58 protein-coding genes, 2 tRNA genes and 2 rRNA genes (2 of these 62 only partly in view) are annotated in these 57671 nt (G+C 40.5%); 29 read left to right on the forward strand and 33 right to left on the reverse strand.

What is annotated here, in order from left to right:
• The 4 genes from TAO_RS05140 to TAO_RS05155 all read left to right on the forward strand — a co-directional run.
• Positions 1 to 1616: ribosomal RNA gene (locus TAO_RS05140) — 23S ribosomal RNA — on the forward strand; it begins 1291 nt to the left of the window's first position.
• A gap of 67 nt (positions 1617 to 1683) precedes the next feature.
• A 5S ribosomal RNA gene (rrf, locus tag TAO_RS05145) occupies positions 1684 to 1798 on the forward strand.
• Positions 1799 to 1988: 190 nt separating this feature from the next.
• Positions 1989 to 3728 carry an ABC transporter ATP-binding protein gene (locus TAO_RS05150; protein ID WP_096526921.1) on the forward strand — a complete coding sequence of 580 codons (1740 nt, stop codon included), beginning with the start codon at positions 1989 to 1991 and terminating at the stop codon, positions 3726 to 3728.
• Positions 3729 to 3754: 26 nt separating this feature from the next.
• On the forward strand, positions 3755 to 5548 hold the full coding sequence (locus tag TAO_RS05155) for a DUF885 domain-containing protein (RefSeq protein ID WP_231910589.1): 1794 nt from the start codon (positions 3755 to 3757) through the stop codon (positions 5546 to 5548).
• Positions 5549 to 5558: 10 nt separating this feature from the next.
• On the opposite strand, the gene TAO_RS05160 is transcribed toward TAO_RS05155, so the two are convergent.
• Positions 5559 to 5645, reverse strand: a tRNA-Leu gene (locus TAO_RS05160).
• A gap of 19 nt (positions 5646 to 5664) precedes the next feature.
• Between TAO_RS05160 and queA the strand changes: the two genes are divergently transcribed.
• The 5 genes from queA (at position 5665) to TAO_RS05185 (ending at position 9849) form a co-directional block, all read left to right on the forward strand.
• Positions 5665 to 6699: a tRNA preQ1(34) S-adenosylmethionine ribosyltransferase-isomerase QueA gene (gene queA / locus TAO_RS05165; RefSeq protein ID WP_096526923.1), complete on the forward strand. Its 1035-nt coding sequence runs from the start codon at positions 5665 to 5667 to the stop codon at positions 6697 to 6699.
• A gap of 3 nt (positions 6700 to 6702) precedes the next feature.
• The gene (locus TAO_RS05170; protein ID WP_096526924.1) at positions 6703 to 7455 is read left to right on the forward strand and encodes an RNA methyltransferase; all 753 of its coding nucleotides are present in this window, start codon (positions 6703 to 6705) and stop codon (positions 7453 to 7455) included.
• Between the two features lie 30 nt (positions 7456 to 7485).
• A complete protein-coding gene (cysE, locus tag TAO_RS05175; protein ID WP_096526925.1) occupies positions 7486 to 8223 on the forward strand; it encodes a serine O-acetyltransferase in 738 nt (245 codons plus the stop codon).
• A 125-nt stretch (positions 8224 to 8348) separates the two neighbouring features.
• On the forward strand, positions 8349 to 9503 hold the full coding sequence (locus TAO_RS05180) for a cysteine desulfurase family protein (RefSeq protein WP_096526926.1): 1155 nt from the start codon (positions 8349 to 8351) through the stop codon (positions 9501 to 9503).
• A gap of 22 nt (positions 9504 to 9525) precedes the next feature.
• Positions 9526 to 9849, forward strand: a complete 324-nt coding sequence (locus TAO_RS05185) for a HesB/IscA family protein (RefSeq protein WP_096526927.1) — start codon at positions 9526 to 9528, stop codon at positions 9847 to 9849.
• Between the two features lie 69 nt (positions 9850 to 9918).
• Here TAO_RS05185 and TAO_RS05190 read toward each other — a convergent pair whose 3' ends face one another.
• Positions 9919 to 10590 (reverse strand): Bax inhibitor-1/YccA family protein, encoded by a 672-nt coding sequence (locus TAO_RS05190; RefSeq protein ID WP_096526928.1) that lies wholly within the window; start codon positions 10588 to 10590, stop codon positions 9919 to 9921.
• Positions 10591 to 10813: 223 nt separating this feature from the next.
• Between TAO_RS05190 and TAO_RS05195 the strand changes: the two genes are divergently transcribed.
• The 4 genes from TAO_RS05195 to TAO_RS05205 all read left to right on the forward strand — a co-directional run bounded on the left by TAO_RS05195 (position 10814) and on the right by TAO_RS05205 (position 12545).
• Positions 10814 to 10901 (forward strand) — tRNA-Ser (locus tag TAO_RS05195).
• Between the two features lie 49 nt (positions 10902 to 10950).
• Complete coding sequence (locus TAO_RS10070) at positions 10951 to 11082, forward strand: hypothetical protein (protein WP_269459382.1); 132 nt, start codon at positions 10951 to 10953, stop codon at positions 11080 to 11082.
• Between the two features lie 57 nt (positions 11083 to 11139).
• Positions 11140 to 12204, forward strand: a complete 1065-nt coding sequence (locus tag TAO_RS05200) for a type II toxin-antitoxin system RnlA family toxin (protein ID WP_096526929.1) — start codon at positions 11140 to 11142, stop codon at positions 12202 to 12204.
• A gap of 2 nt (positions 12205 to 12206) precedes the next feature.
• Positions 12207 to 12545, forward strand: coding sequence for a type II toxin-antitoxin system RnlB family antitoxin (locus TAO_RS05205; RefSeq protein ID WP_096526930.1), 339 nt, complete (start codon positions 12207 to 12209; stop codon positions 12543 to 12545).
• 161 nt (positions 12546 to 12706) lie between these two features.
• On the opposite strand, the gene TAO_RS05210 is transcribed toward TAO_RS05205, so the two are convergent.
• The gene (locus TAO_RS05210) at positions 12707 to 13105 is read right to left on the reverse strand and encodes a MerR family transcriptional regulator (RefSeq protein ID WP_096526931.1); all 399 of its coding nucleotides are present in this window, start codon (positions 13103 to 13105) and stop codon (positions 12707 to 12709) included.
• 75 nt (positions 13106 to 13180) lie between these two features.
• Here TAO_RS05210 and TAO_RS05215 point away from each other — a divergent pair, with 75 nt between their 5' ends.
• From TAO_RS05215 to TAO_RS05250, 8 genes are all read left to right on the forward strand, one after another.
• Positions 13181 to 13528 (forward strand): mercuric transporter MerT family protein, encoded by a 348-nt coding sequence (locus tag TAO_RS05215; RefSeq protein WP_231910590.1) that lies wholly within the window; start codon positions 13181 to 13183, stop codon positions 13526 to 13528.
• Between the two features lie 14 nt (positions 13529 to 13542).
• A complete protein-coding gene (locus TAO_RS05220; RefSeq protein ID WP_096526933.1) occupies positions 13543 to 13821 on the forward strand; it encodes a heavy-metal-associated domain-containing protein in 279 nt (92 codons plus the stop codon).
• An 8-nt stretch (positions 13822 to 13829) separates the two neighbouring features.
• The gene (locus tag TAO_RS09910) at positions 13830 to 14042 is read left to right on the forward strand and encodes a GDCCVxC domain-containing (seleno)protein (RefSeq protein WP_096526934.1); all 213 of its coding nucleotides are present in this window, start codon (positions 13830 to 13832) and stop codon (positions 14040 to 14042) included.
• Positions 14043 to 14132: 90 nt separating this feature from the next.
• On the forward strand, positions 14133 to 15257 hold the full coding sequence (gene ada, locus TAO_RS05230; RefSeq protein WP_096526935.1) for a bifunctional DNA-binding transcriptional regulator/O6-methylguanine-DNA methyltransferase Ada: 1125 nt from the start codon (positions 14133 to 14135) through the stop codon (positions 15255 to 15257).
• Between the two features lie 95 nt (positions 15258 to 15352).
• Positions 15353 to 18100 (forward strand): aconitate hydratase AcnA, encoded by a 2748-nt coding sequence (gene acnA, locus TAO_RS05235; RefSeq protein ID WP_096526936.1) that lies wholly within the window; start codon positions 15353 to 15355, stop codon positions 18098 to 18100.
• Between the two features lie 199 nt (positions 18101 to 18299).
• Complete coding sequence (locus TAO_RS05240) at positions 18300 to 18824, forward strand: urate hydroxylase PuuD (protein ID WP_096526937.1); 525 nt, start codon at positions 18300 to 18302, stop codon at positions 18822 to 18824.
• Positions 18825 to 18967: 143 nt separating this feature from the next.
• Positions 18968 to 19558 carry a hypothetical protein gene (locus tag TAO_RS05245; protein WP_197702522.1) on the forward strand — a complete coding sequence of 197 codons (591 nt, stop codon included), beginning with the start codon at positions 18968 to 18970 and terminating at the stop codon, positions 19556 to 19558.
• A gap of 17 nt (positions 19559 to 19575) precedes the next feature.
• Positions 19576 to 20232: a PIG-L deacetylase family protein gene (locus TAO_RS05250; protein WP_096526938.1), complete on the forward strand. Its 657-nt coding sequence runs from the start codon at positions 19576 to 19578 to the stop codon at positions 20230 to 20232.
• On the opposite strand, the gene TAO_RS05255 is transcribed toward TAO_RS05250, so the two are convergent.
• From TAO_RS05255 to hpnI, 4 genes are all read right to left on the reverse strand, one after another.
• Complete coding sequence (locus TAO_RS05255) at positions 20218 to 21171, reverse strand: lysylphosphatidylglycerol synthase domain-containing protein (RefSeq protein ID WP_096526939.1); 954 nt, start codon at positions 21169 to 21171, stop codon at positions 20218 to 20220. The two genes, TAO_RS05250 and TAO_RS05255, sit on opposite strands and share 15 nt — an antisense overlap.
• 78 nt (positions 21172 to 21249) lie before the next feature.
• Complete coding sequence (hpnK, locus tag TAO_RS05260) at positions 21250 to 22086, reverse strand: hopanoid biosynthesis-associated protein HpnK (protein ID WP_096526940.1); 837 nt, start codon at positions 22084 to 22086, stop codon at positions 21250 to 21252.
• On the reverse strand, positions 22083 to 23507 hold the full coding sequence (gene hpnJ / locus TAO_RS05265) for a hopanoid biosynthesis associated radical SAM protein HpnJ (RefSeq protein WP_096526941.1): 1425 nt from the start codon (positions 23505 to 23507) through the stop codon (positions 22083 to 22085). Before hpnJ ends, hpnK begins: the two co-directional genes overlap by 4 nt.
• A gap of 15 nt (positions 23508 to 23522) precedes the next feature.
• On the reverse strand, positions 23523 to 24698 hold the full coding sequence (hpnI, locus tag TAO_RS05270) for a bacteriohopanetetrol glucosamine biosynthesis glycosyltransferase HpnI (RefSeq protein WP_096526942.1): 1176 nt from the start codon (positions 24696 to 24698) through the stop codon (positions 23523 to 23525).
• Positions 24699 to 25536: 838 nt separating this feature from the next.
• Here hpnI and TAO_RS05275 point away from each other — a divergent pair.
• Genes TAO_RS05275 through TAO_RS05290 form a run of 4 tightly spaced genes read left to right on the forward strand, consistent with a single transcriptional unit; the run spans position 25537 to position 27756 of the window.
• Positions 25537 to 25884, forward strand: a complete 348-nt coding sequence (locus TAO_RS05275) for a TraK family protein (RefSeq protein ID WP_096526943.1) — start codon at positions 25537 to 25539, stop codon at positions 25882 to 25884.
• Between the two features lie 16 nt (positions 25885 to 25900).
• The gene (locus TAO_RS05280; protein ID WP_231910591.1) at positions 25901 to 26719 is read left to right on the forward strand and encodes a P-loop NTPase family protein; all 819 of its coding nucleotides are present in this window, start codon (positions 25901 to 25903) and stop codon (positions 26717 to 26719) included.
• A gap of 14 nt (positions 26720 to 26733) precedes the next feature.
• On the forward strand, positions 26734 to 27165 hold the full coding sequence (locus TAO_RS05285) for a hypothetical protein (RefSeq protein ID WP_096526944.1): 432 nt from the start codon (positions 26734 to 26736) through the stop codon (positions 27163 to 27165).
• 45 nt (positions 27166 to 27210) lie between these two features.
• On the forward strand, positions 27211 to 27756 hold the full coding sequence (locus TAO_RS05290) for a peroxiredoxin family protein (protein WP_096526945.1): 546 nt from the start codon (positions 27211 to 27213) through the stop codon (positions 27754 to 27756).
• Between the two features lie 23 nt (positions 27757 to 27779).
• Here TAO_RS05290 and TAO_RS05295 read toward each other — a convergent pair whose 3' ends face one another.
• Both TAO_RS05295 and thiS read right to left on the reverse strand, forming a co-directional pair.
• Entirely contained in the window at positions 27780 to 28568 is a 789-nt protein-coding gene (locus TAO_RS05295) for a thiazole synthase (protein ID WP_231910592.1), read from the reverse strand.
• A 39-nt stretch (positions 28569 to 28607) separates the two neighbouring features.
• Positions 28608 to 28814 carry a sulfur carrier protein ThiS gene (gene thiS / locus TAO_RS09915; RefSeq protein ID WP_231910593.1) on the reverse strand — a complete coding sequence of 69 codons (207 nt, stop codon included), beginning with the start codon at positions 28812 to 28814 and terminating at the stop codon, positions 28608 to 28610.
• Positions 28815 to 28963: 149 nt separating this feature from the next.
• Between thiS and TAO_RS05300 the strand changes: the two genes are divergently transcribed.
• Entirely contained in the window at positions 28964 to 29494 is a 531-nt protein-coding gene (locus TAO_RS05300; RefSeq protein WP_096526946.1) for a hypothetical protein, read from the forward strand.
• Positions 29495 to 29533: 39 nt separating this feature from the next.
• Here TAO_RS05300 and mfd read toward each other — a convergent pair whose 3' ends face one another.
• The 5 genes from mfd to fumC form a co-directional block, all read right to left on the reverse strand.
• Positions 29534 to 33058 carry a transcription-repair coupling factor gene (mfd, locus tag TAO_RS05305; RefSeq protein WP_096526947.1) on the reverse strand — a complete coding sequence of 1175 codons (3525 nt, stop codon included), beginning with the start codon at positions 33056 to 33058 and terminating at the stop codon, positions 29534 to 29536.
• Between the two features lie 17 nt (positions 33059 to 33075).
• Positions 33076 to 34482: a sigma-54-dependent transcriptional regulator gene (locus TAO_RS05310; protein ID WP_096526948.1), complete on the reverse strand. Its 1407-nt coding sequence runs from the start codon at positions 34480 to 34482 to the stop codon at positions 33076 to 33078.
• Positions 34451 to 35923, reverse strand: a complete 1473-nt coding sequence (locus TAO_RS05315; RefSeq protein WP_096526949.1) for a sensor histidine kinase — start codon at positions 35921 to 35923, stop codon at positions 34451 to 34453. The genes TAO_RS05310 and TAO_RS05315 overlap by 32 nt, the downstream gene beginning before the upstream one ends.
• Before the next feature lie 65 nt (positions 35924 to 35988).
• Entirely contained in the window at positions 35989 to 36744 is a 756-nt protein-coding gene (locus TAO_RS05320; protein WP_096526950.1) for a DUF2490 domain-containing protein, read from the reverse strand.
• A gap of 401 nt (positions 36745 to 37145) precedes the next feature.
• The gene (fumC, locus tag TAO_RS05325) at positions 37146 to 38585 is read right to left on the reverse strand and encodes a class II fumarate hydratase (protein ID WP_096526951.1); all 1440 of its coding nucleotides are present in this window, start codon (positions 38583 to 38585) and stop codon (positions 37146 to 37148) included.
• A gap of 50 nt (positions 38586 to 38635) precedes the next feature.
• Here fumC and TAO_RS05330 point away from each other — a divergent pair, with 50 nt between their 5' ends.
• Positions 38636 to 39505 carry a DNA replication terminus site-binding protein gene (locus TAO_RS05330; RefSeq protein ID WP_096526952.1) on the forward strand — a complete coding sequence of 290 codons (870 nt, stop codon included), beginning with the start codon at positions 38636 to 38638 and terminating at the stop codon, positions 39503 to 39505.
• A 400-nt stretch (positions 39506 to 39905) separates the two neighbouring features.
• A complete protein-coding gene (locus tag TAO_RS05335; protein ID WP_231910594.1) occupies positions 39906 to 40952 on the forward strand; it encodes a zinc-dependent alcohol dehydrogenase family protein in 1047 nt (348 codons plus the stop codon).
• A 29-nt stretch (positions 40953 to 40981) separates the two neighbouring features.
• Here TAO_RS05335 and TAO_RS05340 read toward each other — a convergent pair whose 3' ends face one another.
• On the reverse strand, positions 40982 to 41416 hold the full coding sequence (locus TAO_RS05340; protein ID WP_096526953.1) for a hypothetical protein: 435 nt from the start codon (positions 41414 to 41416) through the stop codon (positions 40982 to 40984).
• A 28-nt stretch (positions 41417 to 41444) separates the two neighbouring features.
• Here TAO_RS05340 and TAO_RS05345 point away from each other — a divergent pair, with 28 nt between their 5' ends.
• Positions 41445 to 42599: an aminotransferase class V-fold PLP-dependent enzyme gene (locus tag TAO_RS05345; RefSeq protein WP_096526954.1), complete on the forward strand. Its 1155-nt coding sequence runs from the start codon at positions 41445 to 41447 to the stop codon at positions 42597 to 42599.
• A gap of 6 nt (positions 42600 to 42605) precedes the next feature.
• Here the strand turns inward: TAO_RS05345 and TAO_RS05350 are convergent, their stop codons facing one another.
• The 18 genes from TAO_RS05350 to lon form a co-directional block, all read right to left on the reverse strand.
• Entirely contained in the window at positions 42606 to 43382 is a 777-nt protein-coding gene (locus TAO_RS05350) for a TatD family hydrolase (protein ID WP_096526955.1), read from the reverse strand.
• A 3-nt stretch (positions 43383 to 43385) separates the two neighbouring features.
• Positions 43386 to 43757: a PilZ domain-containing protein gene (locus tag TAO_RS05355; protein WP_231910595.1), complete on the reverse strand. Its 372-nt coding sequence runs from the start codon at positions 43755 to 43757 to the stop codon at positions 43386 to 43388.
• Positions 43744 to 44757 (reverse strand): DNA polymerase III subunit delta', encoded by a 1014-nt coding sequence (locus TAO_RS05360; protein ID WP_096526957.1) that lies wholly within the window; start codon positions 44755 to 44757, stop codon positions 43744 to 43746. The genes TAO_RS05355 and TAO_RS05360 overlap by 14 nt, the downstream gene beginning before the upstream one ends.
• A complete protein-coding gene (tmk, locus tag TAO_RS05365; protein WP_096526958.1) occupies positions 44750 to 45391 on the reverse strand; it encodes a dTMP kinase in 642 nt (213 codons plus the stop codon). The genes TAO_RS05360 and tmk overlap by 8 nt, the downstream gene beginning before the upstream one ends.
• Positions 45392 to 45397: 6 nt before the next feature.
• Positions 45398 to 46423, reverse strand: a complete 1026-nt coding sequence (mltG, locus tag TAO_RS05370) for an endolytic transglycosylase MltG (RefSeq protein ID WP_096526959.1) — start codon at positions 46421 to 46423, stop codon at positions 45398 to 45400.
• A gap of 15 nt (positions 46424 to 46438) precedes the next feature.
• On the reverse strand, positions 46439 to 47281 hold the full coding sequence (gene pabC / locus TAO_RS05375; protein WP_231910596.1) for an aminodeoxychorismate lyase: 843 nt from the start codon (positions 47279 to 47281) through the stop codon (positions 46439 to 46441).
• 24 nt (positions 47282 to 47305) lie between these two features.
• Entirely contained in the window at positions 47306 to 48550 is a 1245-nt protein-coding gene (gene fabF / locus TAO_RS05380) for a beta-ketoacyl-ACP synthase II (RefSeq protein WP_096526960.1), read from the reverse strand.
• 107 nt (positions 48551 to 48657) lie between these two features.
• Complete coding sequence (gene acpP / locus TAO_RS05385; protein ID WP_096526961.1) at positions 48658 to 48897, reverse strand: acyl carrier protein; 240 nt, start codon at positions 48895 to 48897, stop codon at positions 48658 to 48660.
• A gap of 73 nt (positions 48898 to 48970) precedes the next feature.
• Positions 48971 to 49714, reverse strand: coding sequence for a 3-oxoacyl-ACP reductase FabG (gene fabG, locus TAO_RS05390; protein WP_096526962.1), 744 nt, complete (start codon positions 49712 to 49714; stop codon positions 48971 to 48973).
• A complete protein-coding gene (gene fabD, locus TAO_RS05395; RefSeq protein ID WP_096526963.1) occupies positions 49714 to 50652 on the reverse strand; it encodes an ACP S-malonyltransferase in 939 nt (312 codons plus the stop codon). The genes fabG and fabD overlap by 1 nt, the downstream gene beginning before the upstream one ends.
• A gap of 4 nt (positions 50653 to 50656) precedes the next feature.
• Positions 50657 to 51625, reverse strand: coding sequence for a beta-ketoacyl-ACP synthase III (locus TAO_RS05400; RefSeq protein ID WP_096526964.1), 969 nt, complete (start codon positions 51623 to 51625; stop codon positions 50657 to 50659).
• Complete coding sequence (plsX, locus tag TAO_RS05405) at positions 51622 to 52644, reverse strand: phosphate acyltransferase PlsX (RefSeq protein WP_096526965.1); 1023 nt, start codon at positions 52642 to 52644, stop codon at positions 51622 to 51624. The genes TAO_RS05400 and plsX overlap by 4 nt, the downstream gene beginning before the upstream one ends.
• A gap of 13 nt (positions 52645 to 52657) precedes the next feature.
• The gene (rpmF, locus tag TAO_RS05410) at positions 52658 to 52852 is read right to left on the reverse strand and encodes a 50S ribosomal protein L32 (RefSeq protein ID WP_096526966.1); all 195 of its coding nucleotides are present in this window, start codon (positions 52850 to 52852) and stop codon (positions 52658 to 52660) included.
• A gap of 19 nt (positions 52853 to 52871) precedes the next feature.
• On the reverse strand, positions 52872 to 53348 hold the full coding sequence (locus tag TAO_RS05415) for a YceD family protein (protein WP_096526967.1): 477 nt from the start codon (positions 53346 to 53348) through the stop codon (positions 52872 to 52874).
• Positions 53349 to 53431: 83 nt separating this feature from the next.
• On the reverse strand, positions 53432 to 54943 hold the full coding sequence (purF, locus tag TAO_RS05420) for an amidophosphoribosyltransferase (protein ID WP_096526968.1): 1512 nt from the start codon (positions 54941 to 54943) through the stop codon (positions 53432 to 53434).
• Between the two features lie 20 nt (positions 54944 to 54963).
• Entirely contained in the window at positions 54964 to 55455 is a 492-nt protein-coding gene (locus TAO_RS05425; protein ID WP_096526969.1) for a CvpA family protein, read from the reverse strand.
• Positions 55456 to 55498: 43 nt separating this feature from the next.
• Complete coding sequence (locus TAO_RS05430; protein WP_172419063.1) at positions 55499 to 55993, reverse strand: SPOR domain-containing protein; 495 nt, start codon at positions 55991 to 55993, stop codon at positions 55499 to 55501.
• A 28-nt stretch (positions 55994 to 56021) separates the two neighbouring features.
• Positions 56022 to 57671, reverse strand: partial view of an endopeptidase La gene (gene lon / locus TAO_RS05435; RefSeq protein ID WP_096526971.1) — the 3' portion only. Its footprint extends 792 nt past the window's final position; only the last 1650 of its 2442 coding nucleotides appear in the window; its start codon lies off the right edge, out of view; the stop codon is at positions 56022 to 56024.

Here is a 57671-nt window from a genome sequence, read left to right on the forward strand (position 1 = left end):
TCGCCGAAAACCCAAGGGTTCCTGCGCAACGTTAATCGACGCAGGGTGAGTCGGCTCCTAAGGCGAGGCCGAGAGGCGTAGTCGATGGGAAACCGGTTAATATTCCGGTACCTGACATAACTGCGATGGGGTGACGGAGAAGGCTAGGCTAGCCGGGTGTTGGAAGTCCTGGTTTAAGCAAGTAGGAAGTGCTCTTAGGTAAATCCGGGAGCACCTATTCTGAGACGTGATGACGAGCCCTCTTTTAGAGGGTGAAGTAGTTGATGCCCAGCTTCCAAGAAAAACCTCTAAGCATCAGGTTATGTGAGACCGTACTCTAAACCGACACAGGTGGGTAGGGTGAGAATCCTAAGGCGCTTGAGAGAACTCGGGTGAAGGAACTCAGCAAATTGGCACCGTAACTTCGGGAGAAGGTGTGCCTCTGGTAGGTGAAGAGCCTTGCGCTTGGAGCCGATAGAGGTTGCAGTGACCAGGTGGCTGCGACTGTTTATTAAAAACACAGCACTCTGCAAACTCGTAAGAGGAAGTATAGGGTGTGACGCCTGCCCGGTGCCGGAAGGTTAATTGATGGGGTCAGCCGTAAGGTGAAGCTCTTGATCGAAGCCCCGGTAAACGGCGGCCGTAACTATAACGGTCCTAAGGTAGCGAAATTCCTTGTCGGGTAAGTTCCGACCTGCACGAATGGCGTAACGATGGCCACACTGTCTCCACCCGAGACTCAGTGAAATTGAATTGGCTGTGAAGATGCAGTGTACCTGCGGCAAGACGGAAAGACCCCGTGAACCTTTACTATAGCTTTGCACTGGATTTTGAATCTGCTTGTGTAGGATAGGTGGGAGGTGATGAAGCCGGGACGCCAGTTTCGGTGGAGCCGACCTTGAAATACCACCCTAGTACATTTGGAATTCTAACCTAGATCCGTTATCCGGGTCGGGGACAGTGCATGGTGGGTAGTTTGACTGGGGCGGTCTCCTCCTAAAGGGTAACGGAGGAGCGCGAAGGTACCCTCAGCGCGGTCGGAAATCGCGTGTTGCGTGCAAAGGCAAAAGGGTGCTTGACTGCGAGACGGACAGGTCGAGCAGGGTCGAAAGACGGTCTTAGTGATCCGGTGGTTCTTTGTGGAAGGGCCATCGCTCAACGGATAAAAGGTACTCCGGGGATAACAGGCTGATACCGCCCAAGAGTTCATATCGACGGCGGTGTTTGGCACCTCGATGTCGGCTCATCACATCCTGGGGCTGTAGCCGGTCCCAAGGGTATGGCTGTTCGCCATTTAAAGTGGTACGCGAGCTGGGTTTAGAACGTCGTGAGACAGTTCGGTCCCTATCTGCCGTAGGCGTTGGAGATTTGAGAGGGGCTGCTCCTAGTACGAGAGGACCGGAGTGGACGGACCTCTGGTGTTCCGGTTGTCACGCCAGTGGCATTGCCGGGTAGCTATGTCCGGACGGGATAACCGCTGAAAGCATCTAAGCGGGAAGCCCTCCTCAAGATGAGATCTCCCTGAGCCTATAAGGTTCCTAAAGGGTCGTTGGAGACGACAACGTTGATAGGCGGGGTGTGGAAGCGCAGTAATGTGTGAAGCTAACCCGTACTAATAGCCCGTGAGTCTTGACCATATAACACCCAAGCAAGTTAGGTAGATATGCATAGTTGCTTTAGAAATATTTCTTATATCAGTTTTTGCTTGGTAGCCATAGCGAGTAGGTCCCACCCAATCCCATTCCGAACTTGGAAGTGAAACTACTCAGCGCCGATGATAGTGTGGGGATACCCATGTGAAAGTAGGTCACTGCCAGGCATTTGTTATTTGTTGGCCCTCCTGTTCAAGTATCAGGAGGGCTTTTTATTTTGTCCATGTCTAACTAATCACTACTCCTTAATTCAATCCCAGTTCATCTATGAAATCTCTCCCTTCCTATCAATCAATTACCCCCAACCAGCAATCCCCCCTTAATAGTAAAAGTTATAGCTGGAAAGGGATATTAGTAATGGTTTTACAGCACCGTCGTAAATTGTTACAGGCTCAAATAATAGCTGTACTTACTGCTCTATTAAGTGTCCCTGTCCCTTTATTAATGCCACTGTTAGTTGATGAGGTATTACTAAAACAACCAGGGGTAATCGTATCAGCAGCTAATACTGTTTTTCCATTACAATGGCAAGGCCCTACCCTTTATATATTGTCTATAATGGTGTTAGTTCTACTCCTACGATTAAGTTCTCTATTACTCGGGGTGTGGCAAATGCGCCAGTTTACTTATATTGCTAAAGACATAACTTATCGCTTACGCCGAGGTTTACTGCTTCATCTTGGACAAGTATCTATAACTAAATATGAAACTTTAGGTAGTGGTGCTATAGCTTCTCATTTTGTTACTGACTTAGATACTGTGGATCAATTTATAGGTACTACCATCAGCAAATTCGTTATAGCAGCTCTAACTATTATTGGCGTTGCAATCGTTTTGCTTTGGGTGAATTGGCAACTTGGACTATTCATTTTATTAATGAACCCCATTGTAGTTTATTTCACTATGGTTTTAAGCAAAAAAGTAAAACACTGGAAGTATAATGAAAATACGGCTTATGAAATCTTTCAGGGCACTCTTACAGAGACTTTAAATGCTATCCAACAGATTCGGGCTGCTAATCGGGAATCACACTATATTCAGCGGCTTATTATTTTAGCTAAAAAAGTACGAAATCACTCCACCACTTATACTTGGAAAAGTGAGATGACCAATCGCTTATCTTTTTTACTATTTTTATGTGGAGTTGAAGTATTTCGAGCTACCGCAATGTTATTGGTAGTTTTTTCTGATCTAACCATTGGGCAAATGTTTGCTGTATTTAGTTATCTATGGTTTATGATGGGCCCAGCACAAGAGGTGCTTAATATTCGCTATGCACTTGTAAGCGCGAAAGGTGCTCTTACACGCTTAAATCGGTTACTAGATTTAGAAATAGAACCTCATTATCCTCATCGTAAAAATCCCTTTGTAGATAAGCTTACCACTAGTGTATCTTTAAACAATATATGTTTTGCTTATGGCAATAACCCACAAGTGCTTAGCCATATTAGTCTTAGTATTAAGGCAGGAGAAAAAATAGCACTGGTTGGAACTAGTGGTGGCGGTAAAACTACTTTGGTTCAAATATTACTAGGATTACATATCCCTCAGTCTGGTAATATTTGCTTTGATAATATACCGGCTACTGAAATTGGTTTTGATATCATACGTAACAATATAGCCATTGTATTACAGCATCCTGCGCTATTTAACGATTCAGTACGAGCTAATATTACATTAGGACGAGATATTTCTGATAATCAAATTTGGCGAGCCTTAGAGATTGCCCAGCTCCGTAAAACAGTGGAAGAAATGAAGCAGAGATTAGATACTTCAATAGGATATCAAGGGATTAGACTCTCTGGTGGTCAGCAGCAGCGTTTAGCAATAGCACGAATGATTGTAACTGATCCTAAGATAGTAATTTTAGATGAGGCCACCTCAGCTTTGGATATAGAAACAGAAAGCCGATTATATCAAGCTCTAGGGGAATTTCTTAAAGGACGTACTACCATTATTATTGCTCACCGCCTAAGCGCTGTAAGGCAAGCCGAAAGGGTTTATGTTTTTGATAATGGCCAAGTTATTGAAGAAGGTCGCCCTAATGAATTAGCTTGTAATAACGGCTTCTACACTAATCTTTATGGTATAGCTTAATTCTGAAACCTTTAAATATGTATTTTATGAAAGCTTCTTTTCCCATAATTTTGACTTTTTTACTAATTAGCTGCCAAGCGCCAGATAATGCCCATAACACATCTGCTCAAATAGTCACAATGCTACATCGTCTCTTTCAGGATGAATGGGAACGTTATTTGCGAGAACATCCTGTATTCTCTTCTTCTATAGGTGATCGCCGCTATAACGATAAATGGGGCGATAATTCTCTGGTAGCCATTCGTTCTCGACATGAAGAGGATAAAAGGGCGCTTAGGCAACTTCTTAGTATCAACCGAGAGTTATTACCTGAAAACGAGAAGCTTAACTATGATCTCTTTAAACAGCCATTAGAAGTTGATATAGAAGGTTTCCAATATCGGACATTTCTAATGCCTCTTGATCAGTTAGGCGGGATCCAGAATTTACATGAAACAGTCGAACGTTTACGGTTACAGACAGAAGAGGATTTTCGTGATTGGATTACTCGGTTAAAACAGGTTAATCGAGTGATCCAAGACACAATAGATCTTATGAAGATAGGCATAAAGGAAGGACGTACTCAACCTAAAGTTATTATGGAGCGGATTCCAGATCAAATTGCGCGTCAAATCGTTGATGATCCTAAAGAAAGTCCTTTTTATCAAGTCTTTAGGGAAATACCTGAAGGTATTCAAGCGACTACTCAAGTCGAGATCAAAAAGGAGGCAGAACAAACTATCGCAAATATTGTGATTCCTGCTTATCGTCAGTTCCAAATATTCTTTAATCAGCAATATTTACCAAACTGTCGAGATAATATAGGGGCAAATAGTTTACCAAATGGAAAATCATTTTATGCTTACCAAACTCGCCAATTCACCACAACAGAACTCACCCCAAAGGAAATCCATGAGATTGGCCTTAAAGAAGTTAATAGAATTCGCAATGAAATGGAAGAGTTGATTAATCAGCTTAAATTTGGTGGCAACTTCAATGAATTTCTAAGATTCCTACGCACGGATCCTCAATTTTACTATCAAGATCCCAAAGCACTTTTACAGGGCTATCGAGCAATTGCTAAGAGAATTGATCCTGAGTTAGTCAAAATTTTTAGAAAACTACCACGTATGCCTTATGGGATAAAACCCATTCCCATGTCTTCTGCACCAGATACAGTAACCGGGTATTACCAGCCTCCCGCTGCTGATGGCAGTCGAGCAGGATACTATTATGTTAATTTATATAAACCTGAAGCGCGTCCTAAATATGAAATGGAAGTGCTTACCTTGCATGAGGCTGTTCCTGGTCACCATCTACAGATCGCGCTTCAGCAGGAATTAACGGATCTACCAAATTTTCGCCGTTTCTCAGGTTTTACGGCTTTTGAAGAAGGCTGGGGATTATATGCAGAAAGTTTGGGCGAAGATCTTGGGCTTTATCAAGATCTTTATTCAAAATTTGGCCAATTAACTTATGAAATGTGGCGGGCAGCCCGATTAGTAGTGGATACAGGCATCCATTCTAAAGGATGGACTAGGCAGCAAGCTATCGATTTTTTTAAAGAAAATACTGCAAAAGCAGAATATGATATTGCGAATGAGATTGATCGCTATATCGCCTGGCCTGGCCAAGCTTTAGCTTATAAAATTGGGGAGCTAAAAATTAAGGCGTTACAACAGGAGGCTTCTATGATTTTGGGTAGTCATTTTGATATTCGAGCTTTCCATGACGCATTACTTAGCAATGGAGCTCTACCTCTAGGTATTCTAGAGCAGAATATTAATAAATGGATTAAAGATCAGCAAGAAAGTTACAAAATTACTAAAAAATCACCCTAGCTACTATAAGTGGTGCCGAGGGCGAGAATCGAACTCGCACGGTGTTTCCACCACCAGATTTTGAGTCTGGCGCGTCTACCAATTTCGCCACCCCGGCATCAACATTATTATATCTTATGCAGCTTAGTGATTTCTACTATGATCTACCTAAAAATCTAATCGCTGATTATCCTCCGAAGCAACGGGGAGGGAGTCGGTTGCTGTTTTTAGATCCTGACTCTGGATTGTTGATAGATCAGCAATTTTCAAATCTTTCCACTCTATTATCCGAGAAAGATTTACTTATACTTAATGATACTAAAGTAATTCCAGCTCGACTTTTGGGAGTTAAAACCAGTGGCGGTAAAGTAGAGGTACTCATAGAACGAATTTTAAATCAACATCTAGCTTTAGCTCATGTACGTCCGGGTAAAACTGCTCAAGCTGGACATCGATTAGTGCTAGAGCAATCTGTTGAAGTAATTATAGGAAAGTGTATCTTAGATTTAGTGGAGCTACATTTTTTAGATCCTCGCCCTCTACCGCAGATTCTTGATGAGGTAGGCCGTATCCCTCTACCTCCCTATATTCGTCGAGAAATGAGTACCCTTGATAGCGAGCGATATCAAACTATTTACGCTTCTCGCCCCGGAGCTATTGCAGCACCTACAGCAGGTTTACACTTTAATGAATTTTTATTGAAACAGTTACAGGCCAAAGGTGTACAAATAGGCTATATCACATTACATGTAGGTACTGGGACTTTTCAGCCAGTACGAGTAGAGCATATTCATCAGCACCGGATGCATTCAGAGTATATAGAGATTTCAGAGCAAGTCTGCGCTCAAATACAGGCTACTAAACAGCAAGGAGGACGGGTAATAGCGGTAGGAACGACAACAGTACGGGCACTTGAAAGCGCCTCTGTATCAGGATTGCTTAGCCCTTATCAGGGAGAGACTGAGATTTTTATTTTCCCTGGTTACCGGTTTCATACCATAGATGCACTCATTACCAATTTCCATCTACCGAAGAGTACCTTACTTATGCTGGTATGTGCTTTTGCTGGACGAGAAAAAATATTGGCCGCCTACCAGCACGCAGTGAAAAAAGGCTATCGTTTTTTTAGCTATGGCGATGCTATGTTTATAACTTCTGCAAAAACAGCTTGATTTATGTCACTAGCAAGAGTGCGTATTGTGCTAGTAGAAACCACTCACCCTGGTAATATTGGCGCTGCAGCGCGAGCTATGCACACGATGGGATTATCTCGGCTATACTTAGTTAACCCAAAGGATTTTCCTTCAGCTATAGCTACCGCTAGAGCCTCTGGTGCAGATCATTTATTGGCTCAGGCTAAAATTTTTCCTAGCTTGCTTCACGCGATATCAGATTGCCAAATAGTATTTGGGTTAAGTGCTAGGCAGAGAAATATCTCTTCACCAGCTATAGATGCCCGTGCTTGCGGTATTTTAGTTGTTAAAGAAGCAGCTAAACAAGAAGTGGCCATAGTATTTGGCTGCGAACACTCAGGAATTTCTAATGCTGAATTAGATTACTGTAATTATTTAGTTCATATTCCTAGTAATCCAATATATAGATCCCTTAATCTAGGGGCAGCAGTGCAGGTAGTAGTTTATGAGATACAGATGGCTTATAGGATAGGAGCTATTTCTTCTTCTAAACAGCCCCTAGGGTCAGACTTATTAGCATCAGCTAGCGAAGTAGAAGGATTTTTTAAGCATCTAGAAGAGGCCCTTATTGATATTGATTTTCTTAATCCAAACAAACCTCGATTTTTAATACGCCGTCTACGTCGTTTATTTTTGCGCACTCATCTTGATATCAAAGAAATTAATATCTTACGAGGGATTTTAACCGCTGTGCAGAAAATCATTCACCTAGGACAAAATACAAATACTCATTAGGCCAGTAACGCCGGTAAATTAACCAAGAATATGTTCACCCACTTTCAAGAAGAAATAAATTGTATTTTTGAGCGCGATCCGGCGGCGCGCAATATTTTAGAAATTATCACGACTTATCCTGGATTTCACGCCATTTTATGGCATCGGTTTAGTCACTATTTATGGAATCTTAGGATTAAATGGCCAGCGCGTATAATTTCTGCCTTAAGCCGTTGGCTTACGGGGATTGAGATCCATCCAGGAGCAAGGATTGGACGACGTTTTTTTATCGATCATGGCATGGGTGTAGTGATTGGTGAAACTGCAGAGATTGGTGATGACTGTACGATTTATCATGGAGTAACACTAGGTGGAACAAGTTGGGAGAAGGGTAAACGTCATCCCACTCTAGGAAATAATGTAATTGTTGGAGCTGGGGCTAAAATCTTAGGGCCTATTTATATCGGTAGTAGAGCTCGAATTGGTTCTAATGCGGTGGTGGTTAAAAATGTCCCAGAAGATTCCACTGTAGTAGGTGTACCTGGGTATATAGTTCAGCCGAAAGGGGAAAGAGAAAAAGATAGATATAACAATAATATAATAGGTAAATGTATTGAATTTAATGCTTATGGCGAATCTCATGATACGCCTGATCCTATTGAGTATGCTATTTTTGATCTAATCGAGCGTGTCAATTATTTAAGTAACCGTATTGAACAAATAACAATTATAGTTCAAGAATTAAAAACGGTAGCTTCGGAAGAGAATTTAGATTCTGATAAGCATTAAAACTTATTTTAGAGCAATATGTTATGTATTGAAAAATTAAAGATTTTGATTTGGACTCCATATTGCCTCTATAACATACCAATCATGATAGAAATTCATTGATCCCTTTAAGGAGTGAATCTGGTATGGCAATTTATTTCGACCACAATGCAGGCTCGCCTCTAGATAAACGGGTGTTGGAAGCAATGCTTCCCTATCTGCAAGAGCAGCAAGGCAATCCATCCAGCGTACATCGCTATGGGCGTATTGCCAAAGAAGCAATAGAGCAGGCTCGTATTCAGGTAGCTACGTTAATTCACGCCGATCCTGCTCAGGTTATTTTCACTAGCGGTGGCACTGAAGCTAATAATTTAGCCCTATTTGGCGTAATGGGATCTCACCCTAACGGCCGGCTCGCTATTAGTGCTATAGAGCATTCCTCTATTCAAGAACCCGCTTTCGCTTTACGTACGCGAGGTGTTGAAGTCACCGAAATTAAGGTAGATTTTCACGGAAAAATCACCATTTCAAATCTTGAGAGAGCATTATATCCTAATAATCAGCTAGTCTCTGTCATGTGGGCAAGTAATGAAACTGGAGTTCTGCAAGAAATTTTTGCTATAAGCGAATATGCTCGATCCAGAGGGAGTTTGTTTCATACCGATGCGGTACAGGCTATAGGGAAGGTGCCTATTGATTTTCATCGTAGTGGTGCCCATCTTATGAGTATTTCTGCCCATAAAATGGGGGGGCCTAAGGGAGTAGGCGCATTAGTGGTAGACAGTCATTTAGATATCGTACCTCTGTTACTTGGAGGCGGGCAAGAGAAAGGGCTACGTAGTGGTACTGAAAATGTAGCTGCCATTGTAGGTTTTGGTAAAGCAGCTGAACTTGCCAGTGTTGAGATAGATCAACGTAGGAAAGAATGGTTTCAGCTGAGGGAACACTTTGAACGATCCTTACAACTACAGTTACCAGAGGCTGTGATCTTTGGAAGTGGGACAGAACGTTTACCTAATACTGTATTTTTTGCCGTACCAAAAATTGAAGGAGAGACCTTATTAATGGCTTTAGATAAGGCAGGAATTGGGGTTTCCAGCGGTTCTGCTTGTGGTAGTGGTAACCATCAGCCTAGCCATGTATTACTAGCTATGGGAATTACACCAGAGTTAGCCCAAGGTGCTATTCGTGTTAGTATAGGAGTAGGTAATACCTTGTCTCAAGTAGATGAACTATTAGTAGTATTAAAAAATCAAATAGAGAGATTTCAACAAATATTATTGCGTAGTGCTGCATGGTAAATAAAGGAAGGAAAGATAAGAGATGGCAATTACAATGACCGATTCAGCAGTAAAACAGATCAAAAAAATACTCTCTCAGCAAGAGAGCATAAAAGGTTTACGTGTAGGAGTAAAAAAGACCGGATGCTCTGGTTATTCTTATACTATTGGTTTTGCAAATGAAATCGAGCCTGATGACGCTCTGTTTGAAAAAGACGGTGTTAAAGTTCTCATTGATAAACAAGCTTTAACCTTAATTGACGGTACTGAGCTGGACTATAGACGCGAGGGTTTAAACGAAAGCTTTAAATTTAAAAACCCTAATATTAATGCAACCTGCGGTTGTGGGGAAAGTTTTAGTGTATAAATTATTGAAACAGAATAAAAAAATAAAAAGGCCTCATTTTAGAGGCCTTTTTATTATTAATATTTTAGCTTATCGATTATTATTAAGCGCACTTAATAGCTGTAATAAACTTAAAAATAAGTTATAAATCGCTACGTATAGGCTAACAGTAGCTGTAATATAATTAGTCTCACCACCATGAATAATCAGGCTAGTTTGAAATAGGATATAACCTGACATGAGCAGGATAAACATAGCAGAAACAGCTAAGGATAGTGCTGGAATATGGAAAAACATAGCACCTAATCCTGCGAGGAAAGCTACGAGAATGCCCACTATTAAGAAGCCACCAATAAAACTAAAATCCTTTTGAGTTGTAATGGCATAGCCCGATAGGCCAAAGAAGATAACGCCAGTGCCTCCCAGAGCTAGCATAACTGTTTGATGGCCATTAGGTAGGTGTAAATATAGATTGAGAATAGGTCCTAGCGTATAACCCATAAAACCTGTTAAGGCAAAAACTGCAATTAACCCAAACCCGCTATTACGTAGCGCATTAGTTAAAAATAATAAACCAAAATAGCCTACTAGTGTGATTACCCAATACACTGGAGCGGCATTAGTTGCCATCGCAATTCCAGCAGTAAAAGCGCTAAAAAGTAAGGTTGCAGCAAGAAGCGTGTAAGTGTTGCGTAGCAACTTATTGGTAGCCAGCACCGAAGGTGCAGCTGTACTTGAAATTATTTTGTCATTGTAACTCATAAATTTTAGCCTTCTTGATCAATCGGTAAATCAACTCTTAATTCTAGATAAGTAGCTTGTTAGTTAAATAAGACAATCGTTGAGCGACTTAGTTCGTAGCTTACTAGTTTTCTTAGAAATAGCAATAGCCTTATTTCTTTGGTATTTCTATAAAGATAAAGACTAGAAAAATAATTGTGATATCAATCTCTATTTTGTATAAAATATATCAAACAAAATTTTTGGAAGTGTGGCAGAGTGGTCGATTGCACCGGTCTTGAAAACCGGCGACGGGCAACCGTCCGTGAGTTCGAATCTCACCGCTTCCGCCATAAAAACATGCGCTTAGCGCAACTTCAACGAGTGCGCAGCAGCTTGAAGATGGCGACAAAGAGCCCCGCTAGTCGAGGCTTTCTTGTGGCTGGGCGAAACGAGGGGCGTAAGTACACCATAAGCAGCCCAGCGGATACCCGCCGCTTTGCTTGTGGAGCAAAAACACGTTCTACGTTATGATGAAATGTGTGCTCTTGCGTCTTCTAGACGACTGGAGCGTGTTCTGGGTAGAGGAAGATGTCTGACTATAAAGACCTGAATCTGAATCGCGAGATACTAGATGCGGACATTCAGAGTTTCCTAGAGTCGAACGGCTACACACTGCACGGCGGTATTCAGCCGCTCGGCAAACGCAAACGAGTCGTCTTTGGTGTAGCGGGCGCTGAGTTTGCCACCGTGGATCTGCATCTGAACGGTACGGGCACGACCACCGTTCAATGGAAGATAGGAAAGAACCAGCCGGTAGGCGAGCAACTTGCTGTCTACTTGAAGGCCACAATCAATCCCGCTGAGTTTAAGAATCTAAATTACTCCCTCAAAGGGATAACCGTTGATTCGTTTGATTCGATTCTGGATCTTCTTAAAGAATCAGGTGATATTGAGATTAACACCCTACGTAATGAAGCCGTTTGTAAGCGGGTGTCACTAAAGAGCATTGCTTATCAAGATAGCCTTACACTTACCCATCATCGTTCTACAAGGGTTTTGCAGATACAGGGCAAACCTCTTTCCTGTTATCGACGGGTGATATTTATGCTCATCGACCTTTTGGATCTAAAAGGTCTTGAGCAGGTTTTGTATTGCAAAGATGACAGCAGCGCGGAAATAGTTCGGGAAGAAATGGCCGAAGACTACCTCAAGGGATTTTTTCATCGTAGCTATGTTCATCTCCCTGAAGCAGTCAAAAAGCTTTTAATCTCTGGCTGCTGCATCAAGCTCGCAGCTCCGAAGCTGCCTGACTATTGCTTATTGCTTTACCCTGATTTAAGGTCGCTGGAAGGCGTCTTGAAACAGGAGATGACCCACTATATGAGGTCAGTTGAGAATGGGTTCGGTGACTTCTTCGACGTTAAGGACGGTGCTTGTACACTCAAGCCCGAGCATGCGGAGGCCGTCGGGCACACGAAGATGGTAGATGCGTTCAACACTGGCTATAGTTTTTTCCGAAAGCACCGTCATACAATTTTCCACATGGAAGAATTTCCTGACGGCAGTAGGATGATAGATACCTTGGATAAAGCCATTGGTTTGTCAAAAGATGCTTATACAGCGATTGACAGACTCTATACGGCAAGAATGTAGAAATGATTAAGACACTACGCATTGTCGGTGAAATCGCTGTGGTTACTGCCACAGCTGATTTTCATCCTTTGCGCCAGATTAAGCAGCTCACCTTAGAACTCGTCAGCTTGAGCTTTGAGGGTTTGGTGCTGTTCGATTTGTTCGCGGTCAACGGACTGACCCCAAATCGATTTGCCTCCATGAAGTTCGGCAAGAACGGATTTGATCGCACTTCATTTGCAGTTGAATCAGAAGTAAGTTCAAGCATCCAGAACGAGCAAGACTTGATTGCCAAGAGCGATCAAACGTTTCTTCTTGGCAGCGTCCTCTCATCTAGCGAATTGAAAAAATTCGCGCATTAGTCCGCCTATATCGTTGGCGTCGTTTATTCTGCGCTTATGTTTCCCGTTTGAGAAGCAGTATGCATTGAATCTCACGGCAACAACTATCCTTTTTATAACCGAAGCACACCAAGCTACAAGCGGCTAATTCTAATTATAGTTCTGCGGGTATGTTAGTAACTTCAATCTACTGCCAATGTGTGGATAATCGGGCAGGCTCCTTTCATACCAGATAATTCACACTCGTATATCAGATTGGCTAGGGCTTTACGCATCGCAGTTAAATCCGCTAGTTTGGCATCAATTATTTGGAGCTTTTGAGTAGCAAAAGCTCGTGTCTCTGCACATGCGCACACTTCATCAAATTGCAAAAGGGAAGCAATTTCATTCAGCGTAAATCCTAAGGCTTTTGCGCGCCTAATAAAACGAAGACGCTTAATTTGTTCGGGCGGGTAACAACGGTGGCTATTTAGGGGTTTAGAAGGAATACTCAGCAGACCGCGCCGCTGGTAATACCGGATCGTCTCAATACTCACACCTGTTGCTGCTGCCAACTTACCAATAGTTAATTTTTCCGCCATGAATTTTTCCTTGATTCTGTACCTAAGTACATAGTTTAGAATAACCGTTAGGTAGCCTGATTCAAGGAGATTATAATGACTCAATTTACTAGCAAAGGTTCGTTAGTTGCAGGCACCTTGGCTGCAATTGGGGCTTCAGTGTGCTGTGTTGGCCCGTTAGTACTGTTGACCTTAGGTATTGGAGGTACATGGGTAAGTCACCTAAGCGCCTTTGAACCTTATCGACCTCTCTTCATTGGGTTAACGTTAGTGTTCCTTTGGTTTGCATTTCGTAATCTTTATCTGATACCTAAAGCCTGTGCGCTAGATATCCCCTGTGTTAATACACAAGTACTTAGATATCAGCGTTTAATCTTCTGGATTATAACTACACTGCTGCTTACCTTATTAGCCGCTCCATGGCTAGCTCCATTACTTTACTGATAGGGGATACTTTCATGCGCCAACTAATAATCGCAATCCTTATATCTTTACCGTTGACGATATTCGCCAGTACTACGTTAAAGACAGTGGTGCTGGATGTGCAAAACATGACCTGTAGTCTCTGTCCAATCACGGTTAAGAAATCGCTCGAAAAAGTAGCTGGGGTCAATATGGCCAAAGTTGACTATAGCTCAAAAACGGCCACTGTAACCTATGATCCTGACAAGATCCAACTACAGATGTTAATTGTAGCGACGACGAACGCAGGTTATCCCTCAACAGTACGGAAATAACGCAACCGATGAATACTGTTATCCTTAAGTCTATACTGACCTGTCCTCATTGCAATTTTGCTAAACAGGAAATCATGCCAACCGATTCCTGTCAGTTTTACTACGAATGCGATAATTGTAAGGCATTACTACGCCCAAATCCGGGTGACTGTTGCGTCTTTTGCTCCTTCGGTTCAGTGCTATGCCCACCGATTCAAGCGCAGAAACAGTGCTGTGGCTAAATGATTAAATTTAAGCGCAAGAATCGGAGTGTAGCCGTTCATAGCATTTGGTAAGTTAAATCCCTCAAATAAGACTTAAGGGATTCAGAAATGACTATTTTAAAAAACAAAACCCCGGTTACAGATCAGAATAAAGATGATCCCCGCTGGCATGCTATTGTCATGCGTGAAATCAAAGCGAATGGTAAATTTTTTTATGCAGTTAAAACTACAGGGGTTTATTGTCATCCCTTTTGTGCTGCCCGTTTACCTCGTCCAGAGAATATTTGCTTTTATACGACACAAGAGGAAGCAGAGCAAGCGGGTTTTCGTCCTTGTAAACGGTGTAAACCTGATCGGCCTTCACTGATTAATCCACATATAACTGAAATTATTCAATCCTGTCGAATCATTGAGAAAGCAGAAGATATTCTGAGTTTTAAGGATCTCGCAAAACAGGTAGGAATGAGTGCGTATCATTTTCATCGACTATTTAAACAAATCACGGGATTAACACCCTATCAATACGCGGTAGCACACAAGATAAACCGAATAAAAAGGGAACTCAGCCAAGAGAGTACAGTGACACAAGCAATCCTTAATGCAGGCTATAATTCCAATAGCCGTTTCTACGAAAAATCCAACGAAGTATTAGGGATGACACCCAGCAATTATCGACGAGGGGGTAAAAATATGGAGATCCGTTTTGCAATAAGTAAATGCTTATTGGGACTGATCCTTGTAGCTCAAAGTGCACTAGGTGTTTGCGCTATTTTGCTGGGTGATGATTCAAAAGCCCTTGTACATGATCTTCAGGAACGCTTCCCTCACGCTAATTTAATGAGGGAGGATGATAATCTTAAGCAGTTAATCGTAAGCGTAGTAGGTTTTATTGAAGCGCCTGAAATTGGCCTTGATCTACCTTTAGATATCCGGGGTACTGCATTTCAGCAGCGCGTTTGGCAGCTATTACGCCAAATCCCTATAGGTCAAACCCTTAGCTATACTGAAGTTGCTCGCCGTATTGGGGCACCTAAATCAGCGCGAGCTGTCGCTGGAGCATGTGCTGCTAACCAGATCGCCATTGCTATTCCTTGCCATCGGGTTGTTCGCAGTGATGGAAAAATATCAGGTTATCGTTGGGGTATCGAACGTAAGCGAACGCTTCTTGATAACGAAGGTACTGTTAAGAAAATAAACGTAAAAAATTATGATGAACTTAATTATGGCCTATAAGCTTAGCGCAAAACTATAAATTCTTAAGCTATAAACTCTGATAAAATTATCAAGAGATACAGACAGATATTATTAATTACTTGGATTTAATTATAATGATTAATAGTTTCAATACGCGCTCAACCCTAACAGTCGGTGAAAAATCTTACGAAATCTTCCATCTTAAGGCACTCCTAGATCAAGGATATCCAGTAGATCGTTTACCTTATACCTTGAAGGTGCTGCTGGAAAACCTTTTACGCACAGAAGATGGGGTTAACGTCACCAGAAACAGCATCAAAGCGTTACTAGAGTGGGTCGTTAACGCTGAGCCAAATGTAGAAATTGCTTTTACTCCTGCTAGGGTGTTGATGCAAGATTTTACTGGAGTTCCAGCCATTGCAGATCTTGCAGCAATGCGAGATGCGATGGAGCGCTTAGGAGGAGATCCAAACCGCATTAACCCTCTATCTCCTGCAGATCTAGTGATCGATCATTCTGTCATGGTGGATCATTTTGGTAGCCAAGACTCTCTAAATCTCAATATTGAAATGGAATATCATCGTAATAGGGAACGTTATAAGTTTTTGCGTTGGGGGCAAAATGCCTTCTCTAATTTTCGAGTAGTGCCTCCGGGTACCGGCATTGTTCATCAAGTAAACTTAGAATATTTAGCAAGCGTAGTTTTTACTCATAAAATCGACGACATCGTTCAAGCCTATCCTGATACCTTAGTAGGTACTGATTCCCATACTACCATGATTAATGGTTTGGGCGTTTTAGGCTGGGGAGTTGGGGGAATTGAAGCAGAAGCAGTAATGCTAGGTCAGCCTATCTCTTTGCTACTTCCCCAAGTGGTTGGTTTTCAGCTTAAAGGCAGGATGCCTGAAGGAGCTACAGCCACTGATTTAGTGCTCACTATCACTGAAATGCTACGTAAAAAAGGAGTGGTAGGGAAATTTGTGGAATTTTTTGGTGAAGGATTAACGCACCTCCCTTTGGCTGATCGGGCGACTATTGGCAATATGGCACCGGAGTATGGGGCAACTTGCGGTATTTTCCCTATTGATAGGGAAACTATACGTTATTTAAATTTATCTGGCCGCTCAGCAGAAACAGTAGCTCTAGTAGAATCTTACGCTAAAGAGCAGGGGATGTGGAGCGAAGATGGCGCTCAAATGGCAGACTACACGGAAGTAGTGGAATTGGATATAAGTACAATTGAGCCTAGTCTCGCAGGCCCTAAGCGTCCTCAGGATCGGGTAGCACTAAAGGATGTAAAAGCCGTATTTACCCATAATCTACAGGCTCATTTAAATAAGCATTGTGGTATTGCCGAAGAGCGTTTTAAGAATGAAGGAGGGGGAGTTGCTATTGGAGGCTCTATTGATTCTAAACGAGGAAGCGTTGAGGTTGAGTTAAATGACGAGAAAACGCTGCTTAAACATGGAGCCGTGGTTATTGCAGCGATTACTAGTTGTACCAATACTTCTAATCCAGCCGTACTAGTAGCGGCAGCGTTGCTTGCCAAAAAAGCGCACGTTCGTGGCTTGACGGTTAAACCTTGGGTAAAAACCTCCTTTGCCCCTGGATCCCAAGTAGTCCCTGCATATTTAGAGAAAATGGGACTTATGGATTCTCTCAATGCCCTAGGCTTTAATATTATTGGTTTTGGCTGCACAACCTGTATTGGTAATTCGGGTCCTTTATTAAAACCCGTTAGCCAAGCGATTAATGACGGTAATCTGATGGTGGCTTCTGTTTTATCAGGTAATCGTAATTTTGAAGGACGAATACATGCTGAGGTACAAACTAATTGGCTCACCTCCCCCCCCTTAGTTATTGCCTATGCCTTAGCAGGTAATATGATGATTGATCTGGCTACCGAGCCTCTAGGGCAAGATAAGAAAGGAGAGGATATATTTTTGAAGGATATTTGGCCTACTGCTATGGAGGTATCTCAAGCCATAGACACTCATATTAATCGTACGCTATTTCAGGAACACTATAGTCGTGTATTTACAGGCGATTCTTATTGGCAAGGGATTGAGACTGCAACTAGCCAGAATTACGATTGGGCACCTTCTACCTATATCGCCCATCCTCCTTATTTCCAAGGTATGAGTATGGAGAAGTGCCAGATCTCAAATATTGTTGATGCTCACTGTCTAGTCATGGTAGGTAATTCTATTACTACTGATCATATTTCACCAGCCGGTGCTATCCAGCCAGATAGTCCAGCAGGAGAACACTTACAGGCACAGGGTGTCAAACTTAAGGATTTTAATTCCTATGGTTCTCGTCGCGGTAATCATGAAGTAATGATTCGGGGTACCTTTGCCAATGTGCGATTACATAATAAGATAGCTCCCGGTACTGAGGGAGGGTGGACAACTCATATACCTTCAAATGAGGTTATGAGTATTTTTGAGGCTGCAGAAAGGTATCGTAAAGAAGCCACACCGCTTATCATTCTTGCAGGTAAGGAATATGGTACTGGATCTAGCCGTGACTGGGCAGCTAAAGGAGTCAATCTGCTAGGAGTAAAGGCGGTGATTGCTGAGAGTTTTGAACGTATTCACCGATCTAACTTGGTAGGATTTGGTGTATTACCTCTACAGTTCATATCAGGGGAAAACGCTGACAGTTTAGGGTTAACGGGGAGGGAGAAATTTTCTATTTCTTTATCTGGTAATAATGTTAAAAATATCACTGTAATTGCTAAGGGAGATGATAACAAAGAGATTATGTTTAGCACCGTAGTTCGAATTGATACGCCTAAAGAGCGGGATTATTTTCGTAATGGAGGTATTTTGCACTATGTGCTTCGAAACTTGGCTCGCCAATTTCCAGCGACTACATAGCCATACTATAATTAATTAAGTAAATCCTATATTAGTGGACATTACGATATTCTCATTGTAGGATCTTATAAAGATTATTCTAGGAAACTGAGGGCTTTATGAATCCTTTAGATTCTATTATTGGTACTATCATCTCCGGAGTTATTCTGGCAATTATCTTAACTTTTGTTATAAAAATGATAGCAATAGGTTAAACATTATGGAACTTATACCATTATTGCCCCTAGATCGTTGGTTACACTTCCTTGCCGGTATCGCTTGGATTGGATTATTGTATTATTTTAACTTGGTGCAAACGCCAGCAATGGCGGAGGCCAATAAAGATCAAAAGGGGCCAGGATCTGCAGCCATTAGTAAATATATTGCCCCTCGTGCACTATTATGGTTTCGATGGTCAGCGCTTGTAACTTGGTTATCTGGCCTTATGTACTTAGCGATAGCTCCTCAATACAGCATACACGGTGCTTTTACATTGGGTATTGGATTTCACAATATTGCTTTAACTGCGATTGGAGTGGGGGCTTGGCTAGGCACCATTATGCTGTTTAATGTTTGGGTGTTAATTTGGCGTAATCAGAAAAAACTGCTTAATTTAGTTCCAGCCACCGGGGAGGAAAAAGCAAAAGCGGGTCGGGTAGCATTCCTAGCTTCTCGCACTAACACCATGTTATCTATACCTCTACTTTTATTTATGGGAAGCGCTCCCCATGGCTTATTATTTTAAGGAGGATTATGAAATTAACTAAGAAGAAATAATGGTATATGCTTTAGTTGTTAAATAAGCAATTAATAAAAATAGCCGCTTTGGAAATAACGCCCATTCATACTTCCTATAGTTTATTATCCTAAGAGGTTAGTACCTTGTCTATGCTCAGGTTTCTTCCTGGGATTATACTTAATCAAGTGGCAAGCGCTATTCTTGTTTTTACTTTCATGGATTCCCATGGAGCAAGCTGGATACCTTATGCTACGCTTGCAGTAATTGCAGGTTTGCTTACAGCTTTTTGGCTCTCTTCTATTGCTAGTCATCTTAAGAAAGATGCATTAAGTCGTGTGAAGGAGAAATTGAGTCAAGAACGAGAGCAGATCCTTATTGCTTCAGCAAAGGAGAAAAATCGCATTTTTGAGCAAACTCATAAACGCATTTTAAAAGAAACTAACCAAGCCCATGCTAAAGCTAATCTTAAAGTAGGGGCGGTAGCAGCTGGAGCAGTAGGAGTAGGTATTGGGTTACTTTCTATTCAATTTTTTACTATTGGTATATTGACACTATTAACTACTGGCGGAGTTCTTACGGGTTATATAATACGAGCACGCAGGAATGCACTACCTAGCTCAAAAGAAAAAATAGCTAAGGAAATTTTACCCAAACAAGAATCACCTAAACTTATTGAGATAAATACCTTAGATACGACCTCTCTACATTCTGAAGAGAATCTCAATAGTAGTAAAAATTAGAGTTATCGAGTCTAATTTTGAGCAAGATTCTAGTAATTAGCGCCCACCCTGATGATATGGAGATCGGAATGGGGGGTACTGTAGTTAAGAAAATAATGCAAGGAGCTCAAATTACCTCAGTAATTTTGACCGATGGTAGAAGAAGTTCAAATCCTTTTCAGTGGCCAGAAGAAAGGATGGCTAGCATCCGCAAGCAAGAGGCAATGAATGCAGCATTAATACTAGGAGTTAAAGAGGTCATTTTTTTTGATCTTCCAAAATTAACGGATAATCTTCATTATAATTTAGCTAAAGAACGACTGGGAACACTTATCAAGCAGCTGCAACCCGATGAAGTTTATTTTCCTCATGAATATTTAGATAGGCATCCTACTCATCAGCTGGCTGGGAAAATAACTAGAGAGTGCTTGGAAAACTCACTATCACTAGCAGCGATGTGGGCCTATGAGGTTTGGGGATTGTTCCCTACATGGGATCGTACTGAATATATTGATGATCAAGTGGGGAAAAAGATTCAGGCAATTGAGGCACATAAGAGTCAAGTGGCCTCTATTCCTTATGGGGAAGCTGTTATTGGGCTTAACCGGTGGCGAGCTGTATTTGAAAATCCTCAACAAGCTACTACTAAAGGTATATTTGCAGAAGTTTTTCTTCTAATGTCACCGACCTTCTAGTATTTGCCATGTAATCAATGCCGGAATTCCCAACATAACATCACGCAGACGTTTAATAATAGACAACGCTAAACCTATCTCGGGCGCTAAACCAAATACCTCTCCTAAAATCATATATCCCCCTTCTTGAATTCCATAAGCCCCAGGAATGATAGTTCCAGCACTACGGACCGCTTGACCTAAGCTTTCTAAGATCAAAGATTCTTGTAGACTAATTGGAGTACCAATAAAATTAAGGGCTAACCATGTTTCAAAAGTCCCGAGAACCCAAGAAATCAAGTGAAAGTTGCAAGCTAGCATTAAGGTCTTCGGATTACGATAGAACTGCTGGATATTATTATGGAGTCCATTAATAGCATCAGCAGATAAAGTAGGCCAATGCGTAGCTAGCCAAGAAAACAGTCTCTCAAAGAGGAGAAAAAAACCACTACGCTGTATAATTAAAAATGCGAGTACACCAAATACTGAAATAATTAAACCAATGGTTACCCCCTCAACGATTCGGCCATGATAGCCGCTAATAATTAATAGGATTAGCCCTATTAAGGTAAATAAAAATTGGCTAATTGCTTCCATAGTCAGATCAACAATTACACTAGCACTGGCATCTCTGCCAGTTAAGCCACGAAGTATTAGTAGCCGGACACCAATAATAGCCCCACCCAATGAAACTACCATAGGTAATAGGCTATCTATAGCCTCTCGTATCCATCGCGTTATAGTAAAAGCTGATAACGAAGGTGTCCATATTTGTTGGAACAAAGTACGCCAAGCTAATCCAGAGAGAAAAAGTTGCGGTAGATGAATAATAATGATAGCTAAAATACCCCATCCTATAGCTGTAACTGCTTGAATTACATTATTTAAACCTTGATGTACTATTAGCAAAATGGCTAAAGTTAGCCCAGCAATAGTAACTACAATCATACCTAGACGCATAATTTTTTGAATCTCTAAGTAGAAGAAGATAGAAAATCCATTTTCAGCAATATAATAGAGAAAGGGTATTTTTGAAATTTAAGAGTGTAAGCTAGCAATATCGCTAAAGGAAATCATCTGAATTCCAGATGATTGTAAGATATTTTGTATATCCCTATTAGTGAGTGCATTTAATTCTGCAGCTCGATCTGTCTGATCTGGAAGAGGGTGGTAATCAGTAGGCTGATCAACAGCAGGGTGGAAGTATATTTCTGAGACTCCTTCGGGTAATTTTGAAATTAGAGCCAATACCCGCTCAGCTGTCATCTTTCCAGTATCGTGGAAGCCAAAGATATAATCATTACTGAATATATTTGCTTGGCGTAATTGGTCTGACATAATCCAGAGCCATGGCTTTAGAAAAAAGCTTGAAAGAATAGTAGCTTTTGAAGCTGGTTCATATGGAAGTCGTATAGCACGTAGCTCAAATTCGCGCCCAATCTTAAGGATAATTCGTAAAATAGTAGGATGTAGATGCATATGATGATGAGCATTTACATGATCAAGCGCCAATCCTGTTGCTATAAAAGCTTCAAATTGAGCCCTGATCTCAGATTCAATCTGTTTACGTACTCGAGGTAAGCAGTAAAAACGTACTCCAGCCCGTACTAAATTGCTAGGTAATCGGCCATTGGAATCTACCAGATCTGAGATAATATCCGGTGATAATACTGGATAACCATCTGCTACTACTACATGCAACCCTACTTTAAGGGTAGGTATACAGTGAGCACGCCTTACAGCATCGGCAGCAGCAGCTTCACCCACCATTAAGCTTGCAGTAGTCAGTATGCCTTTACGGTGAGCTTGCTCAATAGCTTCATTAACAGATAAAGATAACCCAAAATCGTCTGCAGTGACGATGAGCTGCTTCACGCCCTATCTTCCCGCTGATTCAGGAAACGGAAAAACTCTACGCCTTCTCGTAGACGTCGTTTAGTCATCTCCCAACTTCGCATCATCTCCCAAGTAATTTCACCAATTTTACGAGGACGAAAATAAAAACGTTTATAAAAGGTCGAGAGCCCTTCAAAAATTTCCTCATGGGAAAGATGGGGATACTCTAAAGAACTAATTTGCAGTCCATTACCGGCAACCAAACCCTGTTCGTTGTTACGTAGCCAGCCATTTTCTTGAGCTTGGCGATAGAGGAAAGTGCCTGGATAAGCTGCCGCTAATGAAACTTGAATAGTATGAGGATTAATATCTTGAGCAAATCGAATAGTTTCTTCAAGGGTTTCTTGAGTCTCGCCAGGTAAGCCAACGATGAAGGTTCCGTGGATTTTAATACCTAATTTATGGCAGTCAGCGGTAAATTGGCGGGCAAATTCAATACGCATTCCTTTTTTAATATTAAAGAGAATTTGCTGACTACCTGTTTCATAGCCTACTAACAATAGCCTTAAGCCATTGTCTTTCATAATTTTCAATGTTTCGTAAGGAACATTTGCTTTAGCATTACAGGACCAAGTGACCCCAAGTTTTCCAAGCAAACGAGCAGTTTCTTCAGTACGAGACTTATCATCAGTGAAGGTATCATCGTCAAAGAATATCTCTTTAACTTGGGGGAAATAGCGTTGAATTTTTGCAACTTCCGCTGCCACCGTTTCAGGACTCTGGGTTCGATATTTATGCCCGCTGATAGTTTGAGGCCAGAGACAGAAAGTACAGCGTGACTTACAACCGCGCCCAGTATAAAAAGAAACATAAGGATGCTCTAAGTAGCCGATGAAATAATCTTCAATAACTAAATCACGTTTATATACATCGATAACAGAAGGTAATGCATCCATGTCCTTGATAAGATCACGTTCTCGATTATGAACTGCGTTGCTATTTACTTGATAGCTGATACCATCAATCTCTGCAAAAGGACGGCCTTCAGCAACCTCTTGAATAGTATAGTCAAACTCGCTACGGGCAATAAAATCAATAGCCGGTGATGCCATCACTGAAGGTTCAGGGTTTACTGCTACATGGGCACCTACTAAGCCAATTTTAAGTCTTGGATTTATCTCCTTTAGCGCCTCAGCAACTTTGATATCATTATTAAAGGAAGGTGTACTGGTATGTAATATAGCCAGCTCATAGTCATGAACTAATGGTAATACTTGCTCTAGGGATAATCCTCGAGCAGGTGCGTCTATAAGTTTACTATCTGGGACTAATGCTGCTGGTTGAGCTAACCAAGTAGGGTACCAGAACGAGCGGATCTCCCTACGGGCTTGATATCGTGAACCAGCGCCTCCATCAAAACCATCAAATGAAGGTGGGTTGAGGAATAGGGTTTTCATCATAAAGTTTTTGACTCCTTAATCCTTAATTACTAGCTGGCTATTGGCTTTAACTAAAAAATTATGCTGTCGCCATTGTATACTGCGCCCAAAGAAGCTAACGCTCCATACTATAAAAGTAAGTAAATCTCGTAATGGTATTAAAAGTATATCGGAGCTACGAATTTCTAGCTCTAAATTACGGTATATAAATAGGTGCATTAGTAGCCGAATGGTAATCGCTATACTCACTACAGTAAGCCCAAGCATATAAGAGGGTGCTACAGCTAAAAACAGCAATGAAACAGGAATAGCATGGACAATAACAGAGAATGTATGACCTATTGGCTGAACACTATATATAGTTCGCGCCCAACGCAACTCATGCAAAAATAAACGTTTAAAATTAGGTTCCTCTACTATATTTTTTACTAGATATGAAGAGAGATGCACTTGATAGCCCAAATCAAAGGTTAATTTCCCTAGCAGATAATCATCTGCTAAAACAGATAAAAGTTTGTTAAATCCGCCCATTTGCTCTAGAACATCTCGTCTGATAGCCATAGTTGGGCCAAAACAGTAGCGAATTTTTTGTATGGCATTAGCAATAAGAACCGAAGGTAAAAACCATCCATTGATAAATAGAGTACTTAGCCTAGAGGCAATGCCTTTTATAGGGAAACATAGGTATAAACAAGTTACAGCACCTATCTTATTATTTTCAAAAGGAGCAACAATGGATTTTAAATAATTTGAGTCAACCCGTATATCACTATCAGCAATTATGATCCAATCATATTTGGATTGTTGATACATATTTATCAAGTTATTTATTTTGGGGTTTATTCCGTGTACGCGATCATCAATCACCAAACTTAAATCTAGGTCAGAAAATTCTTTAAGGAGGCGCTGTATAATGGGTACAGAGAGGTCTAATGGATCAGAAACACCAAATATAATTTGGTAGTAAGGATACTCTTGTTCGCAAAAAGAGCGAAGATTCTCATAGAGATCCGGATCTAAACCACAAATAGGCTTTAGTAGGGTAACAGGGGGACAAAATTTTGATGTTATTGAATCTTGTGTAGCAGTAAATCTGCTAACACAACGTACAGCAAAGATCAGATATAAAATTGAAGCTACAACACAGCTAAACGTAGCAAATTGAGCTAGAAAAGAAATTGTTATTATCTTAACTCCAAAGTTAATTTCTATATTTAATAGTTAGTCCTATGCAATCGTTATTATAACTGAAATTATCTTCTATAAACATTATGTTGATTAATAACATTAAATAGTAATAATAGGGATAGGTCTTTTTTATATCTGATTAAAAATTTTTATTTTTGTATCATATTACGTAATATGTAATTTAATTTAAAAATACTAATAATAAATACTAATTTATCAATGTTATAACCCTCGATAATGTCCCTTATCACAGGTTAATCAAAAAAACACTAAAAACCCCATACAGACAAATTACCAGATGGATGTTTTAAGTGGGGGAGTTTTTACCCACCCTTGGAAGTGAGGTATTAGGGGATCAGGTAAGTTCTAGATTAGCTTGATAGCACTATGAACGTCTACAAGCCCCAAATTCTAATTTTCAGTTATACCTACACTTCTTTATTACTAGATGCATTATTTCTCTTGCTTTATCACTTTCATTAAGAGTTGATAATTCTTTACTATATTTAGCTCGTAATACCCCGACTAACGATTCAAACGCTGCCTTTGCATTATCTGGATTGATATAATCCTGTAACGATAATTTTACTTGAAATAGCTTCTTATCTTTGAATCGGATACAATTTCTGAATCTCTAAAACTGTCATACCAGACAGGGTTTTTTGCCACAACTGGACTTGTGCGTTGTAGTTGACCGAGAAGGTGAGTAGTAATAGGGAATGAATATAAATAATCTTCGTAACGTTATCGCTTGCCGAAGGCATTTTATAGCAGTATAAAGTATTAGCTAGTTTGATGATAAAATGTGACTGATTTATGGTAATCTAGGAGAGTTTAAGTGTAATTTTATGGTATGAGCCTTATGAATCTTTCCGATGAGCTAAAACAAAGAATCAAGGCTAATGGTCAGCGAGGTAGTGGATGCCAAGCATTTTTAGCTAGAGGTAGTGAAATTAGCCAAGCCCTAGAAAATGGCCATACTGCAAAAGAAATATGGGCGCTACTTCGAGAGAAAGGCGTTATGCCTATTCAATACCGAACATTTACCCACTATATAAATCGGTATTTAAAAAACTACAGCCAGCAAACGACTACTCTTTCCTTGCTCAAAGCAAAAATGTTTATAGGAAAACTAAAACAGCGAAAAGGCCAGTTAACCAAGAAATTTATATTTGATGCTAAAGGTAAAAGTAAGGAAGATCTTATTTAGTTTAGGAGATATATAAGTGGCAAAAGCGCATTTTACTTTACAAGGAAAAGGCGGTGTTGGTAAAAGCTTAGTATCAGCGCTTATCGCTCAGCACCGCCAAGAAAATAATGTGCCTCTAATTTGTATAGATACCGATCCGGTCAATGCTACCTTTGCAGGTTATACAGCCTTTCCAGTTAAGCGGGTAGAATTATTAAAAGAAAATGTAATTGATGAGCGTGAATTTGATCATCTCATAGAAATAATTGTGGAAAATGATAATGCTGAGATTATTATCGATAATGGCTCATCAAGCTTTATCCCCCTATCTTCCTATCTGGTTGAAAATGAGGCAATAGAGATGCTTCAGGATATGGGCCACTCTGTTTTTATTCATCCAGTGGTGACAGGAGGTCAAGCCCTTATAGACACGCTCTCTGGTTTTGATTCGTTGGCTCGCCAATTCCCAGAATCAGCAAAGATGGTGGTATGGCTCAATCAATATTTTGGAGCTATTGAAAAAGAAGGTAAGACTTTTGAGAACATGAAAGTATATCAGGATCATAAGGATCGAATAAAAGGAATCATAAGTATTTATCGTAATAGTGGATCTACTTTTGGGGAAGATATCCAAGAGATGCTTGAGAATAGGATGACTTTTAATCAAGCTATCCAATCTGATCAATTTAAATTGATGTCTAAACATCGTCTTAAAATAATGAAAAAAGCGCTCTTTGAGCAAATGGATCCAATACTAGGAGTTGAAATAATACCACCAGTACCAACAATTGACGGTGATCTACAGCAACTTCCTATTAAAAAAACGAAAAAAGGAAATAAAGGTTCTAAACTTTAATTAAAAAAATTAAAATGGTGCTAGATCGAGATGAAATTATTCAAATAATCGCTAAGGATTTTGGTATTCTCCTAACTAAAGATGATCCTGTATTAGCAGTACTAGCAGTGCACGATGTAGTGCTTGGTTACTATACTAATGAGGTTAATATTAATATAGAGCGGCTCAAAAAAAACTTAGAGTTTATTTCAGACCAGCATCAAGCTCATACTAAGACTTTAAGTGAATCGTTAATCGTTAAGGCGGTTCAGCAAATTAGCGAGGAAAGCCAAAATTTCCAGAAAAACCTCCATCTCTTACTAGAACAGGAACATCAACGCCATCAAATAATGTTAGAGGCATTAACAGAGCGTAGTGAGTTAGCAAATAAACAAGCTACCATTGCAATGTGGGTAGCTGTGGTTTTCAGTTTAGTCTCTATGGTGACTATTGCTGTAATCCTATGACCATAACGATGTGTATTAGAAATAAAACATAAAGAGAGGTGAAGTATGCACCTTAATCGGGTTTTAGCTCCCGACTGGCATATAGCTCAATGGTTTAATACCGATCAATCGTTACACTTATCTAACCTTCGGGGAAAAGTTGTAATTTTACATGCTTTTCAAATGCTTTGCCCCGGGTGTGTAATCCATGGACTGCCACAAACTCAGAAAATTTATAATACTTTTGATCCTAATGATGTCACGATTATTGGGCTACATACTGTATTTGAACATCATGATGTCATGACTCCGCAGGCGCTTGATGCTTTTATTCATGAATACCGTTATACTTTTCCAATCGGGGTTGATCAACCAGGAGAACGATTGGGAATACCAATGACAATGGGGATTTATGGTATGCGGGGAACCCCTAGTTTAATCATGATTGATCATAAAGGTTATATTCATAAACATAGCTTTGGTCGTGATGATGACATGAAGGTAGGGGCTGATATTGCAATGCTTATTAGCGAGGCTAAAGCTGACCCAGTTACCCTTAAAGGTGAATATCTTAATGATAATCGCTGCGATCAAGAAAAATGCAAGGTTTAAGTTAAGTCATTTAGAAATTGAAATTAAAAGAAAATACCTTCAACAGGAGAGGAGGCGCTAGCGTATCGTTTCCGAGGAATTCGACCGGCAAGGTAAGCTTCTCGGCCTGCCTCTATCGCTTTTTTCATAGCAGAGGCCATAAGTATAGGGTTTTGTGCGCCCGCAATAGCACTATTCATTAATACTCCATCACATCCTATCTCCATAGCTATTGCAGCATCGGAGGCGGTGCCTACGCCCGCATCAACTAAAATGGGTATGTTAGCATTCTGAACGATTTCAAAAATATTATAAGGGTTTCTAATACCTAATCCAGAGCCAATAGGAGCAGCTAAGGGCATCACTGCAACACAACCCATAGCCTCTAACTGTTTCGCTGCAATTGGATCATCATTAGTGTAAACCATTACCTTAAAATCTTCTTTCACCAGTATTTTAACTGCTTTATAAGTTTCTATGAGATCTGGAAGCAGCGTTTTTTCATTTCCTAAAATTTCTAGTTTTATTAAACTATATCCATCTAGTAATTCTCGAGCTAGCCGGCAGGTACGTATTGCATCTTCAGCGTTGTAGCAACCCGCAGTGTTAGGTAATATCGTATAGCGACTTGGAGGGATAACATCAAGTAAATTAGGCTCTCCTGATTTTTGGCCAATATTACTACGACGAACGGCCACTGTTATGATTTCAGCACCACTTGCTTGGATAGCTGCTTGTGTTTCCTCTAAGCTTTGGTATTTACCTGTACCTATCAAGAGTCGGGAATGATAAGGTTTACCAACAATTACTAAAGGTGCATCAGTATTATTCATATTAGACTTTCTACTCTATTTGTAGCAAATATATTGATTTTAATTACTACCACCACCAATAGCATGGACGATCTCTACTTTATCCCCTGATTGTAAGCACCGGTGAATATATTGACTGCGAGGTATAATATCCTCATTAATTTCCACAGCAATCCTCTTTTCTTGGAGATTTAAGCGCATAATAAGATCTGATAGAGCGTAGTTTTCTGGTATCTTATAAATTTCACCATTTAACAGGATTTCCATAACTATAAGAGTCTTCTATATAGTGAATAAACATTTACTGCTATTATTATAAAGCATGACTGTTTTTTAGATACCCTTGAGATTAGATGAGATAAAAGTTAGAACTGCGTCTTTTTAATTAATTCTTGACATAACAAGGTAAGCTATCGATGTTTTCAAATACCTTTAATTTCATTAAAGAGTTATATACTATCTGCCTACGGGAAGCGGGGCCACAAAAACTACCTTCTTCAATAGTACTTCTTATTGTCAGCTTAATATTTTATATTATAGGTCGTTTTTTGGTAGATAAGTCTGGTTATTCAACAACTGCTTCAGTATTTTTAGCAATGTTTGATGCTACATTACTTATTTTAATGGCAAGCGTACCTCTAATATTAAAAAAATCGACTCAACAAATACCTCAAACCTTAATAGCACTCGCAAGTGCTGGTTTTGTAGTGAGTATAATAGAGGAAATATTTTTATTTTTGTTAAGAAGCATACAATTTCCTGAAAATGCCGGAGCAAGCACGGTAGTAGCCTTTTTATTATTTCCAATGCTGCTATGGCGGGTTCTTATTAATATTACTGTATTAAGGCACGCCCTATCATCAAGTACGATGTATGCTTCCATTTTAGCGGATTCTCAGGCATTAATAGTGATTTTCTGGGGAAAAGCTATAGCCTCCAGCTTCTAGTTTTTAAAGCTTAAATTACAATCGCTCAAATTTATAGATTTAGCCTGCTATGCTAAAGGATTCAAATTTTTTAAGATTATTTAAATTAGCTTGCTGCTTATGGCCGCTCAATATACTAAGCAAATTTTCCAGAGCCTTTAAACGTGCTTGGACATTGGGTAATTCTTGAATGAAGCGAAGCTTCTCACTACCCTCAAGTTTATAAGTATTAGGTTGATTTTGGATAAGATCAATTACTGTTATAGGATTTATATTTGGCTCTGGCTGGAAGTGAATTCGCCCACCCTTATCTCCAGCTTCAATCTTACGAATACCCATTTTATTTGCTTTTAAGCGGATTTTATTAATAGTAAGTAACGTTTTAATAGATTCAGGGAGTAAGCCAAAGCGATCAATCATTTCCACTTGGATCTCATCTAACCCCTCAGTATCTTTAGCAGCTGAAATCCTTTTATAGAGCACTAATCGAGTGTGGGTGTCAGGAATATAGTTCTCTGGAATCAAAGCGGGGGCATGAAGGTCAATCTCTAGACTGGATTCTCCTGATGATCGCTCTAAATCCAGCGTCCCCCCAGATTTTAAGCTATTTACCGCTCGCTCTAATAATTCATGATAAAGATTAAAGCCAATTTCTTGCATTTGCCCACTTTGATCTTTGCCCAGTAATTCACCTGCTCCCCGAATTTCCATATCATGGGTGGCAAGGATAAAACCAGTCCCTAGTTCTTCAATGGATTCAATGGCCTCTAACCGTTTTAGCGCATCTGCTGCTAAGGCTGACCGAGGAGGAACAATTAGATAAGCATAGGCCCGATGATGAGATCTTCCTACTCGTCCACGTAGCTGATAAAGTTGAGCTAAACCCAGCTTATCTGCTCGATGAATAATAATAGTATTTGCATTGGGAATATCAATGCCTGTTTCGATAATCGTTGTGCAGATTAAAATATTAAAACGCCCATGATAAAAATTTAACATGGCTTGCTCTAATTCCCGTTCCCGCATCTGGCCATGAGCAATGCTTATTTTAGCCTCAGGAAGAAGAGATTGAACTTTCTGCGTTATTTTATCAATGCTTTCTACTTCATTATGAAGAAAATAAATTTGTCCACCTCGCTTAATTTCTCGAAGTATAGCTTCCCGGAGGGTATTATCGTCCCATTCTTGTACAAATGTTTTAATAGCTAGGCGACGCGCTGGTGGGGTAGCAATAATAGAGAGATCTCTAAGCCCTGATAGCGAAAAATGGAGTGTTCTCGGGATAGGCGTTGCTGTTAAAGTAAGTACATCTACCTCAGCACGTAGCGTTTTCATACGTTCTTTTTGTCGAACACCAAACCGGTGTTCCTCATCAATAATCATTAATCCTAAGTCTTTAAAAACGATATTACTTTGCAATAATTTATGAGTACCAATGATAATATCCACTTTTCCGCTCGTAATATGGGTAATTATTGCGTCTTGTTCTTTACGGGATCGAAAACGAGATATTACTTCTATCTGCACTGGCCAATCGGCAAAACGATCTTTAAAGCTTTGATAGTGCTGCTGAGCTAAGAGAGTTGTAGGTACCAGTACCGCGACCTGCTTTCCTGACTGAGAGACTATAAAAGCAGCCCGCATAGCTACCTCAGTTTTCCCAAAACCCACATCTCCACAAATTAACCGATCCATAGGATTATCTGACGTCAAATCTGCGATAACAGCCTCAATAGCCTTAGTTTGATCTGGGGTCTCCTCAAAAGGAAAGGCGCTCGCAAAAATAGCATAGTGAGAGTCAGGGGCGGGTAATGGTATTTTTTTTCTGGCTGCTCTTTGAGCATAGATAGCTAGTAACTCAGCGGCCACATCATGAATTTGCTCTTTTGCTTTACGCTGAGCTCGCTCCCAATAACCAGAACCTAACTTATGTAACGGGGCAGATTCAGGTGATGCACCGGTATAACGACTAATAAGATTCAGTGAAGAAATGGGGACATAGAGCTTATCTCCACCTGCATATTCCAAGGCCATAAATTCAGTGTCCTTACCCACTGTTAACATTTGTAGTCCTAGATAACGCCCAACGCCATGCTCCTCGTGGACTACAGGGGCACCTACAGTTAGTTCTACTAGATTTCGAATTAAAGTATCTGCAGTGTGTGTATGGTTATCCTGCTTACGGCGGCGATATTGCATTGCTTGCTCACCAAACAACTGAGATTCAGCAATAACAGCTATGGAGGGGTTAGTTAATAGCAAACCTTGCTGTAGTGGTGAGACGGTAATGCCTAGGTACTCTTGAGATTCTAAAAAAGTTTGCCAACTTTCAAAAGGGCGAGGGCATACTTCAATACCCATGAGTAAATCTAATAAAGATTCTCTCCTTCCTACAGTTTCAGCAACAAACAATATGCGCCCTTGAAAATTCTCAATGAATTGAATGAGTGACCCCAAGGGTTGAAGTGCACGAGGATTGAGTATTAGCGAAGAGGGAGGCTGGGTTGCAAAATTGTGATAATTTAGCTTTTTATCTAATGCTGGGGATTGTAAACTGATGCGAGGTATTTTCTTAATGGCAGTAAAAATTTCCCCTGTTTGAAGATAGAGATCCTGTGGCTTTAATAATGGTCGCTCTAGATTATGGCAATATTGCTCATACCGATCTCCTATTTGCTGCCAAAACTTGTCTGCTGCTACCTGAATTTTCTCAGAAGTAAAAATTAAAGTATTTTCTGGAAGATAATTAAATAAAGTATCCGTATGATCAAAAAATAACGGAGTGTAATATTCAATTCCTGGAGGCGTATTTCCTTCACTGACTTCACGATAGATTAGACTGTGCTGTGGATTACCTACAAAAAGACAGCGATGATTTTTCCGAAATCGATCAATTGCCTCTTTTGTGAATGGAAATTCTCGTGCAGGTAGTAGTTGAATCTGCTCTATTGACTGCAAGGATCGCTGGCTTTCTGGATCAAAACTCCGGAGACTATCTATTTCGTTATCAAGTAAATCGATTCGATAAGGTATTTTGCTACCCATGGGAAAAATATCAATAATGGATCCCCGTATTGCAAATTCACCATGATCGATTACTTGAGAGACACAGCGATATCCTCCAATTTCTACCTGCTTACGCCAAGTCTCTGGCTCAAGCTGATCTCTAACGGCGATCATTAAACTATGGGATTCAATGTATTCTTGAGGCGGAAGGCGTTGCATCAAAGTAGTCACAGGGGCGATGAGTACCCCTTGGCTTAGCCGAGGTAACTGATAGAGTACAGCTAAGCGCTCTGAAATAATATCCTGATGAGGGGAAAACACATCATAGGGTAGGGTTTCCCAATCAGGGAATCTTAGAATTGGAAGGCTTTTCTTTTTATCGCTATAAAATTTTAGTTCATATTCTAATTGATTTGCTGTAGCTGTATCTGGGGTAATCGCTAAAATAAGACCTGGATAGCGATGGGCATAAATAGCTAATATCAACCCAAAACTACTTCCATAAAGCTGACCAAAATGATGGTGATCGCCGGGTTTATAAGGCGTGCATGAAAAGCTAGGATTTAAAATAGATAGCATATCTACAGGATATAATTCTAAGAGGATGGTAATTTAGAGGACTTAAGCCCATGTTTTTGGATTCGATAACGTAGAGTCTCCCGAGTAGTTCCTAAGGCGCGAGCGGTTGCTGCGATATTATAATGATTGCGTTTAAGCGCCGTTTCAATAATATATCGATCCATATCTTCTAGTACCATGCTGCCATCTAGAGGTAGGCAAACTTGAGCATTATTATTTGGTGTAACTAAGCTAGGGGAGGAGGTAATTTTTCCAGGTAATTGCAACCATTGTTCAGCAAAAACAGCATCATCAGAAAATAGTACACATCGTTCTACTACATTACGTAGTTCACGTACATTACCAGGCCAGTCATGGCTTCGAAGTTGATTCCATACCCGTTCTGGAATTATCTTAACTTGTTTTCTTGCCTCAGCATTGAACTCAGCAACGAATAGAGGCACTAAATCGTCTAAATCCTCCTTGATTTCCCGTAATGCAGGTAATCTAAGGCGAAAGACGCTAAGTCGATGATAAAGATCAGCGCGAAATCCTCCTTCTTTAGACATCTGTTCTAAATCTCGATTACTGGCTGCTAGAATCTGTACGTCAACAAGAGTTTCTTTACTACCTCCTAAGCGCCGCACTCGACGATCTTCAATAACCTTGAGTAACTTGGCCTGTAGATCTAGGGGCATTTCGCCAATTTCATCTAGGAATAAAGTTCCTCCATGCGCTTGTTCAAGAAGACCTAAATGGCGTGCTTTAGCTCCCGTAAAAGCACCCGCTTCATGCCCAAAAAGCTCAGACTCTAGTAATTCCCGAGGCAATGCAGCACAGTTAAGCTCTACCATAGGGTGCTGTGCTCGTGATCCTCCATAATGTAAGATTCTAGCTACTAAACCTTTTCCTGTTCCTGTTTCACCGCCTATAATAAGTGCACTAAAAGGTACTTTCGTTAACTTAATTAATAGTTCTCGTATCTCCTGCGCGGCTTGGCTGTGCCCTACAAAAGCTTTAGAGGAGTATTGTTGATATCGCTGCTGCGTTTGATAAATTAAATGTCTTTGTGCACGGGCGCTACGAGCAGCACTGGCTACAATTAAATCTAAATGCTCCAGCTCACAGGGTTTTTCAAGAAAATCATAGGCCCCAATTCGTAATGCCCGCACTGAATCTGGAACACTACCGTAACCGGTCAGTAAGATCCATTCAGCATGAGCATATTGCCCGTGAATAGATTCCATAAGATCTAAGGCGCTGCCATCTGGCAGACTCATATCTGAAAGGATTAGAAGTGGATCAAGACGCTGCTCAAGGAGCATAGATCGCGCCTGCCCTAAGGTATGAGCCCACTCTACCTCCCAGCCTCCATTTTTATAGTGGCGGGTAAGCTCAGTACCTAAAAGTGTTTCATCCTCGATAACTAGTAATGTAGCGCCCATGGTGATCTTTATGACAGGGGAGAATAATGGTAACACAGGCACCACCGGATTGTTTATTAACAAACCGAACTTCTCCTCCCATTTCACGGGCAAATCGCTGTACCATTGCCAGTCCTAGCCCAGTTCCTTGTTGGCCACCACTGACAAAAGGTCGAAATCCACCCTCAAGTATTTCTTGGGAAAATCCAGGCCCTTCATCGCTAACCATGAGGCAAAGAGTATCATTATTGCAGAAAATTTCTACCTTTATTGTACCTGGAGTATGACCCATTACTTGGGCTGCATTCAGTATTAAATTGAGTAACGCTTGGCGAACTTCCCCCTCTGGTAATCGACAACGTAAGGTTTCTGAGATTTTACTTTCTAGTTGTATATGGGCGGGTATCTGATATCGAGTTAAGGCTAATAGCTCCTGAACTACAGTGGCAGGGGATATCTCAGCAGCAGGTTGTGGGGTGTGTTTTGCTTGGTTTAGCAGATCGTTTAAGAGCAATGTAATTCGTTTAAGCTCAGATCCTATAAGATCAAGACGTTGCGCTTGATCAGGATTATTAATTTCTTTTCGTAAATTACTACAACTCATCCGGATACCCGCTAAAGGATTTCGTAGCTCATGGGCAATGCTAGCGGCTAATTCTCCCACCGCTGCAAGGCGTTCAGCACGGGCTAAGCTTCGTTGCTGTCCTAACAGTGCTAAAGCAGCAGCACGAACTTTAGCTTCTAAGGAATTAGCATGCAAGCGTTTTTCTTCCTCTAGTTTTTGTAGCCGAATCACCATCTCATTATAGCTGTTAAATACGGGTAGTAGCAGTGGGTTTAAATAGCGAGTAGAAATCGGGCTGTAATCCTCTTTAGCTAATTGAGAGAGTAGTTGGCTTAGATCGGCTAGTGGGTTAAAAATCCGGTTACGAAAAAACCACCCACCTAAGAGAAAAAGAGCAATAAGAGTGCCCACAGCTAATTCTAACTCAGTGCGAGTGTTTTGGATAATATTTTCTAATATTTGTTCATCTTGTATGATCTCGGTATCCAATACCTGATTTATCAAAGTTAAAGCAGGAAATAACATGAAAAAAGGTAGTTTTTCATTTTGCTCATCTATCAGATCTGAAAACAAATTATCCAACTGTCGCAGTCGCTTTGGTGTTTCGACAGCGGAATAATAATCCAAAAAAATAAGATTTTTAACCTCTCTATGGAGCTGCTTAAGTACGCTAGGGTTAATCGTGGCGCTCTTTCCTGAGATATTCTCTAATAATACCTGCTGTAAATTAAGGCTAGCTTGCTGAATCCGATGAGAATAATTCATATAGGCATGTACCCGCTCTAAATGGCGTACATTCCGCTCTATCATTCCTCCTAGAAGAATCAAGCTAAAAAGCAACAGCCCAAGCATCCCCATCCATCGCAACTGAATAGCACGATGGATTAAGCTTTTCATGTAGGGGACATTTCTTCTATAAGTAAGAATTAAGTTAGATAATTAGACTAGAATAATTATTTAATTTACTGAAAATTATAATGGATATCAAATAGAAAATTTTGGGTAAACAAAGAATGGCCACCAGGGGTTTCTGAGCGAACATATTGGCCTAAATAACCTAAGGTAAAACTAAGCTCATCTGTGGCTTTGACTATCAATCCCCCCATTGCCCAATTTTGGTTAAAGCCGGATCTACCGGTGACTGCGGTTTTATTAAGATTAAACCAGACTTCGTCAGATAGATAGACAGCTAATCGCCCACCCGTACCCGGAATAGGGTGGCTAATACCGCCCAATTGCCGAACTTGCATCCCTAGGTTTCCTATATCGGCACCGGTAGTAGACACATCGAACACTTCCTGTGTCCGGGTACGCATTGTACCCACAAAACCGCTCTTACCAAAAATATGATCCGTCCAGAGGAAATCTTGGTAAGGACGGGCATCCATGCTATGGGTGCCGTTTAAATTTTTGTTCCAAAATTGGCTATATCCAAACCACCAGCTGGTATGGGCAGTTGCTTTATAACCAAAAGATACCCAGAAAAGATTCTGGGAGAGTCGGGGTGAAAAACCAGCATTTGGATCAATAACGTGTGCGTCATCTCGGGTTCGGGCCTGATCTTCGATAAACCAGTTCCATTTATCATTAACTTTTCCAGTTAGCGTAAGACTGGTCCAAGTACCAAACATACTATCCGTGGGAGTCTCTGCCAAAGCTGAAGTGCTGACCACCAATGAAGCAAGTATTAGGGCAGGAAAGAGATGTGTTTTCATCATAAATAGTTTCTTCTTAAATAATAGTCATTGACATACTCCCACCACTCACCTAAGTGATGGAGTCTTTGCAACCTGTACAAACTTACCGCTTGTACCTTTCAACATCGCACTCGCACCGACAACTATCCCAATGTAGGAACTCTTTATACACTACTGTGTCCCACTATATCGGCTAACATAAAAATAGCATCAACCAATATCAGCAAGCTCACCGCTTACTACTGTGCTATCCATCTCCATCTAAACTTCGTTATACATGGAGAATCCCGCACTTTAGTTAAAAACAGAACATCAGTATAAAACCTATGCTATTTTTATGCCAAATTTTTAGTATTAGTAACCTATTGGTTTTTAATTAAAAAAATTAGTGATATAAAATTAAAATTAATAAATTGGTTTATTTACCCCTCCATTGGTTTATTTAAACTATCTTTGCTTGACACTTGCGTTAAATTGATAGGTTGTACGAGGGCATTAAATCTTTCAGAAGATAAAATTCCTAACTCTAAACAGGCTTGTTTAAGGGATATCTCTTTATCTAAGGCATAGTGAGCAACTTTAGCGGCTCTATCGTAGCCGATCTCAGGTGTAAGCGCGGTAACAAGCATTAAGGATTGGCTGACATAGTGGGCAATCTTTGATCGATTTGCTTTCAAACCTGTTACTAGAAAACGAGTAAAATTATCACAACTATCTGTTAACAAGGTCACTGATTGAAGTAAATTATAGATGATCATTGGCTTAAACACATTAAGCTCAAAATTTCCTTGCGAGCCTGCAATCCCAATAGCAGTATCGTTGCCTATAACTTGAACTGCTACCATAGTGATCGCTTCACATTGAGTGGGGTTAACTTTTCCAGGCATAATGGATGAACCTGGCTCATTTGCGGGTAATAAAAGTTCATTTAGACCACAGCGTGGACCTGATCCTAGCCAACGGATATCATTAGCAATTTTCATTAAAGAGCAGGCAAGTACACGTAGCGTTCCGCTGGCCATTACCATAGCATCATGGGCGGCTATCGCGGCAAATTTATTAGGAGCAGGGGTAAAGGGAAGATGAGTAAATTGATGTAGATAGGCGCAAACCCGCTCCGAAAACCCAGCTGGGGCGTTAAGTCCTGTCCCAACCGCTGTTCCGCCAATAGCCAGCTCATAAAGTTCAAGCAAAACAGTTTCTATTCGTTTGATATTATCATCTAGCTGAGCTACATAACCTGAAAATTCCTGCCCAAGAGTCAAAGGCACAGCATCTTGTAAATGAGTGCGTCCAATTTTAACAATTTCTTTAAATTCATTTTCCTTTTCATAGAGGGCATTACGTAATGTCTTTATTTGTGGCAGTAATCTGGTTTTAATAGCGGTAGCCGATGCAATATGCATTGCAGTAGGGAAAGTGTCGTTAGAAGATTGGGATAAATTGACATGATCATTGGGGTGAATAGGATCTTTACTGCCTTTAACCCCTCCAGTAAGCTCAATAGCTCGGTTAGCGATAACCTCATTAATATTCATATTTACCTGAGTTCCACTTCCTGTCATCCATACGTATAGTGGAAAATTGCCATCGAGATTACCGTTAACAATTTCCTCAGCCGCTTGAGCAATGAGTTGTGCTTTATCTGCCGATAATTTACCTAATTCTGCGTTTGTAAGTGCGGTAGCTCTTTTAAGCAGGCCGAAAGCTTTAATAACTTCGTTAGGAATCAGCTCCTTACCAATAGAGAAATAAGTTAGGGATCGTTGAGTTTGTGCACCCCAATAATGATTAGCAGGTACTGCTATTTCCCCCGTACTATCAACTTCAATACGTTTGTTGTTTTCTTCTTTTACAGTCATAATAAAATTATAGGCTTTAATTAGAGATATAACATAATAATAATAATGTAATGTATAAGCACCTTAGAGTTACGCTTGCTAATACACTCCGCCGCTTAGAACACCAACTCAACATATTAGATAAATATCTAAAAGAGGAAGACTATTATCCACTATGGGTATGGCATGAAAATGATCCAAGCAGAGCTAGAATACAAGTACGACAGATAGTAACCGCTATCGACTACTGTGACGGCCAAGACCCAGTCTCTACCCGGATATGCCCTGCATTAGTGGGAGTTGGTACAACTACGCTAACACTTATCCAGCAAATCAATGAAACCAAAGCAGCCCTGCATCAGGCCTTAAAAAACATGGATGGTATTAAAATTGAGGAGTGGACAACTCACAATACTTATTCATTAAAGCCTTTGATTAAAATTACTCTTGCCTCTTTAGGGCACGCCCGATTACACCGTCGACAAGCAATACGAAAATTCGTTACCCTAGAGGATACACCCGAGTCAGTGAGCTTTATTTGGAGTCGATTACCAAAAATAGAGAGTATCGATATTAAAGAAGCTTATCAGCGCTTGGAGACCCGTCTTGAAAAAGGCTCTGGCAGTGCTTTATTAATAGAGGAGGATTTACGGCGCTTAAGCCAGCTTAATCCCAATGATCGCCTTGCTATTATTGCCCCTCCGCATATTCATCCTCGAGCGAATATCGCTTGGTTTACTGAAGAGGGAACCACACGACGCGCGCAAAAACGGGCAGTGATCCCTATTTTTTATCCAGCTACTCGTTACGATAGCCTTCCTCGACTTCGACCGCTACCCGATGATCCTCAATTACAAGGATTAAGATTACGACGTAACGATGCCACTATTGAAACTACACCTTATTTATTAACAATTAGAGCACATCGGTATTTACATTAACCTTTATTCAGATAATTAATACCAAGATTGACATACGTAATTTTTTAATCCGGTTGTTAAAAATCATGTTATCACTTAATGCGTCATTGTTTATTTAAGGGTAAAGGCAGAGAAGGGCTTTTTAACAAGGTTTTTTTAAGGAATTTGTTTTTAAGTAAACAATATATTTAACATAATATATATTATGCGAAGTAAGGTAGGTTAACAGAAGCATTCGCCTCAAGAAACAGAAAAATCATATGCTAAGCTGCTGTATGGGTGCCCATACCATCATATGGTAGTAGTTTTTCATCGATGCTTTGTCCTGAATTGAATAAAGTGCAGTTGAACTAGCCAATTCGCTCCTTATGGCACAAGGTATATACTTTGACAATAATCGATGTTAGGGAAATGATCATTAGTGAAATACGAGAGCAAACGAGGCCATCATATGCAAAACAAGACCATTTTTGTGCAGCCTGGCGGCGGTTTCAACAGGGTCACCATCGGCCAAAGTGAAGCCGCAGCGCCCAAACGTGGTGAGATCAGCGTGCGCTTGCGTGCCACTTCGCTTAACTTCCATGACTATGCGGTGGTAACAGGCATGCCAGGGTTCGTGTACGATATGCCGCGTATCCCGATGGCCGACTGTGCCGGTGAGGTGATGGCGGTGGGCGAGAGCATCACGGAGTTTGCGGTGGGCGATTCCGTCATCAGCACGTTCTTCCCGATCTGGCTGGACGGCGAGCCCAACGTGCACGATTTCTCCACCGTGCCAGGCGACGGCATTGATGGCTACGCCCGCGAACAGGTCACTGCCGCGGCGACCTCATTTACACACGCGCCCAAGGGCTGGAGTCACGCCGAAGCAGCGACCTTGCCAACTTCTGCGACCACAGCGTGGCGCGCACTGGTGCAGGAAGGGCGCATCAAGGCCGGCGACATCGTTCTGGTACAAGGCTCCGGTGGCCTCTCTACCGTAGCGCTGCAACTGGCCAAGATGCTGGGCGCTACCGTGGTGGCAACGGTGTCCAATGACGCCAAGGCGAAACGCGCCAAGGCGCTGGGGGCTGATTTCACTGTTAACTATCGGGAAGACAAGTCTTGGGGCGAGACGGTGCGCAAGCTAACGGGTGACTGCGGCGTCGACATCGTGACCGATATCGCTGGCCCAACGACCTTGGAGCAGTCCGTGCACGCGGTGCGCACCGGAGGCACCATCGTGATGATCGGCTTGATCGGCGGGATGGAATTCACGCTGCCGATCCTCCCAGTGCTAGCTCGACAGGTGCAGATGAAATCCATCATCGTGGGCAGTCGCAAGAACCAGCAGGACCTAGTGCGAGCCATCGACGCCAGCGGCTATCGTCCGGTGCTGGATCGGCATTTTAATCTGGATGCTATCGTTGAGGCTTTCCGTTACCAAGAAAGTGGGCAACACTTTGGCAAGATCATTCTGGACATATAATATAACAATTTCTGCAATGATCATCTTCATTATGTATTATTGAAATACACATACATAATCACATTTCTCATCAGATCTACTACCTTTTCTTGGATAGACTGAATCTTACATGCTGCAATTATTTTTCCGCCGCTATAAGGAGAAAAAATCTGCAACTCCCATCTTGGATCTTTACGAAGAATTTGCGTTTGCGTTATAACATCAGTACAAATCTTTCTAGCCTCAGATCTACTTGCATTAATGGTTATATCGATACGATGATCGTTACTAATAACACATTCTTTAACAGGTACAAGATTAGTATTACTTTTTATTGAAGTACAAACTTTATCTTTATCCGTACTTGAAACATTAGAAGATGTACGATTTACCCACCCATGATTAATACCGATAATGACACCTAGTATAAAAAGGAATATAAAAATAAAATTTAGCCGAATAGCGTTTAATGTGACTGTTATCATTTTAATACCGTATTTTATTTATTAAATAATGAATAAACTTTCAGATCAAAATAACTATCATAGTAAATTCCCGCAAAAAAAAGGGCTAATTTACCTTAACCATGCCGGGATATCCCCTTGGCCACATCAAAGTGCAGATGCAGTAAAACGTTTTGCTGATGAAAATACTACCATTGGCGCTTGGCACTATTCTCGCTGGGGAATAAAAGAACAACAATTACGTAAACTCGTTTGCCGTTTGATCAATGCCCCTTCAATAAATGACATTGCTTTAATCAAAAATACCTCTGAAGGCTTATCTATTATTGCCCATGGCCTAGATTGGCGAGCGGGTGATAATATCGTAACTAGCAATCAAGAATTTCCTTCTAATCTCATTCCTTGGCAAACGCTCTCTGAATTAGGGGTTGAACTTCGTAAAGCCAATTTAATGGCAAGTATTACCCCTGAAGATTCATTAATGAGCCTAGTAGATAAGAGAACCCGACTACTGACTATAAGCTCAGTCCAATATGCTTCGGGATTAAAAATAAATTTAGAACGACTAGGGCAATTTTGCAAAGAACGACAGATTTTATTTTGTGTAGACGCTATCCAAAGTTTAGGCGCGCTAAATTTTAATTGCCAAGCTATCAATGCTGATTTTGTAGTGGCAGGTGGGCACAAATGGATGTTAGGACCTGAAGGCATAGGTATATTTTATTCTTGTTCTGAGGCTCGGGAAAAACTACAAATCCATCAATTTGGATGGCATATGGTAGAAGATTCTAAGAATTATGAGCACCAGGATTGGCGTATTGCTCAATCTGCCCGCCGATTTGAGTGCGGTAGCCTTAATATGATAGGAATTATCGCCCTTAGAGAAAGTTTAAGCTTATTATTAAATGAAATAGGCATAGCTGAGGTAGAGAAATCAGTGCTCACCAATACAAGCTATCTTATTGAGCGAATCAAAGCAGAATCAAAGCTACAATTATTATCATCTAATGCTGAAACACAACGTTCCGGCATTGTTATCTTCAAGCACCACGAGGTAAATCAATCCGCCCTCTACCAATATCTTATGGATAAAAGAGTCATTTGCGCCTATCGTGGAGGAGGGATTCGATTTTCTCCTCATTTTTATACTTCCATAAAAGAGCTTAACCAAGCTTTAGAGTTAGTTCTAAAGTTTTCAGGATAACTCCAATTAAGTAGCTAAAGAAAACAAAGAGAAGAAGTTCTCAGCTGTTAAATCCTCAATAACAGTTACTGGAGCTTGCCGTAATTCAGCAACACATTGAGCTACATATCGAACATAGGCGGGTTGATTAGATTTTCCTCGGTAAGGTACTGGTGCAAGATAGGGTGAATCAGTCTCTATTAATAATCGATCAGCGGGTATTTTTGTCACTACTTTCCGTAAAGAATGAGCGCTATTAAAAGTAATAATCCCAGAAAAAGAAATATAAAACCCTAAATCTAACCCCTCTTTTGCCATTGCCCAATCTTCAGTAAAACAATGTAACACGCCTCCTATTTCATCTGCGCCCTCTTCTTTTAAAATACGTAAAGTATCTTGTTTGGCTTGCCTAGTATGGATAATCAGGGGTTTTTTACACTTCTTTGCGGCTATGATATGAATCCGTAACCGCTCTCGCTGCCATTCTAGATTGCCTTCACTACGGAAATAGTCTAGACCTGTTTCCCCAATTGCTACTACTTTTGGAAGCATTGCTAGTTTAATGAGCTGTTCAACAGTAAGCACAGTGTTTTCATGCGCATTAGGATGTATTCCTACAGAAATTGAGATCTCATTATATTTTTGCGCTAATGCGCAGATATCGGGGAAACTCTCTAAATCCACGGATACGCATAGCATGTGGCCAACCCCAGATTCTTTGGCGCTTATCATCACTCCATCTATGGATCCCTCAAGCTGAGTGAAATCAATTAAATTTAAATGACAATGAGAATCAATTAACATAACTTACATTGTATAGGTGAGCTTTTCAGAATTTATCATATCCGCTAAATAAGTCTCAATTTTAGTCCGTACTGTACTACCGTTTATATCATCATTAAATTGAATACCAATCCCCACAGCTCTACTGTTTTGCGCTCCTTTTGGCGTAACCCAGACAACCTTACTCGCAATATGAGTTTTCTGTGCTTCATCAAGTAATAACAGCTGTATAAAAACAGTATCTCCAATGGAATAACTTTTACTCGTAGGAATAAATAATCCTCCATTTTTAATAAAGGAAATATAGGCGTGATAGAGTGCATTAATATCCTTAATTGTTAGAGATAATACGCTTTCTTGAGTAGAAGTGAAGTCCGGTGAATTAAGGGTATTCACAATAATCCTCATTGAAATATAAAAACCAATCAATTAATAATTTTTCTAATAAGAGCTGAGAATTGACGCTAGATTGACTCTTCCATAACCACAAATCATGCTCAATTCGCTTTAAGAAAGAGAACAATATATCAATTTGAATTTTTTCAGAAAAAAATTGAAGTAAATGAGCTATATCAGGATTTATTAGCCATTGCGTAGATACTTTGTTTTTAATTCGAATCATATCTTCAGCAAATGTTAATACCCAATATAACGGCTCTTCCAGATCTTCCTTAAGCCAATTTTGCGCTATATCAAGAAAGGTTATTTTCTCTTTACTCAGAAAAAAAAGATCATTAATTAATTGTTCTCGAAAGGACAATAAGCTTTGGTCTATATATTTTAAAGCCCTTAAGGGTGCTCCTCCTACCAATCTTAACAAGCTTATTAAATCCAAGTTTTGAGTGGAGGGTACGTGCTGTTGCAGCCAAATTTTCGCCTCCTCTAGTGGAGGAGGTATAAACCATAATTGCTGGCAACGGCTGCGGATAGTGGCTGGGAGTTGTGAACATATATTAGTAATAAGAATTATTACTGAATCACCTGGCGGCTCTTCTAATACCTTAAGTAAACTATTAGCAGCGCTTAAAGTCATTATTTCTGCAGGATAAATAATCGCTGTTTTAAATCTTGATTTTTTTGCGCTAAGAGTAAGTTGATGATGAATCTGCCGAATATGATCTACAGAAATGCCTTGCCTTCCCTCTTGAGGTGAAATCTTAATATGATCAGGGTGACTCCCTACCTGCTGTAGGTAACATCCAGAACAAAAATTGCAACCTTGACCATCATTTTGAGGCTGTTCACAGGTTAGCGCCTGAATTAGCTTAGAGGCAAAAATACACTTTCCCATACCTGCAGGGCCTGCTAACAATAACGCATGGGGCATACGTCTTGCCGCTAAAACAGACATTATGGTATTCCAATGGAATTGATGCCATGAGTAAAGCTCAGACATGGAGGTGTATTTCTAAAAATGGAGTTATTTCCCGTTGAATAGCCTGTTGTATCTCCACCAATGATAAGGAAGCGTCAATTAAACAATAGCGCTTTAGATTATTTTTAGCTAAGGAAAGATAAGCCATCCGAACCCGATCAACAAAATCTACTGACTCTTGCTCAAAACGATCTAATTGCTGAGATCGAACTAGAGCTCGTTTCATCCCCACACTAGCTGGGAGATCAAAAATTAAAGTAAGATCAGGATGAAAACAACCTAGCGCCCAATTTTCAAGTATTGAAATATCTGACAATGGCAATCCTCTGCCACCCCCCTGATAAGCATAGCTTGCATCTGTAAAACGCTCGCACAGTACCCATTTACCGGCAGCTAAGGATGGGGAGATAATTTTTTGAACGTGCTCTATACGTGCTGCAAATATTAACAACAGCTCAGTATTAGCCGATATACTCTCAGATCTTGGGGTAAGTAATATCTCCCTAATTTGCTCCCCCAACATAGTACCTCCCGGCTCCCTAGTTACCGTTACAGTCTTTCCTGAGGCTTCTAAGAGTTGCTGAATAAATTTAATATGGGTACTTTTCCCTGATCCATCTATACCTTCAACTGATATAAAACAGCCTCTTCTCATAGTTCTTCACTTTAAATTTCTAGGCTGATTACTCAGGATTCCTAGCTGATAAGCCTGTACCGCCACATTATGTTCCTCAAGGGTAGAGGAAAAATAGTGGCTACCATCGCTCTGTGCTACAAAATATAGCGCTTCCCCTTTATCTGGGTGTAGCGCCGCATGCAACGACTCAAGACTAGGCATACAGATAGGGGTTGGAGGAAGCCCGAGACGGGTATAAGTATTATAAGGGGTATCTGTTCTCAGATCTTGACGCCGTAAATTTCCATTAAAATCCTTTCCTAAACTATAAATAACAGTAGGATCAGCTTGTAGTCGCATTCCTTTTCGCAATCGCCGTATAAATACCCCAGCAACTAACGGTCGTTCCTTTGGCAGTGCAGTTTCACGTTCAATAATAGAGGCTAAAATTAAAGCTTCATCAGGGTTTCGATAGGGAAGATCAGGTGCGCGGGCTTCCCATTCTTGTATTAAGTGCTGTTTCATTAGCTGATAAGCTCGATGTAAAAATTCAAAATCAGTAGTGTCCGTAGGAAAAAAATAAGTATCAGGAAAAAATCGACCTTCTGGATGTTCCTGGGAATAGCCTAAAGATGCCATAATTTCAGATAAAGGTACTTGCTTTAAAGTCTGGTTAAGATGAACACTATTTCTAATTGCTATCATCATCTGTGAAAATGTCCACCCTTCTACTAACGTTAAGCTATGTTGGGCTATTTTTCCAGATACAATTTGTTGTAAAAACTCTGATACCGCAGCTTCTGGCTGAATATAGTATTCACCGGCCTTAATATTTCGTGATACCCCCCTCCAACGAGCTAATAACTCTAAATATAATGGGTAATCTAAGAAACCTTTTTGATATAGATCAGTAGCAACAGAGTGTATTGTGGCCCCTTTTGGAATTACAAAATAAGATCCTTTGGAATTAACGTGAAGGAGATGATAGCTAAGGTGATCATATTTAACCTTTGTCCATACGCCTAAAATGAACCCGCTAATTATCAATAAAGAAAGAAAAAATCTATCCATTGTGCTACATTTTAGCTACCTACAAAATAATTGTGCGCTAATCAAGTTACGTAGTCGCTGTGTTAGCGAGCCTAATGGATACTGTATGTTATTAAGAGAGCGCACTGGCCATAGCCCAATTAAGCTATTACAAATGAAAATTTCTTCTGCTCGTGTAATATCCACCAGAGTGAGGGGTTGTATTTTAGCCATTATCCCTAAAGCTAAGGCTTGATTTAATATAAACTTCCGCATAACTCCGGCTACTCCACAGTAGCTTAAATCAGGCGTTTGCAGGTCTCCATTTTTGGCAATAAACAAATTACTCATGGTTCCAGAAATAATATTATTCTGGCTGTCGAGCATTAGCCCCTCAGAAATCCCGGGATCGATCCATTCATTTCTAGCAAGTACTTGTTCTAATCGATTAAGGTGTTTTATTCCTGCTAGATAAGAGTTGCGACCTAAAGGAGTATTACAAACTCGAAGCCTAATCCCATACTCACTAGAAATAGTTGGATAATCTGGCCAAGGATGTATTGAGAGTATTCGAGTAGATTGGGATTGCGGCTGGGGTTGATAACCTCGATCACTAACCCCTCTAGTCACAATGATTTTAAGAACCCCGCGAGAGATACCTTGGCAAAGCGTTGTAATTTCTTTGTTTAAAGTTTCCCGTTTTGGTAGGGGTAATGATAAGCGATAACAACCGGCTTCTAGCCGTTTTAAATGAAGTTCGTAAAGTATAGGGCTTTCTTTATAAATAGCTATGGTCTCAAATAATCCATCTCCGTACTGTAGCCCCCGATCAGCAATTGAAATTTTATGGCTAATTTGGCCATTTACAAGAACTTTTAAGGGTATTAAGGGTAAAGCCAAAGCTTCAGGTAAGCCAAATATTTTTTACTGTAGCTGGCGGAAAATCAATGAACCATTAGTACCACCAAATCCAAAAGAGTTAGAGAGGGCTACTTTAATTTTCATCTCGCGTGCAATATTAATAATGTAATCCAAACCTTCACACTCTGGATCAAGGTTAAAGATATTAATCGTAGGAGGTGCCACCTGATCCCGAATAGCCAATACAGAAAATATAGCTTCAATACCCCCAGCAGCTCCAAGTAAATGCCCAGTCATAGATTTAGTAGAACTTACAGCTACTTTTCTGGCATCCTTTCCAAAGGTAGTTTTAATAGCAAGGGTCTCTACTCGATCACCAATAGGAGTTGAAGTTCCATGGGCATTGATATAATTTACCTCATCTACATTCAGGCGTGCAGCTTTTAAGGCATTCGCCATACATCGACTTGCCCCTTCTCCATTTTCAGAAGGCTGAGTTATATGATAAGCATCAGCACTCATGCCATAACCGATCATTTCGGCATATATCTTTGCGCCTCGTTTCCTAGCATGCTCTAGCTCTTCTAAAACTAAAACCCCAGCGCCATCACCTAGAACAAAGCCATCACGATCCTTATCCCAAGGACGACTAGCAGTTTGCGGATCTTCATTACGAATAGATAAAGCACGAGCGGAGGCAAAACCACCAAGCCCCATGGGAGAGGTAGCCATTTCAGCCCCACCAGCAATCATCACCTGCGCATCACCGCGCTGAATAATATGCATTGCCTCACCGATATTGTGAGTCCCTGTCGAACAAGCAGTTACAACAGCAATATTTGGACCCTTCATTCCATAAAGAACAGACAAATTACCAGCAAGCATATTAATAATATTGCTAGGCACAAAAAAAGGAGAAATCTTTCTTGGCCCGCCTTGGAGATAGCCTTCATGCCCAATTTCAATTCCACGTAGACCCCCAATACCTGATCCAAGTGCAATGCCAATCCCGGTAGCATTAGCCTCATTAATCTCTAGCCCTGAATCTTCAATAGCCTGTTTAGCTGCAGCAATACCATACTGAATAAAAAGATCCATCTTTCGAGCATCCTTAAGCGGAAGATAGTCCTCAACCTGAAATTCCTTTACTGCACCACCAAAGCGGACAGAAAATTTAGAAACATCAAAATGGGTAATGGGTTCAATACCGCTTTTACCAGCCAGTATATTAGCCCAAGCTTCTTCAACACTTAAACCCATTGGGCAAACTGTGCCAAGACCAGTAATAACAACTCTCCTTTCAGACAAAAATCTACTCCCTTTTACTTACCTTTAATTGAGAAATATGGCCACATTACAACAATCTCGCAACACGGCCTTATTCCTATAATAAATTTTAAGAAAAATTGCAAATTTTATTTATTTTGACGTTCTTTAATATAATCGATAGCTTCCTGAACAGTAGATATTTTTTCTGCTTCTTCGTCAGGAATCTCACATTCAAAAGCCTCTTCCAACGCCATAACAAGCTCTACGGTATCTAGCGAGTCAGCGCCTAAGTCATCTACAAAAGATGACTCATTAGTTACTTCTTCAGGGTTAGCTCCAAGTTGCTCAATGACAATTTCCTTAACCCGAGCTTCTATATCATTCATAACAGTTTGTTTCTCCACAATAGAAAACGCATCAATATTAACTGCAAAAGCAAAATATATTAATATTACAAATCTAATTCATATAGAGTCCGCCATTGACATGTAAAGTTTCTCCCGTGATGTAGCCTGATTCTGGGCTTGCAAGAAATGCAACTACGGCAGCAATTTCTTCTACTTTACCTAATCGATTAAGTGGGATATGGCTTAGTAAATTTTCTCGCTGATCATTATCTAAAATACGAGTCATATCCGTGTCAATAAAACCGGGAGCTACAGCATTTACAGTGATTCCACGGGATCCAACCTCTCGAGCAAGGGCTTTAGTAAAACCAATCATCCCAGCTTTTGCTGCTGCATAATTGGTTTGCCCAGCATTTCCCATTACACCCGTTACAGAGGTAATATTAATAATACGCCCCCAATAAGATTTGAGCATATTTTTAAGGCATTTTTTTGAAAGATGATAGATCGAGGTAAGATTAGTATTTAATATAGCTTCCCACTCCTCATCCTTCATTCGTATTAGTAAATTATCACGAGTGATACCCGCATTATTCACTAAAATAGCAGGATGACCTAAATGGTCTAAGATATTAGCTAGTGCTAAATCAATTGAAGATTTCTCAGCAACATCTAGTACGATACCCTTACCTGAGTAGCCAGAATCAGCAAGAAAGTTAGTTATCTCATCTGCACCAGCTTTTGAGGTAGCCGTTCCAGCAATTATTGCCCCTCGATCAGCAAGTGCTGTAGCAGTAGCTCGGCCAATACCTCGACTAGCACCAGTAACTAGTGCTATTTTTCCATCCAATCCCATTACATCTCTCCAGTTATCTTTAACGCCTTATCAAGGCTATCTTGATCATAGACTGGCAGTATTACTATGTTTTTTTCAATTCTTCTAGTAAGCCCAGTTAATACCTTTCCAGGACCACATTCAATCATCGTATCTACCCCTTGGGACTTTAGCCATAATAAGGTTTCAACCCAACGAACAGGATGATCTAGTTGGCGCACCAAGGCACTACGAATAGTATTGGGATCACTATTAATAGCTACATCAACATTATTTACTACTGGAATAATAGGCGCTTCAATTGCAAACTCTGATAAACGTTGATTAAGCCTTACGGCTGCTGGCTTCATAAGGCTACAGTGAGCAGGGACACTCACTGGAAGAGTTACAGTTTTAGCTCCCGCTCTACAAGCATATTCCACAGCTCGGTTAATAGCACTAACATGACCAGCAATAACCACTTGGCCAGGAGCATTAAAATTAGCAGCTTCTACAATTTGATCCTGAGAGGCTTGTTGGCAAATATTTTTAACGATCTCATCTGAAAGACCAAGGATGGCGACCATTGCTCCTTCATTTTGAGGCACAGCCTCCAGCATATAACGGGCTCTGTCTGCAACTAACGCTACAGTTGCCCTAAATCCAAAAGCTCCAGCGCAAACCCAAGCAGTATATTCTCCTAAACTGTGCCCTGCCATAAAATCTGGAACCTTTCCACCCATAGCCCGCCAAGATAGCCAAATAGCTGTACCTGCTGTTAACATCGCGGGCTGGGTGCGATCAGTTTGATTTAAACTATCTTTTGGGCCCTCTTGTGCTAATTGCCACAAATCATATCCCAAAACAGTAGAGGCTTGGATAAAGGTCTCCCGTACCTTAGGGTGAGTCTCAGCTAGGTTCGCTAGCATACCCATCGCTTGTGAGCCTTGCCCAGGGAATAAAAAAGCTAATTTACCCATCTATTCAATATATTAATAATGCAGAACCCCAAGTAAAGCCACCACCAAAAGCTTCAAGAAAAAGCGTATCTCCTCGTTTAATACGCCCATCGCGAATAGCAATGTCAAGCGCTAATGGGACTGAAGCCGCAGAAGTATTTCCATGAGAATCGACAGTAACAATCACCCGATCCATAGAAAGATTTAACTTTTTCGCTGTTGCCGTAATGATTCTAATATTAGCTTGGTGAGGAATCAGCCAATCTATTTGTTCTTGACTCATATTATTAGCTGCTAAAGTTTCCTCAACAATTTTCTCTAAAGTGCGGACTGCCACCTTGAAAACTTCACTTCCTTGCATCTGAACAAAAGCAGTTCCTTGCTTAAGCACGTCATAGGATTCAGAAATACCTGCAGGTACGGTTAATAGGTGCTGATAACTACCATCAGCATGAAGGTGAGTTGACAGTATTCCTGGCTCTGAGCTAGCTTGAAGTATCACTGCTCCAGCACCGTCACCAAAAAGTACACAAGTGGTACGATCACTCCAATCAATAATACGAGAAAAAACCTCAGCACCAACTACTAAAGCAGTTTTAACGCTTCCAGTGCGGATAAATTTCTCTGCTATGCTTAACCCATAAATAAAGCCTGTGCAAACTGCTTGAATATCAAAAGCCGCAGGTCCATTAACTCCTAGCCGCTGTTGAAGCAAGCAAGCTGTACTCGGAAACACCCGATTAGGTGTAGTGGTGGCGACTATAATTAATTCAATTTCCCGAGCCTGAATACCTGCAGCGTCTATAGCATTTCGGGCTGCGATTTCAGCAAGATCGCAAGTTGTTTGTTCCGAGTCGGCCACATGTCGTTTTTTGATCCCTGTTCGCTTAGTAATCCATTCATCAGAGGTATCCACCATCTGCTCTAAATCAGCATTTGTAAGTACCTTTTCCGGAAGAAATCCTCCGGTTCCTATGATACGAGCGTAGCTCAAACAACCTGCCCCTCTACTAACCACGGCTCCAGATAAGCGCTAATATGCTTTGGCACATTCTTGCGTGTTTCAATAATTGCAATATGAATGGCATGTGCAAAAGCGGTAATATCTGCTCTCCCATGACTTTTAATAACCACTCCATTAAGCCCAACTAAATTAGCCCCATTATAGCGACGAGGATCCATTTGTTGTCTAAAGTTTTTAAGTACAGGCAAAACTAGCAACCCTATTAAGCGAGTAAAGATACTTTGCTGAAAAGACTCCTGCAGGTAATGCTGCACTAGTCTAGCCACTCCTTCACTTGATTTAAGCGCTACATTACCAACAAAACCATCACAGACAACTATATCAACTTTGCCCTCGTAAATATCATCTCCCTCTACAAATCCAGCGTAATTTAAATGGCTATGGGATAATATGCGATCTGCTTGCTTAACTCGTTCATTACCTTTTATAATTTCAGATCCAATATTTAGCAAACCTATAGAAGGATCAGGGATATTATCAATAGCATTAGCTAATACTGATCCCATTAAAGCAAACTGGTATAAATTTTCAGCGCTAGAATCTACATTAGCTCCTAGATCCAATAAGTAGCAATGGCCACGAATCGTAGGTAAAGCAGAAATAATGGCGGGTCGATCAATTCCAGGAAGGGTTTTAAGCACAAAACGAGCAATTGCCATTAAGGCTCCAGTATTGCCTGCGCTTACGCAAGCATTAGCCTCTCCTGTTTTAATCAAGTTAATCGCTACCCGCATTGAAGAGTCTTTTTTAATACGTAAAGCTTGAGAAGGAGCCTCATCCATCTCAACTTTTTGTGAAGCATGCTGAATAGATAAGCGGCAGCCTAATACTCCATGATGCTTCTTTATTAAATCATGTAACTGATCTTGATCTCCCGTTAAAATCAATTTCACACCATCTACTTCAGATAGTACCTTAATTGCAGCAGGGACTATTACTTGCGGTCCATAATCCCCTCCCATCGCATCTAGCGCAATAGTAACACTCAATGCTAAATCATCCCTAGTCTTCTTCTTCGGTTTCAGTTTTGCTTATCAGTACTTTTTTGCCACGATAAAAACCATCTGGTGTTATATGATGCCGACGATGGGTTTCTCCGGAAGAGTGATCCACTGAGAGAGACGGATTCTTTAACGCATCATGCGCCCGGCGCATGCCACGTTTAGATGATGTTTTTCTATTTTGCTGAACAGCCATCTTAATACTCCTTACATTTTTACCTTATTTCTTTTCTATATAATTCTACTAGTTGATAAATCTCACCTTTGGTACATTCGCCCACCGGGTGTCTAGCAACAATAGGTATTGATAGTAGCAGCTCTTCTTCCACTAAACTCCACAAAGAAGCGGTTTCTGCTGGTTTTACAATCCAAGGCTCATACTCATCAGGCCATAAAGGTATTTCTGATAAACTTACCATTAACCCAACTTGGATTATAGAATCAATAGTAGTCATTAACCCATGCAAGCAGCGCTGGCAAGTTAAGTTTAGGCATGCTTCAATCTTGCCTTGTATGAAATAGCGATCTTTTCCATCATAATCAAATTTTAACTTAGCCTGAGCATATCCTTTTTGATCTAGAAGTTCATAAGCTAATCGTGGCATTTGAGAAAATGGAACATAACCCTCAATGGATCGCCTAGATCTCGCTAGCTGCCAAGGAAATACACAATCAGGCAATCTTGATAACATGAAAGAAATTACGAATTTTAGCGATCTAGATTATAGCTGTCAAAATTTTAGTAAATTTAAAGACATAGCTAACTTATTATACATTATACGGCGTTGTAAATTTCAATAGGATTGATATCAGCTTTATCTTGGCCAAATCTAGTATTATCTGAACGCTGGCTTTCTAACCATCTTAGATATCCAATACCTACATTACCAGTTATATAATCACCTGTAAAACAAGAAGTATCAAAACGTATCAGAGTCGGATTATATTTCCGAACTGCTTCAATAAGATCAGGTAAATCTTGGTAAATTAACCAATCAGCTCCTAAAATATCAGCTATCTTTTTCTCAGTACGGCCATGAGCGACTAACTCACTTGCTATTGGCATATCAATACCATAGACATTTGGGTAACGAACAGGAGGTGAGGCAGAAGCAAAATACACTTTACGAGCTCCTGCGTCCCTTGCCATTTGTATAATTTGCTGAGAGGTAGTTCCACGCACAATAGAATCATCAACAAGCAATACATTCTTACCTTTGAACTCCAGATCCATTGGGTTAAGTTTTTGGCGAACTGATTTTTTCCTCTGTCTCTGGCCAGGCATGATAAATGTTCGTCCAATATATCGATTCTTAATAAACCCTTCTCGATATACAACCCCTAAAGCATAAGCTAGCTGTAAGGCAGCACTACGGCTAGTATCAGGGACTGGAATAACAACCTCAATATCATGATCAGGTCGCTCCCGTAGTATTTTTTGGGCAAGCTTTTCTCCCATCCGCATACGGGATTTGTGTACAGAAACATTATCTATCATTGAATCTGGGCGTGAAAAATAAACATATTCAAAAATACAGGGAGAATGTAACGGACTATCAGCGCATTGCTGGGTATGGAGTTTGCTATTTTTATCAATAAAGATAGCCTCTCCTGGGGCTATATCACGAACTAACTCATATCCAAGAGCATCAATAGCTACGCTCTCAGAGGCAATAATATATTCTATTTTACTTAACCCAGCACGCTTACCAAAAACTAAGGGGCGAATTCCATAAGGATCTCGAAAAGCCAATATGCCATAACCCGCAATCATTGCGATGACTGCGTATGCTCCTCGGCAGCGACGATGTACATGAGCTACTGCAGTGAAGAGATCGCTGGGCATCATACGTATTTTATTTAACTGCTGTAATTCATGAGCAAGAACATTAAGCAATACTTCAGAGTCAGAACTCGTATTAATATGCCGCTTATCGGCTTGAAAAATAGCCTGTTTTAATTCTTCAGAATTAATTAAATTACCATTATGAGCAAAAGTAATACCATAAGGAGAGTTAACATAAAACGGCTGTGCCTCTGCCGAAGAAGCGCAGCCTGCAGTTGGGTAACGAACATGGCCTATCCCTATTTTACCCTTAAGCATTAACATATGCCGAGTATGGAATACATCTTTTACTAGCCCATTATCTTTACGTAGATATAATCGGCCATTATCGTAAGTTACTATACCGGCAGCATCTTGCCCACGATGTTGTAATATCGTGAGACCATCATATAAATCCTGATTAACCTCTTGTTCGGCAATAATACCAATAATACCGCACATCCTTATCTCTCTATTTTGGTTTAAAATCGGATATGTTCAGCAATATCAGGAGGTATAAAACTTTGAGTCCATATGGCAAGATCCTGAAAATAACCAAGTAATTTTGAGCTCTGCCACCATGGATCCTGAGGTATAGGAGTCATACCAGCAAATAAAACTAATATTGTAACTATAGCCACCCCTCGAAAGAGGCCAAAAAAAGCACCCAGCACATTATCTACCTCTGTTAATCCCGCTGTTTCCACTAGCTTGCCAAGAAAAGAATTAGCAATAGCAACTAATAGTAATGTACTTAGTAAGAGTAAGAAAAAGGTAATTGCTAATTGTACTGAAGGGGGGATAGAAAAGGAGCTAGGGAACCATTGAACCGCTTGATGTAAAAAATGTAAAGCAACCCAGAATGCTACTATCCACGCAATAAAAGATAAAACTTCTTTTATTAATCCTCGCATTAAGCCAACAAGGCTAGATGTTAGAATAATTCCAATAATTAGATAATCTATCCAGATCAAACTACTCTCCTTTCTTCTATAAAAAAGAAGTATAATTCTGTTTTTAGCTAGAGTTATCAGATGGTAGGATAATTAAAGTTTCAGCTCCTAATTGATGCTCTAGTTTTTGTTTCAAATTTTGAATATTTCCTTCAGAGCCTACGTCTACTCTTACCTTATAGATTATCGTTGTTCCACGTTGTACTGTCTCTATAAATGCTTTATAACCAAAAGAGACTACCTTATCACGTAAGTGTTGAGCATTTTTTTTATAAGAAAAGCTACCTATTTGAATCAATCGCTCACTTTCTGAGAAAATCTGAGTTAGATTGGCTTGACCATCATTCAGTGCTTGGGAATCCTCTTTACCGTGCTCTACCTGAACATCAGTAATAGATAACCCTTGCTCCTTACTTGCCCTTATCTCAACATCTGCAGAGTTATTATTACCCAACCGAATGCCAACAGGCTGTCGTAACAATAAAGGGATAAAAATAACTCCTATACTTATCAATATTGCTGCACCGACTAACCGTTGTTTTATATTCTGCTCAATCACAATATAATTAAAAAATTATAGAATAATACTAATGAGCTCTTGCAGGTTCTGATTTTCCTCGACGTTCTATAGAACCTTTTTTCCTTTTATTTACGATAGCTGCATCGTCTACTTTTTTTGCCTCTGGCATTCTCTGTAAAGCAATGGCAAGCGCGTCTTCAATCCATTTAACTAGGCGAATATTAATATTTTGCTGAATATTCTTTGGGATATCAGCTAAATCTTTACTGTTTTCTTCGGGAATTAAAACAGTATCAATTCCGCCACGTAAGGCTGCAAGTAATTTTTCTTTAACCCCACCAATAGGTAGTATTTCCCCGCGCAAGGTAATCTCCCCCGTCATCGCTACATTAGCGCGTACTGGGATATCGGTCAAGGTTGATACCAAAGCTATGCACATACCAACTCCAGCACTTGGACCATCTTTAGGAATAGCTCCCTCTGGCACATGAATGTGCAGATCATAATTCTGATAAAAATCAGGATCGATACCTAACCGCTCTGCTCGGTTACGTACTACTGTGGTTGCCGCCTGAATTGACTCTCGCATAACATCACCCAAATGCCCAGTATAAGTCGCCTTACCTTTTCCGGGCATAATTGCTGACTCAATTGTTAGCAGGTCACCTCCTACCTCTGTCCAAGCTAATCCAGTTACCTGACCCGTCCGATCCTGATCATCTGCTCGTCCAAAACGATAGCGTCTAACTCCTAAGAATGAATCTAAATTACGAGTATTTACAGCTACTTTTTTAATAGTAGGATCTAATTGAACCCGCTTAACTACCTTACGACAAATTTTAGAAATTTCTCTCTCTAAATTACGAACCCCTGACTCTCGTGTATAGTAACGAATGATATCCTTTACAGCACCTTCTGAGAGGGTTAGCTCGTTCTTTCTTAGGCCATTGGCTTTAATTGATTTTGGGATAAGATAACGAGTTGCAATACTAACTTTTTCATCCTCGGTATAACCTGAGATTCGAATAACCTCCATCCTATCAAGTAAAGGATCTGGGATGTTCAAAGTATTCGCAGTAGTAACAAACATCACCTCTGAGAGATCATAATCTACTTCTAAATAATGATCATTGAATGTATGATTCTGCTCAGGATCTAGAATCTCTAATAAAGCTGATGCAGGATCACCACGAAAATCCATCGCCATCTTATCAACTTCATCTAATAAGAATAGAGGGTTTTTAGTACCGTTTTTAGCTAAATTTTGGATTATTTTCCCAGGCATTGATCCGATATAAGTTCGACGATGCCCTCTAATCTCAGCTTCATCGCGAACCCCTCCTAAAGCCATGCGAACAAACTTACGATTGGTCGCTCTGGCAATAGAGCGGGCAATAGAAGTTTTACCTACCCCAGGTGGGCCTACTAAACATAAAATTGGTCCTTTAAGCTGCTTAACCCGCTGCTGTACAGCAAGATATTCCAGAATTCGCTCTTTAACTTTTTCTAAACCATAGTGATCAATCTCAAGGACTACCTCTGCTTGAGTTAAATTAGATCGAACTCGATTCCGTTTTTTCCACGGTACACTTACTAGCCAGTCGATGTAGTTACGAACTACAGTTGCTTCAGCCGACATGGGCGACATCATCTGTAGCTTATTAAGCTCTGCTATCGCTTTATTTTTAGCCTCCTTAGGCATACCAGATTTTTCAAT

Origin of the sequence: Candidatus Nitrosoglobus terrae, assembly GCF_002356115.1 — a bacterium.
In the GTDB taxonomy this organism is placed as follows: Bacteria; Pseudomonadota; Gammaproteobacteria; order Nitrosococcales; family Nitrosococcaceae; genus Nitrosoglobus; species Nitrosoglobus terrae.

Coding starts and splice junctions, on each gene's coding strand:
- TAO_RS05205 (WP_096526930.1), top strand. CDS start 12,207: ATGATTAAGACACTACGCATTGTCGGTGAAATCGCTGTGGTTACTGCC.
- TAO_RS05255 (WP_096526939.1), bottom strand. CDS start 21,171: ATGCGTCTAGGTATGATTGTAGTTACTATTGCTGGGCTAACTTTAGCC.
- purF (WP_096526968.1), bottom strand. CDS start 54,943: ATGTGCGGTATTATTGGTATTATTGCCGAACAAGAGGTTAATCAGGAT.
- TAO_RS05360 (WP_096526957.1), bottom strand. CDS start 44,757: ATGTCTGAGCTTTACTCATGGCATCAATTCCATTGGAATACCATAATG.
- fabG (WP_096526962.1), bottom strand. CDS start 49,714: ATGGGATTGGATGGAAAAATAGCACTAGTTACTGGTGCTAGTCGAGGT.
- TAO_RS05345 (WP_096526954.1), top strand. CDS start 41,445: ATGAATAAACTTTCAGATCAAAATAACTATCATAGTAAATTCCCGCAA.
- TAO_RS05220 (WP_096526933.1), top strand. CDS start 13,543: ATGCGCCAACTAATAATCGCAATCCTTATATCTTTACCGTTGACGATA.
- fabD (WP_096526963.1), bottom strand. CDS start 50,652: ATGGGTAAATTAGCTTTTTTATTCCCTGGGCAAGGCTCACAAGCGATG.
- TAO_RS05310 (WP_096526948.1), bottom strand. CDS start 34,482: ATGGGCGCTACATTACTAGTTATCGAGGATGAAACACTTTTAGGTACT.
- TAO_RS05200 (WP_096526929.1), top strand. CDS start 11,140: ATGTCTGACTATAAAGACCTGAATCTGAATCGCGAGATACTAGATGCG.
- thiS (WP_231910593.1), bottom strand. CDS start 28,814: ATGGAAATCCTGTTAAATGGTGAAATTTATAAGATACCAGAAAACTAC.
- queA (WP_096526923.1), top strand. CDS start 5,665: ATGCAGCTTAGTGATTTCTACTATGATCTACCTAAAAATCTAATCGCT.
- acnA (WP_096526936.1), top strand. CDS start 15,353: ATGATTAATAGTTTCAATACGCGCTCAACCCTAACAGTCGGTGAAAAA.
- TAO_RS05275 (WP_096526943.1), top strand. CDS start 25,537: ATGAATCTTTCCGATGAGCTAAAACAAAGAATCAAGGCTAATGGTCAG.
- TAO_RS05350 (WP_096526955.1), bottom strand. CDS start 43,382: ATGTTAATTGATTCTCATTGTCATTTAAATTTAATTGATTTCACTCAG.
- TAO_RS10070 (WP_269459382.1), top strand. CDS start 10,951: ATGGCGACAAAGAGCCCCGCTAGTCGAGGCTTTCTTGTGGCTGGGCGA.
- TAO_RS05300 (WP_096526946.1), top strand. CDS start 28,964: ATGTTTTCAAATACCTTTAATTTCATTAAAGAGTTATATACTATCTGC.
- fumC (WP_096526951.1), bottom strand. CDS start 38,585: ATGACTGTAAAAGAAGAAAACAACAAACGTATTGAAGTTGATAGTACG.
- TAO_RS05215 (WP_231910590.1), top strand. CDS start 13,181: ATGACTCAATTTACTAGCAAAGGTTCGTTAGTTGCAGGCACCTTGGCT.
- TAO_RS05295 (WP_231910592.1), bottom strand. CDS start 28,568: ATGAATAATACTGATGCACCTTTAGTAATTGTTGGTAAACCTTATCAT.
- TAO_RS05330 (WP_096526952.1), top strand. CDS start 38,636: ATGTATAAGCACCTTAGAGTTACGCTTGCTAATACACTCCGCCGCTTA.
- TAO_RS05290 (WP_096526945.1), top strand. CDS start 27,211: ATGCACCTTAATCGGGTTTTAGCTCCCGACTGGCATATAGCTCAATGG.
- tmk (WP_096526958.1), bottom strand. CDS start 45,391: ATGAGAAGAGGCTGTTTTATATCAGTTGAAGGTATAGATGGATCAGGG.
- TAO_RS05185 (WP_096526927.1), top strand. CDS start 9,526: ATGGCAATTACAATGACCGATTCAGCAGTAAAACAGATCAAAAAAATA.
- TAO_RS05150 (WP_096526921.1), top strand. CDS start 1,989: ATGGTTTTACAGCACCGTCGTAAATTGTTACAGGCTCAAATAATAGCT.
- mfd (WP_096526947.1), bottom strand. CDS start 33,058: ATGCTATCTATTTTAAATCCTAGCTTTTCATGCACGCCTTATAAACCC.
- TAO_RS05210 (WP_096526931.1), bottom strand. CDS start 13,105: ATGGCGGAAAAATTAACTATTGGTAAGTTGGCAGCAGCAACAGGTGTG.
- TAO_RS05245 (WP_197702522.1), top strand. CDS start 18,968: ATGCTCAGGTTTCTTCCTGGGATTATACTTAATCAAGTGGCAAGCGCT.
- TAO_RS05180 (WP_096526926.1), top strand. CDS start 8,349: ATGGCAATTTATTTCGACCACAATGCAGGCTCGCCTCTAGATAAACGG.
- TAO_RS05285 (WP_096526944.1), top strand. CDS start 26,734: ATGGTGCTAGATCGAGATGAAATTATTCAAATAATCGCTAAGGATTTT.
- TAO_RS05190 (WP_096526928.1), bottom strand. CDS start 10,590: ATGAGTTACAATGACAAAATAATTTCAAGTACAGCTGCACCTTCGGTG.
- TAO_RS05155 (WP_231910589.1), top strand. CDS start 3,755: ATGAAAGCTTCTTTTCCCATAATTTTGACTTTTTTACTAATTAGCTGC.
- TAO_RS05340 (WP_096526953.1), bottom strand. CDS start 41,416: ATGATAACAGTCACATTAAACGCTATTCGGCTAAATTTTATTTTTATA.
- TAO_RS05240 (WP_096526937.1), top strand. CDS start 18,300: ATGGAACTTATACCATTATTGCCCCTAGATCGTTGGTTACACTTCCTT.
- mltG (WP_096526959.1), bottom strand. CDS start 46,423: ATGGATAGATTTTTTCTTTCTTTATTGATAATTAGCGGGTTCATTTTA.
- TAO_RS09910 (WP_096526934.1), top strand. CDS start 13,830: ATGAATACTGTTATCCTTAAGTCTATACTGACCTGTCCTCATTGCAAT.
- rpmF (WP_096526966.1), bottom strand. CDS start 52,852: ATGGCTGTTCAGCAAAATAGAAAAACATCATCTAAACGTGGCATGCGC.
- acpP (WP_096526961.1), bottom strand. CDS start 48,897: ATGAATGATATAGAAGCTCGGGTTAAGGAAATTGTCATTGAGCAACTT.
- TAO_RS05320 (WP_096526950.1), bottom strand. CDS start 36,744: ATGATGAAAACACATCTCTTTCCTGCCCTAATACTTGCTTCATTGGTG.
- ada (WP_096526935.1), top strand. CDS start 14,133: ATGACTATTTTAAAAAACAAAACCCCGGTTACAGATCAGAATAAAGAT.
- hpnJ (WP_096526941.1), bottom strand. CDS start 23,507: ATGATGAAAACCCTATTCCTCAACCCACCTTCATTTGATGGTTTTGAT.
- TAO_RS05170 (WP_096526924.1), top strand. CDS start 6,703: ATGTCACTAGCAAGAGTGCGTATTGTGCTAGTAGAAACCACTCACCCT.
- TAO_RS05315 (WP_096526949.1), bottom strand. CDS start 35,923: ATGAAAAGCTTAATCCATCGTGCTATTCAGTTGCGATGGATGGGGATG.
- TAO_RS05415 (WP_096526967.1), bottom strand. CDS start 53,348: ATGTTATCAAGATTGCCTGATTGTGTATTTCCTTGGCAGCTAGCGAGA.
- cysE (WP_096526925.1), top strand. CDS start 7,486: ATGTTCACCCACTTTCAAGAAGAAATAAATTGTATTTTTGAGCGCGAT.